We start from the raw sequence: 57,671 nt of genomic DNA, 5'->3' as shown, positions 1-57,671 counted from the left end.
TGCACTAATTCTTTTAAATGATCAACTTGTCTTACAATAAGTTGAGTACATTCTAAAAAAGTGTTATCTTTTATTTTTAGGCCAAACTTCTTTTCCAACCGCTGCGCAGAAAGTTTAATTGGAGTTAGAGGATTTTTAATCTCATGAGCGATCCTTCTTGCAACTTCTCTCCAAGCTGCAATTCTTTGCATCTTCTCCAATTCAGTAATATCTTCAAACACTAAAACTATATCCCCCAATACTCCTGCTTCTTTTAAACGCACTGCACTAATCAAAAGTTTTAACTGTCTTTCGCCTATCCCTAAATCAACCTGCCTCTGCCATTGAGACGTAGGAAATAAATTTAACTGTTCTCTAATTTCTTCCAAAAGTAGAGCATACTCTGTTTGTAAAAGTTCCACTGGCTTTCTACCTAGAATATCTTCTTTTTTTACACCTAAAATTATTTCAGCAGCTCTATTAACAGTAGTAATTTCCCCTTTGCCGTTTAAAGAAATCACTCCTGCAGTAATATTATTTAAAACAGCCTGAATATAACTATTCTGACTAGCTAATTCTAAATTCTTCCTTGCTAACCTCCGATTAACTTCATTTAAATTTTCCTGACTATTTTTTAAATCTTTTGCCATAGCATTAAAAGAATGAACTAACATACCTAACTCATCATCAGCACTATCTTCTAAATATACATCCAAATCTCCCCTTGCGATACGTTGAGTACCCACTGCTAAGGCTTGCACAGGAGCTGAAATCTCTCTGGATAATTTAAAACCAAACCACGTTGAGCCAAAAATAATAACAAGAGTCATAATTCCTAATGTCGTATATAAACCAACTTTAATAGGTTGCTTTAAACTTTGAAGATTTTTGTATTCTTCTAAGCCTCTGGCTATAGAGTCTAACTTTTGCCACAACCCTCCCTCTAAGTCTTCTCCTACCACTAAATAACCAGTTTTTCCTTTATCAACTGGCCATATCCCTATCATTAAGTCAATTTCATTTGCAGGATAAATAGCTGAAAAATATATAGGATTTTTTTTAGGTTCTGCTGAAAAAATTTCCTTTTTTATTCTTGGCCAATATCTTCTCCAATATTTAGTATCATGCCAATTCTGCTCTCGTCCCTTAGGAGTTAGCACTCCCACTAGACTCAGCCCATATTCTCTCTGTTTTCTCACTAAAAATCTATCCATTCCTTTTCCGCCCCATAAAAACCTATTCTCGCGGATTTGATTTACTAAAAGCCCTGCTATTTTCTCCAAACGCTTTTTAGAAGAATTATAAAAAGTCTGAGCAACTTCTAAAGATTCTTCTAAGGAAGTCTCTACTTGGGAGCGAAACCAAAAATCTACAGAAGTTTGCACAAGCCTTACAGCAATAAAGAACATTAATAGAGTTGGAATAAAAGAAAGAGATACAAAAACGACTACTAATTTTGTTCTTAGTTTTGATCCCAAAACCTTTCGTTTACGTTCAATAAGCAATTTAAAAACATTTCTAATGACCAAAAACAAAACTAATAATAGTAAGATGAGATTTAAATTAAACAGAGCTAAAAAAAGATAGGAATTAACACCAAAAAATTTTAGTTCTATCCAAGTAAACCCTAAGATAGCTAGAATACCTGCAAAAGCTGCTAAAATTTCCCGTTTACGTCTTTTTTTCTCTCGAAAATCTTTAGGAGAAATCTCTATTTTTTGATTCATAAATTAATAATTGATTTCCATTTCAAAATAATAAGGTCCACTCAAATTAAAATTCCAAAAAAACAATATATCTTTTAGCCAACTAGGAACACCTTTAGCAAAAACCTTACTTTCTATAAGCAAAACATATTGTCCTCTTTCTATTTTTTTCCAAGACCCTAAATTAATCTGAAATTTTCTTATATCATTGCATAAAGATAAAAAATTTCTATATATCTTTTTATAATTAGAGACTTTTAAAACATAATTTCCCCGAATCATATCTTTATATATTTCTAATTCTAAAGGATATGATATTACTTCTTTATTCCAAAGAAAAGTTCTTTTCTTTTTAATTTTTATAGAAAAACTCATAACAACTTTTTTACCATCATCAACAACTTGTTTAATTATATTTTTTTCACGCAAATTTATTTCGAACTCTAAATTTATTTTATTTCCTAAATTATCTATACTTAAATCATATATATCAAATCCATAACATGGTTTCAAAAACAATAAACTAATAAAAATTATTAAAGTTGATGAGTTAATAAATATACTTTTGCTTATATTTCTAAAGTTAAAATACATCTTATCCCTTTACTATTTTAAAAATTAAATAGATTTTGTAGTCTAAAGCGAAGATGAGTATAGCGTTTTTCCTGACCTGTCTTTTTTAAACCAATAAACATGGCCTTTTTTGAGCCAATTAAAATTGCCAGTTTTTTAGCTCTGGTAAGACCAGTGTAAATCAAATTCCGTTGAAGTAAAATAAAATGTGCTGTAGTGATAGGTAAAATTACTACTGGGAACTCACTCCCCTGAGATTTATGCACACTAATTGCGTAGGCCAAATTTAATTCATCTAAATCTTCCCTAAAATATTCAACCTCTCTGCCATCAAAATCCACAATCAAGCGATCTTCCTGAGCATCAATTTCTATTATAACCCCCAAATCACCATTAAAAACTTGTTTATCATAATTATTAGCTAGTTGAATGACCCGATCTCCTACAAAAAATTCTACTCCCCCTTTTTTTAATCCATTTCCTGTGGGAGGATTAATATACTTTTGTAAAATATAATTTAAATTAATAGTGCCAAGATCACCTTTATGCATAGGAGTAAGCACCTGCACTTCATCTCGAGGAGAAAAACCATATACTTTAGGAATCCGTTCTAAAACCATTTTTAAAATAAGGTCTAAAATTTTTTTATTATCATCCTGTTCTATCCAAAAAAAATCAGCTTTAGGAGGAGAAAGCTTTGTTTTAACAGGCAGTTTTCCCTGATTTATTCTATGAGCATTTAAGATTATAAGACTTTCTCTAGCCTGTCTAAAAATATCAGTTAAAAAATGATAAGCAACTACTTCACTTTTTAATAAGTCTGTCAAAATATTTCCTGGCCCTATAGCAGGCAATTGATTAATATCACCTACCAAAATTAAACGACAATTTAAAGGTAAAGCTCTAAGCACCGCTAAAAACAGCGGCCCATCTAACATTGAAGCCTCATCTATAATTAAAACATCTGTATTTAATTTTTGTTCTTCTCCTAATTCAAATCCACCCTCAGGTCTAGCTTTAAGAAGCCTATGAATTGTTGTTGCAGAAAATCCTGTAGATTCTTCCAACCTTTTAGCAGCTCTTCCTGTAGGAGCACATAGTTTCAATTTTAAGTTCTTTTGTTTAAAAAATTCTACAATAAATCGCACAATGGTAGTTTTTCCTGTGCCAGGACCGCCAGTTAAAATGAAAAACTTATTTTCTATAGCTTTAAAAATCGCCTCTTTCTGCTCTGTAGAAAGTACAATATTTTCTTGTTTTTCTAAGTCTTCTATTAGCAATTTGTCTTCTGGGGTAAGTTTATTTTTAATAGAAAATGTAGCTAAATGAAATATTCTTGAAGCAATTTCCTGCTCTTGTTTATAAAAATACGCAAGATACACCGCACGTTTTATGCCCTGTTCCTTTAAATCTAAAACAAAAATTTTACTTTGTGCCTCTAGTTCTAAAAGAGCATTTAAGATAACCTCAGAAGAAATATCCAAAAGTTTTTGTAATTCCTCTACTAAATCCTCCTCAGGATAAAAAAAATGTCCTTTTTCACTTAATTCTTTTAAAACATAAATTACTGCAGCTTCCAACCGAAAAAAAGATTCTTTAGATAGACCTAATTTTAAAGCCATTTGATCAGCTCTTTTAAAACCTATCCCCCTAATATCACGAGCCAAAGCATAAGGATTTTGTTTAATTTTAAAAATAGCCTCCTCACCATATTTTTTCACTATCTTGTGCAAATAAGCAGTAGAAATCCCATAAGTCTGTAAAAATAGAGCTAATTCTCTAATTTGTTTTTGTGTTTTCCAAGAATCTACAATGGTCTTTAATTTTTTAGGACCTATTCCTTGAACTTGTAAAAGCTTTTCTGGCGAATCTTCTAAAATATTCAAAATATCTGTTCCAAATTTTTCTATTAAAAGTTTTCCTAATTTCGGGCCAACTCCTTTAATAAGATTAGAACACAAAAATCTCTCAACAGCATTTATTGTAATTGGTTCAAGTTTTCTTATTTTCTCTATCCAAAATTGACGCCCATATTTAGGATGTTTCTTCCACCTACCACAAACTTCTACTTCTTCTCCCTCATAAATATCTCCCCCATATCCACAAACTGTGATTACATTATCCTTACTTACTTTCAATAAAAACACTACATATCCAGTATCTTGGGCCAAAAAAATTATCTTTTTTATTTCTCCTTGCAATATCTCCATAGACTATCTCTTAAAACTATATATTACAAAACTCAACACATTTAGAGATTAGATATAAGGTTATTTAAGATCTTTCAAAATCATACAAATTAAACAAATAATTAAACAAATCATGTTAAATTCGTTTCTCCACTCCAAGGACTTAAAACAATAAAACCATTTTTAGATAATTCGCCTATTAGTAGTTAAAAAAATTAAACCGTAAAATTTTTTGAACTTTAGTCAAAAAAAAGTCAAAATAAGCTTGACATTTTTAAAAATTTATTTAGGATGCCCCGCAGATAAAAGATATTTTCTTTTATCGGCGTCAGGGGATCTATGACAAAGGAAAAGGGGTTTTTGAGAGACTCTCAAAACCTAGAATTCAAAAGGAGGAAACAGGTTATGAAAAAACTTAGCATCTTGGCACTTGTTGCTGCTTTTATTTTAAGCACAGTTGCCATGGCTTCTGCTGTAGAGCTTAAAGCTCGCGGTTCTTGGCGTGCTCACGCTAACTGGACTGATAACTATGATTTTCAAAAAACTAAAAAAGATAATATTAGTGAAGATGATTTCAATGTTTACGAAAGAGCAAGAGTTTGGTTTGAATTTGTAGCTAATGAAAATGTAAAAGCTGTTTTAGGTTTAGAAATTGGAGATATCCGCTGGGGTGATGGCGGTGGAGAAATTGGTGCTGACGCTGTAGCAGTAGAAGTAAAACATGCTTATTTAGCTTTTAAATTACCTAACACTGATGTTAATGTAAGCGCTGGTATCCAAGGTGTTGCTTTACCAAATAACTTAGGATCCGCTATTTTAGATGATGATGTAGCTTCCGTAGTTGTAAGCACTCCTATTAATGATATGATTGGGCTTACTCTTGGATGGGCAAGACCATATGACACCAACTCCAGTGATGGAGTAAATGCTTCTGCTCAAGACGAAGAAGATTTATTCTTCGTAGTACTGCCTGTAAAGGCTGATGGTTTTGCTTTCAAACCTTTCTTTGCTTACGCTATTATAGGAAAAGATATAATAGAAGATACTGGTAAAGCTACTGCTTGGTGGGCTGGTGTAAGTGCACAAATCACTATGTTTGATCCTATTGTTATCTTAACAGACCTTAATTATGGTTCTTTAGATGCAAAAACAAATGAACTCGATGCTTCTGGTTGGTTCTTTGATTTAGCAGTAGATTACAAAATGGATATGATGACTCCTGAAGTATTCTTCATCTACTCTACTGGTGAAGACAAAAAAGCAAGTAATGGTAGCGAAATGATGCCAAGTGTTTCTCCTGACATCACAGCTACTCCATTCGGCTTTGATGGTTCTTCTTTTGCAAATGGTGGTGCATTGTTAGGTACTGCTGGTACAGGTGTAGTAGCTCTTGGTTTCAAATTGAAAGATTTATCTTTCATCGAAAATGTAAAACATGAGTTCGTATTCATGTATGCAAGAGGAACTAGTGACAAAGACTATGTAGAAAATGGTAACGGTGACGCTACCTTAACTACTAAAGATTCTTTCTGGGAAGTTGATTTCAACACCAAATATCAAATGTATGAAAACTTGGCAGCTATTGTAGAGCTTGGCTATGCTAAAGCTAACTACGATGACAAGCTCGGAACAAGAGGCGATGATTATAAGAATCAAGCTGCTTGGAAAGCAATTGTTGGTGTAAAATACGATTTCTAATTGTTTAGACCAAACTTCCCTGGCGCCATTAAAAGCCCGCTTTAAAGCGGGCTTTTTTATTTTAAAATTCTCCTCTTGACTTTCTCTTATTTTCCTGCTCTGCCTTGCCTGTCGGCAGAGGCTATTTTACTTTAATTCAACCTCAAACTTAAAAAAATAAAGCCATGGAAAATTTAAATTTAGATGTAAAAACTGTTAATGTAATCAAAGGATTAATTATTGATGCCATAGACCAAGCCAAATCAGGACACCCTGGCGGGGCTATGTCATCAGCAGATTTTGGATATGTCTTGTTTAAAGACTTTCTAAAGTTTGATCCCCAAAATCCCAAATGGTTTAACCGAGATAGATTTATCCTCTCAGCAGGACATGAATCTATGCTTCTCTACAGCTTACTCACTCTCATAGGATTTCTATCTATTGAAGATTTAAAATCATTTCGTCAATGGAAAAGCAAAACTCCTGGGCATCCTGAATGTGATTTAACTCCCGGAGTAGAAGCAACAACTGGCCCTTTAGGACAAGGTTTTAGCATGGGTGTTGGAATGGCAATAGCAGAAGCTTTTTTAAGATCCAAATTAGGTGAAAATATTTGCAATCATTTTACCTATGTTTTGGCTTCAGATGGAGACTTACAAGAACCTGTCGTCCTAGGGAGTGCTTCTTTAGCTGGCAAATGGAATTTAGGAAAACTTATAGTCTTTTATGACAGTAATAAAATACAACTAGCTGGTCCAACTAAACGTTGTGATTGCACAGACTATAATACATTATTTAAATCCTTTAATTGGCAAGTATTAGAAGTAAATGGTCATAGTCATAGCGAAATAAAAAATGCTATTTTACAAGCTCAAAAAGAAACTTCCAAGCCCACTCTTATTATTGGACATACAATTATGGCAAAAGGATGCGCTACTTTAGAAGGAAGTGAAAAAACCCATGGTTCTCCTCTTTCTCCAGAAGAAATAAAAGCAACTAAGAAAAAACTCGGTCTTCCTGAACATAAATTTTATTTACCTAAAGATGTTTTAGAACACTTTAGATCTAGATTTTCAGAGCTAACTACTGAGGTTAGGGAATGGGAAAAAAATGTCTCTAACCTCTCTAAAGAAAAAAAAGAGTTATTTAATCTTATAACAGATGGTGAAAAACACTCCTTTACTTTGCCTGACTTTCCAGAAGATAAGCCCTTAGCAACCCGCAAAGCATTTGGAATGTGTCTTAATGCCCTAACAGATCAATTACCCAATTTACTGGGCGGCTCAGCAGATCTTGATCCTTCAAATCAAACAGTACGATTTAGAGAACGTGTAGGTTTGTTTAATGCATTGACAAATCCAGAAGGAAGATATCTTGCTTTTGGAGTTAGAGAGTTTCCCATGGGAGCAATTTTAAATGGTCTTGCTCTCCACGGAGGAATAATTCCTTTTGGAGCTACTTTTTTGGTCTTTTCCGACTATGAAAGAAACGCTCTTAGGATGTCAGCCCTTCAAAAATTGCCTGTACTCCATATTTTTACTCATGACTCTTTTTATGTAGGAGAAGATGGACCAACTCATCAACCAATAGAACATATTAGTTCTTTACGTCTTATTCCTAATATGCTCGTTTTTAGACCTGCTGATGCCAATGAGACTAAATACTGTTTTAAAGAAGCCTTAGCCCAAAAGTCCCGTCCAAGTATTCTCTTATTTACTAGACAAACTTTACCTATTTTAAATGAAAAAATATATCCTCAAATCCAAGACGGTGTTAGAAAAGGAGCATATATTTTAAAAGAACCAAAACAAAAACCTGAAATCATTTTTATTGCAACAGGTTCAGAAGTGCATTTAGCCTTGGAAGTAGCAAACAAATTAGAGCTACCTGTGCGTGTAATAAGTATGCCCTGCATGGAACTCTTTAAAGAGCAGCCTCAAAGCTATATCCAATCTCTCTTACCCTCTGATATTGAAAAAAGAATTGCTTTTGAAGCTGGAAGGACAGATATTTGGCATCAATTCATAGGATTAAAAGGCACTGTATTAGGTATTAATCATTTTGGAGCTTCTGCTCCTGCTAACATCTTGGCAGAAGAATATGGATTCACAGTATCTAAGGCTTTAAATTTTGTTCAAAATTATTTACAAAATTTGTAAATTTAATAAAGGAGAAGATAAAATCTCTTCTCCTTGTTAATATTTCTCATCTAAAAGGGGAGGAAAACCATGGAACAACCCAATAGAAACCTTGCCTTAGACCTCGTAAGGGTAACAGAAGCTGCTGCCTTAGCTTCAGCTAGATGGTTAGGAAAAGGACAAAGAAAAGCAGGGGATCAGGCAGGTGTGGATGCCATGCGTTTTGTATTTAATAGTTTAGACATAAAAGGCACTGTTATTATAGGAGAAGGAGAAAAAGATAAAGCTCCTATGCTCTTTAATGGAGAACAAGTAGGAAAAGGTATTGGTCCAGAAGTAGATGTGGCAGTTGATCCTGTAGAAGGTACAAACTTACTAGCTTTAGGAAGACCAAATGCCATCTCTGTTGTAGGTATTGCTCCAAAGGGAAGTATGTATAATCCTGGACCAAGTTATTACATGAAAAAATTAGTAGTTCCCGAAGAAGCAAAAGATGTTATTGATTTAGACGCCCCTGTAGAAGATACTCTTAAAAAAGTTGCTCGTGCCTTAGGAAAAGATGTAGATGACTTAGTGGTTTTTGTTTTAGATAAACCGCGTCATGTTACACTTATTGAAAACATTAGAAAAGCAGGAGCAAGAATTCAACTTCATACAGATGGAGATGTGGCAGGCTCTCTTATGGCTGTAGATCCAATCTCTGAAGTGGATATTATGATGGGAACAGGAGGGACTCCTGAAGGTGTTTTATCTGCATGTGCCATCAAAGCCTTAGGAGGTCAAATGCTTTGCAAATTAGATCCCCAAAAAGAAAAAGAAAAACAAGCTCTAATCGAACAAGGATACAATTTAAATCGTATTTTTACAGTAGATGATTTAATTACAAGTGACGATGTTTTTTTTGCTGCCACAGGAATCTCAGGAGGGACCTTTTTGGCAGGAGTAAAATATACAGGAGATGGTGCTATCACCCATTCTCTTGTTATTAGAGGAAAAACAGGTACAGTAAGAAGAATTCAGGCGTATCATAAATGGGACAAATTAATGAAAATAAGTGGAATTAAATATGATTAAATTTCAGTTATTATTTAAAAGATAAAAAAAGGGGGGCGTAATGAAAAAGATTCTACTTTTAATCATATCTTTACTAATGGTAATTAGTATTTCTCAGCCAGCAAACGCAAAGAAAAAAATAAAAGTTGCTTTTGCTCTTTTATGGACCATTGATGATATGGGCTGGACTACTGCAGCATATAATGGGATAAAATATCTTAAGGAAAAAATGGGAGACCAAGTAGAGATTAGTTATACTGAGAAAGTTTTAGCTGCTGATGCAGAACGGGTTTTTAGAAAATATGCCCGTCAAGGTTATGATATAATATTTGGCACTACATTTGAACATATGGATCCAATGCTCATGGTAGCTCAAGATTTTCCAAAAGTTGTCTTCGAACACTGTGCAGGTTACAAAACTGCTCCTAACATGGGAAACTATTTTGCAAGAATGTATCAAGCAGACTATTTAGCAGGATATATGGCTGGACTTATGGGATATAAACATGTGGGAACAGTTGCTACAAACCCCATTCCTGAACCAATCAGAGGAGTTAATGCCTTTACCCTTGGTCTTATTAAAGGATTAAAAGAAGGTAAGCATTCTTTTAACCCCAATAAAGTAAATACTGTGGTATGGTTAAAAGCATGGAGAGATCCTATTAATGAAACAACCCTTGCAGAAACCCTTATTTCAAGAGGATGCACTCTTATAAGACAAATGGCAGACACTCCGGATAGTAGTTTGGCAGCTTGTAAAAAAGGAGTTCCTGCTATCGGTTATGGAGCTGATGCAGCTAAATACGGAGCATCTTGTGCCTTGGTGTCTACTCTTTGGAATTGGGGACCTTTTTTTGTAAAAGTAGTTAAAGAAGTTCAGGCTGGAACATGGAAACCTACACCCTATTGGGCTGGTTTTGAGCAAAACATGATTAAATTAAGTTCATTTAATGCCTCTGTGCCTAAATCCGTGCAAAAAAAGGTATTAAAAGAGTTAGAAAAATTTAAAAACGGTGAAGATAATGTCTTTGTAGGACCAATTTATGATCAAAGTGGCAAATTACGAGTAAAACCAGGTGAAAAATTAACAGACAAAGAACTTCTGACCATGCGCTGGCTGGTTAAAGGAGTAGTAGGGAATATCCCTGATTAATAAAAAAACTCTAAACATTAAAAATTAAAAAAAGGAGAGGCCTTAGCAACCTCTCCTCTTTAAATTTAACTTTAACCAGTGAGCAACTCTATTATTTTAACACTTAAAAACATCAACAAATCCTTTGGTGATTTTAAAGCCCTTAAAAACGTTTCTCTTAATATAAAACAAAAACAAATTCATGCTATCTTAGGAGAAAATGGTGCTGGCAAATCTACCTTAATGTCTATTATTTCTGGTAATATTCTACCTGATTCAGGAGAAATATTAATAAAAAATAAAAAAATTCTTTTCACAAATCCAGCCCATGCCCAAAAATATGGAATAGGCATGGTACATCAAAAATTTATGCTTATAGAAAATTTCACTGTATGGCAGAATATTGCATTAGGAACTCTGGAAAATAATTTTGTATGGAACAAAAAACAAATAATAACTCGGATTAACTCTATTCTATGTCAATTCAATTTAAATATTAATCCAGAAGAACGAATACATAACCTTTCAATGGGGCAAAAACAACAAGTAGAAATATTAAAACTTCTTTATAAAAATAGTAAAATTCTTATATTTGATGAACCAACATCTGTATTAACCCCACAAGAGATTAAACCTTTTTTTAAAATACTGCTATCATTACGCCAAAATGGACACACTATTCTCTTCATCTCTCATAAATTAGAAGAAGTATTAGAAATAGCAGATACTATTACTGTTATGCAAAAAGGTAAAATAGTATCCACAACACCTAAAACAAAAATAAAATCTAAATTAGAACTAGCCTCCCTAATGATAGGGAAAGAGTTTAATATTATTAATAATTTTGACACACATAAAACAAAAAATATAAGTAAAAAGAGTATATTACAATTAAATAATATTCAAGTAAATCAAAATGGACAAGTTTTACTTAAAAATATTAATTTAAAATTAAAACAAGGTGAAATCTTTGTTCTTTTGGGAATATCTGGAAATGGACAAGAAGTTCTAGCCAAAGTGCTTGGCGGATTACAAGAATTTAAAGGAGAAATTATTTTCGATAAAAAATACAATGCCTCACAATGGATAAATAACTATCCTACTAAAATAGTATATATTCCTGAAGATCGCAATAATTTAGCCTGTATAGAAGAGAAAAGTCTATACTTTAACTTTGTTTTAACTAGACTCAAAGAACTTTCAAATTCTCTTAAAATAAAATGGAAAATTGCTAAAACTTTTACACAAAAAATTATTCAAGAATTCAACATAAAGACCCCCAATGGGATAAACTCTACCCCTTCTAATCTTTCAGGAGGAAATCTTCAAAAATTTATACTAGGCAGAGAGTTAAGTAAAGAACCAACCGTAATTATTGCAGAACACCCAACTCAAGGATTAGACATTAATTCTACTCAAGAAATATGGAAACAATTAATACAAATAAAGAAACATTCTAGTATTTTACTTATCTCTGGAGATATTCAAGAATCTCTTATTTTAGCTGATAAAATTGGCATCATCTATAAAGGACAAATAGTAAAAACTTTTTCACCTACCTCCTCAAAAGATATTGCCAATCTAGGTCTTTACATGACAGGAAGTTTAAAATGTTAATCTTAAAAAAACGTAATCTCTCCTTGAAACAAAAAATTTTTCTTTTTTTAATTTTAATGTCTTTACCCTTTCTTATTCTAGCGATTATCTTCACTCTTTTGCATTTAAATCCCTGGAAAATATATTCAGGTATTTTGCAAAATAGTTTAGGCGACTTTTATTCCTTCTCAGAAGTATTAGTTAAATCAACTCCTTTAATACTTACGGGTCTAAGTGTTTTAATCGCTGCTAAGGCAGGACTATGGAATATTGGAGCAGAAGGTCAGCTTATTATGGGAGGAACCTGCTCAGCTATTTGTGCACTTACTGTGGTTAAGTATATTCCCATCTATATGCATTTGCCCATAGTAATATTAGCAGGTTTTATAGGTGGATTTATTTGGGCATATATTCCCATATTTTTAAAAATAAAATGGGAAATAAGTGAAATTATTTCTTCACTACTTCTAAATTATGTAGCTCTTATCTTTATGGAACACCTATATTTTGGACCATTGAGAGATCCTATGGGGTTTGGATTTCCTGGTACAGCTATTCTACCAGTAAGCACATGGCTACCTAGATTTTTCCAAACTAGAATTAGTTTAAATCTATTTATTGGATTAGGACTATGCTTTTTAGGTTATCTTTTCTTCCAAAAAACACCTCTTGGGTATAAAATTAAGGTATGTGGACTAAATCCTAATGCTGCCACATACGCACATTTTCCTCAAAAAAAATTACTACTAATTGCTTTTTTAATAAGTGGAGGCATTGCAGGATTAGCTGGGATGGGAGAAGTTTTAGGTCTCCATAGAAGACTTCAACAAGGCTTAAGTATTGGATATGGATATGATGGTATTCTTATTGCCTTTTTAGCACAAAAAAATCCTCTTCTAGTTCCTATTTTAAGTGTTCTACTCAGTATAATAAAAGTAGGTGCTGAAGGTATTCAAACTAACCTACACATACCAGCATCTTTCACCCTAATTTTAGAAGGATTTATGCTTTTATCTTTCTTAGGTGCACTAACTCTTAGCAATTATAAATTAAAATGGATCAAAAAAAATGAATGATATTTATTTTATCTTAGCACTAACTCTAAAATCAATACCAGCAGTATTTTTAGCTTCTTTAGGAGAAATAATCACTGAAAAAGGTGGCATCTTAAACCTTGGATTAGAAGGAATAATGCTTGTATCTGCTCTCGCAGGATTTGTATTAACTTATTATACTCACAGTTTAATTATAGGATTTACAGGAGCAATGATAGTAGGAAGCAGTATGTCCTTAATCCATGCTTTTTTTTCTATCCATCTAAGCGCTAACCAAGTTCTTTCTGGACTGGCAATTACTATTTTAGGAGAAGGACTTAGTAGTTTCCTAGGACGACCTTTTATTGGATTGCAAACAATTTCTCTACCTTGCTTTACAGAACTTGAGCATTATCCTTTTGGAATCATTTTAAAAGAACTAAACTGGATAGTTGTTGCAAGTTTTATTTTACTTTTTATTGTCAATTTTATTCTTTATCATACTCCTCTAGGTTTAAACCTTAAAGCTATTGGCGAAGATCCCAAAGTTAGTAATGTAGCAGGCCTTAATGTGTTTAAGTATAGATATATAGCAACCATTATAGGTGGAGCATTAACTGGACTTGGAGGTTCTTACCTATCTCTAGCCTATACTCCAGGTTGGAAAGAAGGCATAAGTGGTGGGCAAGGTTGGATTGCTATTGCTATGGTAGTATTTTCAGGACTAAAACCATTTAGAGCCTTTGTGGGAGCATTTTTATTTGGATCTTTTATGGCTTTACAATTTTACTTCCAAGCCATTGGCAAAGAAATTGTTCCTGTTTATATTCTTAAAATGCTTCCCTTTATTTTACCTCTTATTATTTTAATATTAATAAAAAACAAATATAAATCCGAACTAAATTTCCCCAAAAGTCTAGGGCTTCCTTATTTAAAAGAATAATCAATTAATTCACATAGATTTAATATATTTTTTAATTTTTTACCTTGTTAACTACCCTTTTAGAAAACAAAACTTTTCCCATATTAAATAATCAAACATCTTTTTTTTAACTGATTAAAATTAAAACACCATCTATAGAAGAAAAGCAACTACTTGACAATCTTGTCTTTTTTTCTCAATACTGAATTGATTCAGGGGGTTTTAGGCTACCCCCCTTTCTTTTTTTGGAAAGGGGAGAAAATAAATTCTTAACCAAGGGGTTTTTATGAGTACTGACGACCCGTTAATACGTGTTGTCTATTTACCAAGAGAAAGTTTTGCACCTACCTAAGTAGTAAACCTATAACTTAAGGAGGAAAAGCCATTGAAAAACAAGATCTGTGGACTTCATCTTGTCCTTGAGCTAAAAGGCTGTCCATTTTCTATTTTGGACAACGAAGAAATCATCAAACAAGCTATCAAACAAGCCTCTCAACAATCTATGTCAACCCTTTTAAGTCTCACTAGCCATAAATTTCATCCTATGGGAGTAACTGCTTTAGGTTTATTAGCAGAATCCCATATTTCTATCCACACTTGGCCAGAATTGGGATACGCTGCGGTTGATGTCTTCACCTGTGGGGAATTTTCAGATCCTCAAAAAGCATGTGAATTTTTAGTAGAATTTCTTCAAGCTGAAGACTATGACCTCATTACTTTGCCTAGGGGGAATAAAGTGAAGAAAGAAAAAATTTACAACAAGTTACATGAGGAATACGAACCATGTCAGGTTGCCAACTAAGAGACTATTTCCCAGAAATACTAACGGGTGGAGATATTTTTTTACACTCAGCAGAAGAAATTTTGGAATTAAAAAAAACAAAATATCAAAAACTTGCTCTTATTAAGTCCAAATTATATGGCAAAGTTCTTTTATTAGACAATATTTGTCAAATTAGTGAGGTAGATGAATTTATTTATCATGAACTCTTAGTTCATGTCCCTGCTATTTTTCATGGAAATCCTAGAAATATTCTTATTCTAGGGGGAGGAGATGGATGCGCATTAAGAGAAGCCTTGAAATGGAAAGAGGTGGAAAATATTACTCTTGTAGATATTGATGAAGAGGTTATCAAATGTGGCAAGACTCATTTTAAAACACTTAATCAAAATTCTTTGGAACATCCCAAAGCAACTATTTTAATAGAAAATGCATTTGATTTTGTTAAAAATACATCTAAAAAATGGGATCTTATAATCTGCGATTTATCTGATCCTGTAGATGATGGGCCAGCTATGGCTTTATTCACTAAAGAATTCTTTTCCAGTTTAAAAAATATTTTACATCCTCAAGGCATTATAAGCATCCAGTCTGGACCAGCTGCTCCTCCAGACCATTTTTATTTTACAAGAGTAGCAAATACATTAAAAACTATTTTTCCGTATTTTCAGGCCTGTATCTCCTTTTGCCAAGTATATTTAACCCCTCTAGCATTCTCAATTGTTTCTTTAAAAGAATTTAAAACACTAAATAAAAAACAAATTAAAGAAATTATTCACACTAAAATAAAAGGTACTCTAAAATTTTTAGATGAAGAAATGTTTTTTGCTGCTCTTACTTTGCCAAAATTTCTTAAAAATGCCATTGAAAATGAACAAATGGTTTATTCTCTAAAAGATATGCCCAGATGGTTTGGGAATAATTTAGAAAACACTTTATAAAAACAAAAGAGGGGGCTTTTAAAGCCCCCTTTTAACTTCTTTCACAAAAATATTACTACTTATTTACCATACATGCTTTCTTTGTTCTTCTAATGCTTTTTCTTGTTCTTCAAATGAGTTAAATCCCGCTTGATGTAATGCATCTAAAACAGTTTTATCCCAATCCCAATTCGCATAAATCACAGGCTTATGAAAAGTTTTTCTAAATTTATCTAGCTCTTGACGATAGAATTCTTCTTTTTCTGTTCCCAAATTAGAATGTACTTGCTCGTGTAACCTAGCTAACTCACCTTCATACCAATCCATTAAATCTTTAGCTGAGGAACATTTTTTAGCTATATGTTCATAATTCTCTTGTTTTAATAAATCTTGAAGTCGTGTTAAGTGTTGAGTCTTAAGCCATTTTCCAAGTTCACGTAGAGGAATATTTTCTCTCTCAACCTCTGCAATATCAAATTTAGTCTGAGCATAAGTATCTGGGACCACTGAGGCAGATACAATTCCAGCAATACACACCAAGCCTCTAATAATTTTACTATTAGATACTCCTTGACCACAAAAACCTACTTTTTTCCCATATTTTTGTCCGGTAAAAATAGTCACTAAAATAGCCCATACGACTGCAGGATCTTCTTCATCATAGATATGTCTTAATCTCGCATTATCTCTATCTGTACCTAAAACTAATTGAGTCATATCATTAGAACCAATTGAAAACCCATCAAACTCTTGAATAAAATTCTTTGCCAAAATAGCATTACTAGGAATTTCTGACATCAAAACCAATTTCAACCCATCTTCACCTGAACGCAATTGATGAACATCTGAAAGATATCTTTTCATACTTCTGGCTTCTTCTAAAGTTCTTACAAATGGAAGCATGAGGTGTAAATTTTTTCCTCCATACGCTCCTCTTGCCAATTTAAAGGCTTCTAACTCCCAATCATGAATACCTCTGGATACACCTCGATAGCCAAGCATTGGATTATCTTCGTGTTCCTCAAATAAACTTCCGCCCACAAGATTTCTATATTCATTACTTTTATAATCTGTAGTCCGATAAATAATAGGCTTGCCATAAAAAGCCATAGCAAAAAGACCTAAACCTTGAGCCAAAGTTTGTACATACAATTCCTTCCCACTTCTATATCCCTTTGCTCTTAAAATATTTCTAATTTTTTGGGGAAGCTCTCTTACTTCATCCATTTGTTGTTTATAACCTGTATTTAAAGCCACTTTATCACGCATTTCTTTAATCTTCGTCAAAACTTCTTGTACATAGGGCTCATCTTTTACTCTATGATAAACTACATTTATTTTATCTTCTATTTCTTGCCTTCTTTGAACAGTCTCAGGATCTTTTCCTATTAAAGAAGCTAACTCTTCTTTATAACCTAAAATCGCAGCAATATGTTCCTTTAAATCCACAGATGTTTTAAGAAGCTCTAGATACTTAGTAGCCTTGTCCAAATATTGATCCCACTTGTGATCAAACTCTCGAATTTGTCTATGAATTGCTAAAACTTCTTCTGTTCCTTTACTTCCCTCTATTTCCGTAAGTTCTTTAACCTTTTGTTTTAATCCAGTAATTATTCCTACATACTTTCTGAGTTTTAAATCTAAGGTCACTACTCCAGATGAAAGTTGTTCTTTAATAATTTTAACTAATCCATTTTCCAATTCTGCCAACTTTCTCTCTACAATTGGCAATAACGTGCCTTTATCATACGCCTCCAAAGCTAAAGGATGAACGCCTATATTACCCAACATAAATTCAGCCCTAAGCAAACCAACTTCAAAATCAGGAACATCTCTTAAACGAGATAAAAACATTGCTTGTCCTACATCTGCTAAAATAAGTCCTACCTTCGTCTTGGTTGTTGGAAGTTTGCTAGTATCTATTTCTCCCCCAACTTCAACTAAAGGAACAAGTCCTCTATATACTTTACCCCTAGAAGCATCTACAGTTACCTCTTGTCCATCTAATGAACGCAAAACTTCTAATTTTTGAATACCAATAATTGCAGGAATACCTAATTCTCTAGAAGTAATTGCAGCATGACTGGTGTCTCCACCTGCATCAGCTAAAATTGCAGAAGCAATCCTCATACCTGGCACCATATCAGGATCTGTTCGTTCAGCTGCCAATACGTCTCCTTTTGAAATTTTATTTAACTCCAAAGCTGAACGCAAAAACTTTACTGTACCCTGTCCTGCCCCTCTTGAAGCTCCATTTCCTTCTAAAATTACTTCTACTTCACTTAAAGCAGAAGGATCTACTTCTAACCTTCGCATAAAAATAGTATGAGGATGTTTCTCTAACTCTTCATTCCACCTAGTTTCTGGCCTAGCCTGAACAAACCACAATCTATCATATTCATCTATACAAAACTCTGTATCCATAATCATGCCACCGTATGCTTTGCTTATAGCCCGCACACCTTTGGCAACCATCTCTGCTTGAGCTAAAGACAAAGCCCATCGACATGCTATGTCTTCAGGGACCTTTACTACTTTTGTCCCACTTCCTTCCTCATCATAGACAATTTTTTTATCCTTAAATCCCATAAAACGAATTACAACTTCTTCTCCATCATCTCGCTGAAAAACATAAAATTTATCAGGAGTCACCATGCCACTAACAACTGCTTCTCCTAAACCATAACTAGCATCAATAGATACTAAATCCTTTCTGTCTGTTCCTCTACATCCTGTAGCAGTATCTGCACTAAAAGCTGTTCCAGATACTACAGGGTTTATCATTCTCATTATACAAACAGAAAGAGATGTATTTTCTATCGCCCATTCTTTCTTGGCCTCAATAGCAATACTTTCATTTCCTGTTTTTTCAGCTTTAGCCAAAGCATCTAGAATTGCCTCTCTTCTATAAGTCATACTTCTCAGATTATAAGCTGAAGCACAATCCCAATGATATGCCTGAACTACTTCATTTTCTCCTACAATATTTAAATATGTATCTTGTAATCCTGCAAAGGCTTTCTTTCTACTATCTTCTCCAGCAGCAGAAGAACGAACAGCTACAGGAACATTTTCTTCTCCTGCTTCTTTACAAATATCTCGATACGCTTGACGAACACCTTCTTCCACATCTTTGGGCAAATCCACAGATAAAATAGCAACTTGTACCATCACTGAGCGCTTACGTAATTGGTCTATGCCTTCTGGAGAAGTAGCAAAACCCTCTACTACATTATTAATAAATGTCCTTAACTTTACCTGAGACTTACCCCTTCTGCCATCCTCTTTAATCTTTCTAGCAAGCCTACGAACAAAATTTCTCAAAAATTCAGGATCTTTATTAACTTCACTATCATTCCAATCTATTGCATCGTATTCTTTATCCACAATATTACGAACCAAAGAAGCATTTACTTTTGTCTCATCAAGAACTTTATGGAAAGCTACAGAGGAAATAGCCCTAAACTGAGGGGCGCGAACATTTTCTATTGTACTAATAATAGCCGTATTATAATTCTTTCCACCCACTAAAAGCTCTGCTTCTACACCTATGGCTTTAATCTCTTGACCAGTTAAAACTAATTTTTGTTTAAGTTTTTCTAATTCAGAATGTGAAACTTTTATACTTAAGGAAGATTTTTCTGACACCTTTACCTTTCCCCCTTTTTTGGTCTGCTTCTTTTGCGCACCCTCTAAAGTTTTCTTTCCCATTTTCTCTCCCCTATACATTTAAGTTTTAAAGCGTGTTAACTATAAAACTTTAAACTTAAAAGCCAAGACTCGTCAACAACGAGTCCTATTTTACTTAAATTCCTAAATCTATATTTAAGTCTAGCTAAAAAATAATTTATAATTTCTAAAATTTATCAAAAAATATTAAATACTAAAATAATTTTTTATATTTTTTCTCCATTCATCAATAGAAGATAATTTGCACCCTTTATAATATAATCTATACCAGAAGCTACTGTAAGAACGGCAACCAACACACATAAATATATATAATAATCAAAAAATATACTAAAAGATAATACTTCACTTTTATGTGACAAAACAACAAGAACTAAAAATAATTGAAATAATGTATTTATTTTACTTAAAAAAGATGGTTTTATTTTCGATTTTATATTCTGACCCATAAAATTTAAAAAAGCAAGACCTCCTATTATAAGTATATCTCTACTTACAACTATGACAGTAAGCCAAGAAGGAACCCAATATACTATGCCTAAACAAACATATGCTGTCATTAATAAAATTTTATCAGCCAAGGGATCTAAAATTGCCCCTAAAGTAGACTTCTGATTAAAAAAACGGGCGATAAAACCATCTAATGCATCAGTAATACCTGCTACAAAAAAAATAATTAAAGAAAAAAAAATCTTTTTACTGACAAAAGTAATTACAAAAATAGGTGTTAAAACTATTCTAAAGATAGTTAAAATATTAGGAATAGTCAGATTCCCTGCCATTAAAATCCCATCTGCTTATCACGTTGTTGGTTCCATTTAACCCATGGGTTTTGACTATCTTGCTTTACATCAAATTTTTTAGGAACATCAAATCGCCCATCAGGATAAACCACAAATTCATACCCTCTTGCTACAATCATCGTCCATTCTTCTACACTCACTCTTTTGGGGCCAGCTATTCTCATTGGTCCTTGAACTCGATGAGCTTGAAAACCTTTGCCCATTTGATACTTTTCTGATACAGGCCGATAACCTACTTTTATTTTACCATCATAAACTAAAAATTTGCTATAATCAGTGTTTACTATTGCTCTATATTTAGTCCCTGCAACTCCAGCAACAGCTGTAGGAGAACTTATTTCAAATGTATTATCATCACCAATCATTTTTTGAACAGATGCCCAGCATTCTCCTAAAATTAAATCTGTTTTAATTTCTCTTTTATTTTCTTTTACAAGAGCTTTAACTAACTTAAATTTAGTATTTTCATTAAAACGCAATACACTTTTATCTGGAAGTAATAACTCTAATCTAGAATCTTTATCAACTTTAACTTCTACAGGTGGGGACAAAATATCTCCTAACGCTAATAATTTACCTTTACTAAAAATCTTTCCTTGCAAAAAATTTACTTTTACTTTTCCTTCTACTTCAACTTCTTCTGCATTAACAACTCTTGAAAAAAATACTAAAACACAAAAGATTAGAAAAAAAAATTTAATTACTTTCATTTACTTTTCTCCTAGTCAAGGAATAAACTATATTTTGAGAATGAAGAACATTATTTAGTTTCTTCTCCAAAGATTCTTTATCCAAAGTCCAAACATTCCAGGTAGCGCTAATAGAGGGAACTTGTAAATAAATATGTATGAGTTCTTGTTTTAAAAGAATCTGATCCCATTGCTTTAATTGGGCATCAAAGTTATGGATACTTTCAGCACAGGCCCATCCTGTTGTAGAAAGGACAAAACTCTGAGTTAATTTGTCCATAACTTCTGGTAAAGCAAAATATTTAGCCCAAACTTTAAGCCATAAATCTTTCAAACTAGAAGAAATACATTTAATTTCATGCTTGCCAAAAATTAACTCTCCTGCCCATTTATCTTTTCCCTTTAAAATAGTTAATTTTAACTCAGCTCCAGGACTCACCTCAACTCCAGCCAAAGTTTGCAATCTACTCAAAATTACAAATTCTTCTGGACTAACTCCTTGAAGGGTTAAATCATAAGCTATTTTATGACGTGCTGTAAAAAGAATACCATATTTTTTTAATTCATTTCTTAAAATTTTTCTATTTATCTCACAATCAAGTTTTAACTTGATATCTTGCTCTCCAATTTTAAAATAAATTTCTCTATATCCATAAACTAACTTATCTAAAACTGGCTCTAAAAAATCTTGAAGTATAGACAATCTTTCTTTGGAAATACTTACACCTAAAATACTTTCACTTTCTTTTAAACATGCTTGAAGAAACGCTTTGTGATATATATCTTGTTTTAAATCACTCAAAAGTTCATTTGAACCAGCCAAAGGGACTGTAACCTCAACTGTAACTCCAGCAAAAACAGTAGAAGGATAAATAAATAATAATATAAAAAGTATCCTAAAAAATACTCTCATTTTTTAATCCATTTTTAATTTTTACTAATTACTATTCAGCTAAAAAAATACTAAGGGTTGGCAGATGCCAACCCTTAGCAAAAATTTATTAAAACACTCTTAACATGTTTTTTAACTTCTTTATAGCTAAAACAGCATCCACACCAGACACTGGCTCCTCTGGATGAAATTCACCTGTCCTTAGATCTGTAGTAAGCAAACCTCTTGTAGTACATAACATCACCGCATTAAATGCATAGTGAGTAGAAGGAATATCAGGAATAGTACTCTCTTGCCCAATAAATTCACTAGCCAAACGGTCATTTCCTGTAGCCCTTATAATAATATCTTCAAAAAGAAGTGCCATTTCTACTTTAGTAACATGTTCATTGGGCCTAAAAGTATGGTCTGGATATGGTTGTAAACCTTTTACTCCTAGATCAATAACTAAGTAAATATCATTCTTCAAAGGATGGTTATCTACATCTAATACTCTAATCTTTTTATATAAGTCTTCAAAACTCATTTGTATCCCTTTTGGAGCTACAAATCCCCTTTTCTCTGCTTTTTGAGTTCTTTTATAAAAACGTTCTACATTTAACTCTTCTATCAACAAACCAGCCATATCAGCGCGAGTAAGTTTATCTAATAAAACTATCTCCTTGCCTAATTTACTTTCAGGAGCAGCTCTATTGGCTTTTTGCACTAATTGCCATCTCTCATCTGCTTTATCTTCATATCCTTTTCCTAAAGCCTTAACCTGGGCATACATCCTTTCTGCATTAGGAAAATCAAGCCCATAAAGATAAGCCTCTCCCATATAAAAATAAATAGCAGGATTTTTACTATCTACAAGCTTTGCCTTTTCAAAGACTTCTTTTGCTTTAGAAATAAGCTTGCTTGCAGAAAGTTTTTTAAGCTTTCTAAAAGCAATATATCCTCTTATTTCTAAACAAAGAGAATTTAATTTTTCTTCTTTTCCTTTAGCTTTTCTTTCCCCTTTTTTGATTAACTTAAAACCATCATCATCACCTTTTATAACTAACAAATATCCTTTCCCTGCTAAAGCAGGACCATATTCTGGATCTAAGCTCAGAGCCTGATCAAATTCTTCTCTTGCCAAATCAAATTTTTCTTGATCTAAATAATTCAATCCTTGTTCAAAATGATGTTCTGGATTATCCATAACTCCCTGAGGGGCTCTACCTTTTTGTGCACAAGCTCCCAATATTAAAAAAACCCCCACTAAACTAAAAAAAGCTATCCTTTTAAAGAACATACCCTTCATCTCCTACTCCTTATATTAATCTAAAATAATCATTACCTTACACTTTTCTAAAAAATTTTGATTTTTACTAAGAGATCTTAATTGATTAGCTACATCATTATTTATTACTAAGTCTGTTCTTGCCTTACCCTTTACCTGCACAGCTTTAGCAATAAAAGGATTGTTAGCTACTCTAGGATTTGTTTTTGCCTTATTAATATCTTTTGCATATCCAGCCATACCTTGTTGAATAGCATATTCTCTACTTACAAAAGCAGAACCATACACTTCCTGACCATTCTCGTCATATATCTTAGGACTCATCGCAGGCCTTGCACCTAAACCCCGTGCATCCACAATAAGACCTGTATAAACAATTTGAGGCTTAGGTTGAGTCTGAGCCTCTTCCATTCTAGGTTTTTGAACCTCAGGCGTAGTTGGAACTGTTGGAGTGGCTGGAGCCGTGGGCGCAGGCACAGAAACTTGAGGAGCAGATGGAGTTAATCTTGTTGGTCTTTGAATCTTAGTCCCAAAAGGAATCGTTTTAGGTAATAAAACATCAGCAAGTCCCCCTCTCAAGCTTACTCCTACTGTTACTTCTACAGAACCATCAGACATATAAGCTATATCTAATACTTGAGAATTCTGTAAAAAACCCTGAACCCTAGAAACAATAATATCATTTGTTACCATATAATTCTGAACTGTAGTAGTAGAATCAATCTGCACACCCTTAATTACTTCCAATAAATTTCTTCTAGCTACTACTGTTGCTGCTCTCACAGCCATAGCTCTAGCCTGGGCCATATTTACAGCAGTAGCTGGCGGAGCCCCTATACCTTTTGCAGTAACAAGTCCTGTAGTCCAATTAACCTGACCATTTTCAAAAGTCTGAACATATCCATAATTCATAGTTGGTTGAGCCATGGCAACACTCAACATAACTAATACCATCAGACTCCCTAGCAAAAAACACTTTATTTTCATCTTTCTCCTCCTAAAAAATTTAGCTTTATTTTCTTCTTTTACTTACTTTTTTTAAATAATACCGAGCAGATTTATTACGAGGTTCAAAAATTAAAGTCTTCTTCCAAAAAGAAGTAGCTTTTCGTATATCCCCTTTTTTATAAGCCTGTAAAGCCATTTCATTATAAACCTTTGCTAAGTTATGTCTAGCTTCACTATTTTTAGGTTCTAGTTTCAAAGCTTTATTCCAAACAGATAAAGCTTTACTCACATGACCTTGATTAAAATAAATCCAACCTAAGGCATTCATTGCCTTCACATACTTTGGATTTATTTGTAATGCTCTGTTTAATTCAAGTTCAGCATTATAAATCATATCTAGTCCTAAAAAAGCATTTGCTAACCTATAATGAGTTTCTGGATCATCTGAACCTACTTGTTGGGCTTTTCTTAAAAACTTAATACTTTGCTCTAAATTATGCTCAACAGCATAAATGACTCCTATAAAATAATAGGCATTGGCATTATAAGGATCTATTTGCAACACTCTTTCAAACTGTTGCATTGCTTTATCTGGTTTATTATCTTTTAATAACAAAACGCCTACCCAAATTCTGGCAAAGGTATTATCAGGAGATAAATTTACAACTCTAGTAAAATATTTATAAGCTAAATTAAACTTTTCTCTTTTAGCAGCCAAAAGTCCTAACTGATTTAGGGCAAATTCATTATTTGGATCAAGTTGCAACACTTTTAAGAAAATTTTTTCTGACTCATTTAACTTACCTTGATAATGTAAGTCTGATGCCTTAAAAATCAGATCATTTATATCATCTGCAAAAGAAAAACATACTGTAAAAAACAAATTAAATAACACAATCAAAAAAACTAATTTCCTAAATTTCATAATTATGTCCTTCACTTATTAAAAGATTCGAACTATATTTTCACTGTTTTTAAAGATAAAATTCCTTTTGCCACACTTAAGGCAAGTTTATGTCTAAAATCACTCTGTCTAAGTAAATACTCTTCATCTGGATTAGAAATAAACCCGAGCTCTAACAAAATAGAGGGCATTTTTGCTCTTCTTAATACATAAAAATTAGCTGAATGAATTCCTCTATTTTTAAGCGGTAATTCGTGTTTTAACACAGTTTGTAGATAAGAGGCTACTTTTCCTCCTGCCTGCCAATATCTTTTTCTTTCAAATCTAAATAATATCTCTTCTATATTAACATAGCCTTTTTTTATAAGTTCATTTTTCTCAAGTTTAATAACAGAATTTTCAAAAGCAGCTACTCTTGCAGCCTCTTTACTAGAAGCTTTTTCTGAACAAAAATAAGTTTCCATTCCTCTAGGTCTTCTATTCCTATTGGCATTTACATGAAAAGATACAAATAAATCTGCACTATACTGATTAGCTGTAGTTGTTCTAGCACTAAGAGGCACAAAATAATCTTCGGTTCTTGTTAAGAAAATTTTTAGTTGAGAATCTTTTTGGTTTAAGATAGCTGCGGTTCTCTTGGCAACATCTAAGTTTACATTTTTCTCTTGAAGTTTATGTAAACCCACTGCTCCAGAGTCAAATCCACCATGACCTGGATCAAGTACAATTCTTCGAATATGATAACCTAATCCTTTCTCTCCTTTTAAACGAGCAAAAATTTCTTGTTCTTCTTGTAAAGCCTTTTTCTCCAGTGGTGTTAATTCTTTTTTTTCTATCTTTTTAGGTGGAACTGGCTTTTGAGTTATAATATCCACCATCATTCTGGAATAAGTATCTTCTGGATTTAAAACCAAAACCTTTCTAAAACTATCCAAAGCCCCCCGCATATCTTTTTTCTGAAAATAAGCTCTTCCCAATAATCCCCAAAGCCATTCATTTTGAGGATCTATTTTTACTCCTTTTTTTAATATACTAATTGCTTGATCAAACTTACCTTTAGCTAAAAATTCTTGAGCTTGTAGTCCTAAATCAAACCCAGATTCTGCAAATAGCCTACTCACAGGTAAAAAAGAAATCCCCGCCCCTGCCATTATAAAAAGTAAATCTCTTCTTTTTAAACGCATAATTTCGCCCTAATTTAGTTAGTATATTGTTTTTACAGTTGTTCCTGGATAGTAAAACTGCAAAATTTCTCTATATTTTTTACCTTCTTTAGCCATATCATAGGCCCCCCATTGACTCATACCAACCCCATGTCCATATCCTCTCCCTTTAAATAATAAATTTGTCCCCACCTGTTTTACAGAACATAAAGTAGACTTAATGATAGAAGGACCTAACCATATTCTCATATTATTACTTGCCAAAAGAACTTCCCCATTTTCAGCAGTGATAGAAAAATTTATCACTCTTCCAGAAGGAGAAACATCTTTACTTTCAACCCTTTTAATTCTTGAGAGACCAAATCCTTTCTCTCTTAAAACATTTTCTATTTTAGATAAAGAAATCTCTGTCCTCCACTCTAACTTCTTTATTTTATTGGAATAAGGATCTCTTTTTATTCTAAAATAAGGGAATTGCACCTTCCACACATTTTTTGCAGTCTCTAAAACTCCTCCACTATGTGAATGAAAATAAGCAATTACAGGCTTACCTTTAAACATTAATATTTCTCCTCGTGTATCCCAGACTGCTTGAATACTTTTAGAGCTTTGAGGTAAAATACCACCATAAACCTGAGAAGCAACAGAAGAACTTAAATCAAAATCCTTTTCCTCTGACTTTAAATGCACAAAATAGGCATAAGATCTAGCTGCAACAGCCTGAGCCTTTAATGCTTCTAATGGCCAAGAAGCAGACATCTCTTTAGGGACTACACCTTTTAAATATTCTTCCATCGGCAAACAGTTAATTACTAAAATAAGATTATCCTTTAATTTTAACTTTAATCTTCCCTTATATTTTTTATTATTAAAAATAAAAACATCTATAAACTTTAGGTCAACAACCCTATTTAATCTCTTTTGTCCTAAATAAATAGTTCCATTTTTGATCTTAAAAACATAAACTCCTTTTGGATATGAACTGCCATTTATCCATAAATTTTGTTTAGAAGTTAAATTAACATTTTTAACTTTTGCTAAAAGAACACGTATCATTGGTTCATCTCCTAAACTAGGAGGTTCTATTTTAAAAGATGGTATTTCTCCTTTTCTGATCTCTCTTTTTATCCTTTCTATCATATAGTCAGCAGTACTATACCTTATGTCTTGAGGAAAATTATGAATGAAGTCCTGAAAATAATGAAGTGAATCCTGTAAGCTACCCTGCTCATATAATAACATGGCTAAATTAAAATAAGCATTTTTTAATTCTCTAGAATAAGGAAATAATTTAATAGCTTTTTGATAATAATTTTTAGCAACTTCTTTTTGATCTAAAAACAAAGCGCTAATATCTGCCATACGAACTAAAGCTTTGGCCTTGACTTCTACATCTCTGGCATATGTATAAACTAAATCATAACTTTCTATTGCTTGAGCAAAGTTACCTGACTCTAAATATGTTCTTGCCTGGTCTAATAACGGTTTAGGATTAAAAGAATAGGCAAAAGTAATACAAGGAATAAACAAGCAAATTAAAGTAAATTTAATTATTTTAGCCATTGCTCAATATGTTGTATTGCCTCTTTAAGATTTAAAGGAGAAAACCAAAAAACATCTTTTTCCTTTTTAAACCATGTTAATTGTCTTTTGGCATAAGCTCTGGTATTTTTCAACCACTTTCTTTGCATTTCTTTAAAGCTAATCTTATTTTCTAAATATTCTATTATCTCTGGAATTCCAATGCCACTAAATCCAGGAAGAGTTTTATCTTTATATTTTACAATTGCTCTTTTTACCTCATCAATTGCTCCCTGTTCTATCATCTTCTCTATTCTCTCAGACAAATAGTCTACTAAAATATTTACATCCATCTTTAATCCAACTTTTAAAAAATTATATTTTTTTTCGCTAGGAGTTTTTTGATGCCATGTAGAAAAAGGCTTGCCTGTTTGCAAATATACTTCTAAAGCCCTTGTAATTCTTTGTTTATCATTTGGATGGATTCTATTAGCATAAACAGAATCTACTTTCTGTAAAAAAGAATAAAGAAAGCCAAGCCCTTTTGTTTCTCTCAAATTTTCTACCTCGTCTCTCACTTCTGAGCTAATTTCAGGAATAGGTGCTAACCCGTATAATAATGCTTTTAGATATAAACCTGTTCCTCCCACTAAAACAGGGAATCTACCTTTTTGTATTTCCTTTTTTATTCTCTCTTTTGCTAAACGCACAAATTCACCAGCAGTAATCTTTTTATCCACTTCTAAAAACCCAAACAAATAGTGTGGGCACTCTTTTTGTTCTTCAAAAGAAGGCTGAGCTGTAACAATAGGAAAATCTTTATAGACCTGTCTGGAATCAAAATTAATAACAGAAATAGGCTTTTTTTTTGCTAGGGCAAGAGCCAAACTAGTTTTTCCTGTTCCAGTTTGGCCTACAATACACAATAATTTAGATTTTGGCATATTTAGCCTTTAATGCTTTTTCTATACTTTTAGGGACCAATCCTTCTACATTTCCACCAAGACTTGCCACCTCTTTAATAATAGTAGAACTAATATATAACCACTTATAATCAGTCATTAAAAACACAGTCTGCACTTCTGGGGAAAGTTTTCTATTCATAAGGGCCATTTGAAATTCATATTCAAAATCAGATACTGCCCTAAGCCCCCTTAAAATAGCGACAGCTTTTTTTTTATTTACATAATCCATTAAAAGACCTTCAAAGGATTCTACTTTTACTTTTGGCTCATTCTTAAAAACTTCTTTAGCTAAGCTTACTCTTTCTTTTAAAGAAAAAAGTGTCTTTTTTGGAGAATTATAGGCTATAGCCAAAATAATTGTATCAAAAATTCTAAGACCTCTTTTTACCAAACTCACATGGCCATTGGTAAGAGGATCAAAAGTTCCAGGATAAACTGCTATTTTTTCCATATAAACACCTTTGTTTGACCAAATAATTTTTCTTTAATAAGTTCAAGAGAAAATAAATCCTGTTCTACACAAAAACTCTTTTCAACCTCTGCTATTAAGACGCCATTAGTTTTTAACAGATTATTTACTAAAATTAAATTCATAATTTCTAAAAGACATTTTTTGGCATAAGGCGGATCAACAAAAATCAAATCAAACTTGACTCTTGAAGGAAAATTCATCAATGCCTTAAAGGCATCTTTACAAATAATCACTGTATTTTCTCTAAGATCTAAATCTAAAGTAGTTCGTTTTAAAGAAGCACAAGCCTTGGGCATTTTCTCCACAAAATAAACTGTTTTTGCCCCCCTACTAAGCGCTTCAAAACCTAAAGCACCACTTCCTGCAAATACATCTAGAACTACCTCATCTCCTCTAAAAAAACCAAGAGATCCTAAAGAAGAAAATAATGATTCTCTCACTCTAGATGTAGCAGGTCTATATCCGGGTCCACTTACAGTAAAAATTTTTCTTCCTTTTAATTTTCCTCCCGTAATCTTTATCACCGAACTAACCTGTTATTTCAAAGGAATTTGAGAATGAACCTTATTTAACATATTTACTATTTGTAAAACCTCTTCTCGCAAATCTGCTTGTTCTGTCCAATCCAAAGAAGCCAAAATTGATTGCTTTTGCTCAAGTTCTTTAACCTTTGATTTAAGCTCATCAAACAAATAGTCCCAATTAATTCTAGGTGTTGCAACTTCAGTATTAACTTCTCCTACAATCTTATCCAAAGAAATCGTACATTCTTCAAGATATTCTGGAATATGGATATCAAAACCATAACGTTCTTTTATAAGACCAGCTAGGATACGCTGTTTTTCTTCCTCACCATGCACTAAAAAAATCTTCATTTTTTTATTTCTAAAGTGACTCAGCCATTCTAAAATTTGACTTTGTCCTGCATGAGAAGAAAATCCATTTATTGTATAAACTTTGGCTCGGACAGCTACTTCCTCACCAAAAATTTTAACACTTTTAGCCCCATCTACTATTTTTCGACCAGTAGTGCCCTTTGCTTGAAAACCTACAAAAACCACAGATGCCCCTGGCTTCCACAAATTATGTTTAAGGTGATGTTTTATTCTCCCAGCATGAGCCATACCACTTGCAGAAATAATAATAGCAGGACCATTCATCTGATTTAAACGCATAGAATCTTGGGAAGTAAGAGAATATTTTAGATTTGGAAACGCTAACGGATTTTCACCATTTTCTATTAAAGATTTTCCAATATCATCAAAATATTTATAATGCTTTTTAAAAACCTCTGTAGCCCTTATAGCTAAAGGACTATCTAAAAATACAGGCATATCAGAAGGAAGTTTTCCATCTTTGTATAAAAAATATAAAGAGAATAAAATCTCTTGGGTTCTTTCTACTGCAAATGCAGGAATAATAACTTTCTCTTTATTTTTATAACTATATAGGATAGCATCAAGAAGTTCATCTCTGCTTTTATCTTCATTTTTATGATCTCTATCTCCATATGTAGACTCAAGAAATAAAAAATCTGCTCTTTCAAAGTAGGTCGGATCATTTACAATCAATTGATGAGGTCTTCCTAAATCTCCAGAGAAAATAAAATCATAATGTTTATCTCCATCTTGAATTGTGACTTTTATAGAAGCAGAACCCAATATATGTCCTGCATCATAAAAAATAAATTCCACTCCTTCAAAAGGAGATACTGGCTTTAAATAATCTACCTTTTCAAAAAGAGGTAAAGTCTTCTCTACATCATCTTGTACATACAAAGGTTCTATTTTATTTTCTTTTCCTTTCCGTGCTCTTTTCTTCTTCTTCCATTCTGTTTCTATTTCTTGAACATGAGCACTATCTTTTAACATTATATCTAATAAATCTGCTGTAGGAGGGGTAAGATATATTTTTCCTTTAAAACCTTCTTTTACCATTTTTGGTAAAAGCCCAGAATGATCTATATGGGCATGAGTAATAATAATAAAATCAAGTTCTGAAGGTTTATATTCAATAGAGTTTAAATTTCTCTTTTCTATTTCTTTATTTCCCTGATGCATACCACAATCTATGGCAAATCTTTTACCATTATAAGATAAAATAAAACATGATCCTGTAACTGTTTTAGCTGCACCTAAAAATTTTACTTTCATACTTTCCCCTTCTTTTAAAAGAAAAGGCCAGGAAGCACCTGGCCATTTTTTTAATAAGTATATAAAATTATTTATACTTCTCCATATCCTTAGCGCGTATCTCTGCCCTTTTTATCTTACCACTAATTGTTTTTGGTAATTCTTTTACATACTCGACAATTCTAGGATATTTATAAGGCGCGGTAACCTTTTTTACATGATTTTGAATATCTTTAGTTAATTCTTCTGACGGTTCATACCCACTAGCCAAAACAATAGTTGCTTTTACAGCTTGCCCTCGAACTGGATCAGGAACTCCTGTAACTGCTGCTTCAACAACTGCTGGATGAGTAATCAGAGCACTTTCCACTTCAAATGGGCCTATCCTATAGCCAGAACTTTTTATCAAATCATCAACTCTTCCTAAAAACCAAAAATATCCATCTTCATCCATCCATGCCTTATCTCCGGTATGATAAACCCCGTCTTTTATTACTTTTGCAGTTTTATCTGGCTCATCCATATATCCCAAAAACAATCCTACTGGACGACCATCTTTTAAGCGAACGCATATTTCTCCCTCTTCTCCTGGCAAGACCTCTTCTCCCTCATCATTTAAAAGAACTATATCCCAACCAGGAGTAGGTTTACCAATGGAGCCTGGTTTTGGTTTCATAAATGGAAAAGTTGCTATCTGCAAAGTAGTTTCTGTTTGCCCATAACCTTCATAAAGAGGAATACCCAAAGCACTTTTCCATGCTTCAAATACACTTTCGTTTAACAGTTCGCCAGCAGTAGTACAATGTCTAAGACTACTTAAATCATATTTGGTTAAATCTTCTCTAACCAAAAAACGATATACTGTAGGAGGAGCACAAAAAGTACTAATTTTATGCTCACTTATAACACCTAATAAATCAGAAGGGCTAAATTTTCCCCTAAAATCATAAACAAAAACTATTGCCCCTGACATCCACTGTCCATAAAATTTACCCCAAACAGCTTTTCCCCAACCTGTATCTGCTACAGTAAGATGAATATCTCCTGGCTCAAGATCATGCCAATACATTCCTGTCACCAAATGCCCTAAAGGATAGTTATGGTCATGTTCTACCATTTTAGGAAGCCCAGTTGTGCCAGAGGAAAAGAATATAAGTAAGGTGTCGTTTCCTCCCACTTTAGAGGATGGAGAAAAATTTTCACTTTCTTTGGCAACAATCTCATCTAATTCTTTCCATGTACTATTAGGCGCATTTCCTGCTACTATAAAAATATCTAAACTTGGACATTCAGATTTAATCTCATCTATTCTAGCAGTAATACTTTCATCTACAACTACTGCCTTAATCTTAGCAAAATTAACTCTAAAAGATATATCTTTAGCTGTAAGTAAAGCAGGAGAGGGAACTGCAACTGCTCCCAATTTATGCAAAGCTAACATTGTTGTCCAAAACTCTACTCTTCTATATAAAACGATCATTACTCGATCGCCTTTTTTTAAACCTTGCTTTGCCAAGGCATTGGCTAACTTAGACGATTCTCTTGCAAAATAAGCATAACTATATTCCCGTCTTACTTTAGCATCATCCACATGAATCATAGCAATTTCATCTTGCTTTTCTTTAGCCAACTTATCCATCACATCAAAAGCAAAATTAAAATTTTCAGGGATCTCTAAATTAAAACCACTTCTAAACTCTTCATAACTAGAAAATTTTTGTTTTAAAAACATCTTCTCTCTCCCCCTAATAAACATAAAAATTTCAGCTCATTTAGTTAAATTATAACATCTAAAAATTCAGCTTCACCGTCTAACCCTCGCAGAGCATGAGGCGTTCTAGAGGAAAAATACAAGCTATCTCCAGGCTCTAAAATCAAAACATCATCGCCTAATCTTATTTCTAATTTTCCTTTAAGCATATAAATAAATTCCTGTCCTGAATGCTCATTAAAAGTAATATCTTCTTCTTTTTTAGGTGGAACTTTTACAATAAAAGGTTCCATTTTTCGGCCACTAAACTTATATGCCAAACTCTTATAATCATAATCTTTACGTCTCTCTACACTTAAGCCTTTTCCTTTTCTTACTAAGGCATAAGTATGTAAGTGTGCTTCTTTGCCAGCAATTAAAACAGTTAAATCAACCCCACATGCTTTAGCCACTTCAAATAAATAGCTTACAGGAATTTCCTTTTTGCCAGATTCATAGGCTTCTACTTCTTCTACCTTAACTCCCACTTTGCTAGCCAATTCCTGAGCGCTCATTTCTAAAGCATCTCTTAGCCCTTTCAGGCGCTTGGCTATCTCTACATAAGGCGGTGTACTCATTAGACACTCCTTTTTAAATATTTAATCCCTAATTTAAACGCCTCTTCTAAACTTGTTAAAGAGGCAACCCCCTTGCCTACAAGATCATAGGCTGTGCCATGATCCACAGAACATCTTAAAATAGGAAGTCCTAAAGTTATATTCACACTTTGCCCAAAATGCAAAAGTTTTAAAGGACCTAATCCTTGATCATGATACATTGCCAAAACTACATTATAATCTCCATGTTTTGCTCTATAAAAAAGCGTATCAGCAGGAAAAGGTCCATCACAAGGTATTCCTTTATTTCTTGCTTCTTTAATAGCAGGTTTTATAATTTCTATTTCTTCTCTACCTATTTTCCCTTGCTCTCCTGCATGAGGATTTAAGCCACACACTCCGATTAATACATCCTTATTAAACATCTGCTGAAATTGAAAAGTAAGGCTTAAGCATCGAATAATCCTATCTATAGTTATTAAAGAGGGAACTAGACTTAAAGGTGGGTGGGTGGTAACCAAGCTTACTCCAAAGGAAGGACTCCAAAAATGCATACACACTCTTTCAAAAGGCACATTAAAGGCACTCGCCAAAAACTCTGTATGCCCTGCAAAATTAAACCCTGCTTCTTGCAAAGTGGCCTTATTTAAAGGACCTGTAATTAAAACAGATCGTTTATCTATTTTTAAATAATCACAAACTAATTCAAGACTTTTGCCAGCAACAAACCCTCCTTCAACACTAGGTTCTCCCAACCTAAGATTGATTCCAGATAAGCCCTTAGGTTCAACACAAAAAATCCCTTTTTCTCTCTTTTCAATTGAATCTACTCTTTGCCAAAATTTTTTAATTTTATTTTTTTTACAATACAAAGCTAAAACTTCTTCTACTCCAACAATAACTAATGGATACTCAACTCTATTTTTTCTACAAAATCGAACAATTAGTTCAGGTCCTATGCCGCACGGATCGCCCATTGTATAAATTAACACTTAATATCCTCACTAATTTTCATTTTATAACAAAAATCTTGCAAAATTTTAGCATGGTCAAATACCAAATTAGGCAACTGATTTAAAGAAAAAATTCTAGCTTTATCTGCATCATCTCCTGCCTTAAGCTGAGATAAATCTAAAGGAATGCCTACAAACACTGTACTTAAAGTGTGAAATCTAGGATCTCTTTTAGGATCAGAATACACACCCAATAAATAAAGTAAACTAACATCTAGCCCTGTTTCTTCTTTTACCTCTCTTAATGCAGCAGATTCTACACTTTCCCCATAATCTACAAAACCACCAGGCAAAGCCCAACCAAAAGGCTTATTTTTTCTTTTTATCAAAACAACAGAAAACGGAGGGACAAAAGTTACCACATCTACAGTAGGGAACGGATTTCTATAAGTTTCTATTACTTGCCCACAGTTAGAACATTTCTTAATATATTTCACAACATACCCCCTTAAAATAAAAAAACTAAATTATATGCTTAATTTAGAATGCGCTTTGTTCAATTTAATATTACATATTTTTTTTAATGCTCGACTTTTAATATATCAAGATTAAAACTTGTTTTTAGATAGGTCAAAACATCAATTATGGATTTAAAAACATCTAAAATTCTTATTATCCATCATGGAGCATTGGGTGATTTTGTTTTATCTCTTCCTGCTCTAATAAGTCTAAAATATTTTTTTCAAAAAAATCATATCTTATACTTAGATACCAAAGATAAACATATTTTTTGGCAACAAATTTTAGGCTTTCACAAAAGCACTTTGAAGCAAGATCAAGGTATTTTCAAACTATATTCTTTAAATAAATGGCCTTCTGAACTTGGAGATACACATGTCTTTTGGTTTAAAATCCAACAAAACCCTACTCTTGAAATAAAACACAAAAACATCACCTATATTTATTTGGTACACAAACAAAAATCCTTACCTGTACAATCATTTTTACGCCATCAGTTTTTAAATCTTAATATCCCCTGGCTAGAAAATTGGAAAACACTTCTTCCTTTACCTACTAAATCTCCTCAAAACATACTAATTTTCCCTGGCTCTGGACATAAAGCCAAAAATTGGCCTCTTTGTTTTTTTACTCAAGTTGCTTCTCATTTAAATAAGATATATCCTTTATCCTTTATACTTGGACCTGCTGAACATCTAATAAAATCTCTTCCTTTCCCTACTCTGCAATTAACAAATACCCAAGAACTAGTCCAAGAACTTTCTAAGGCCATTTTTGTACTTGGAAATGACTCAGGCCCCATGCACTTAGCATCTTTAATGAACATAAGAGGCATCTGTTTATTTGGTCCTACAGATCCTACTATCTGGAAACCGCCACACCTTGAAATAATCTCTTCCCCTTTGCCCTGCTCCCCTTGCTCTAAAACCGCTCAAATATTTTGTTCTAAGCTTACTTGTATGAAAAAAATCTCCCCTAGCCTCGTTTTGAAACAAAGCCTAAACCTTCTGAAAAAACAAAACCAGGCCCTGTGAAAACCACAAGGCCTGGCTCTGTCAAAAGGAGGAACGTATATATTAACTTTTAGCAAAGAATATACCAAAACAAAAAAAACACATTAAATAAGAGATTACAAGAAAAAAAGATACTTTTTAATCTAAAAAAAGTTTAAAATTTTGAACCCTAATATTCAAAACTATCAAATACAGGTAAAACAAAGTTCAAAATTTTAAACTTTTTGCCAATAGGCAAAAATTTCTTCTTTAGAAATAGCTCCTAAGCGTAAAAATAAAAGATGATTTTTTTCTGCCTTTATAATGGTAGAAGGAGCATTAAGAGGGTAAGAATAAGAGCTTCTAAAGACAAAATCCACGCCTTTTATAAGAAAAGGATCAATCTCTTCAAACTTTTTTGGCGATTTTTTGCCACTTAAATTTGCACTTGTGGCTACTAGAGGAATCTTAGCCTCTAAACATAAATTAGCCAACTCAGAATGAGAGGTAACTCTTATACAGACTTCATTATATTCATTTTTTATCCCAGGCTTCACAAAGTCAGCTAAAGAAGTAGTAACAACAGAAAGAGGACCAGGCCAAAAGTGGGCAACTAAATTTAACATTTTTTGAGAAAGGTTAACATGCTCTAATACTTGTTCTAAACTACCAGCTACCAGAGGAAGTGGTTTTATGTTCGGACGTTTTTTTAAAAAAAATATCTTTTGAACCGCACTTTGCGAAAACGGATTGCAAGTAAGCCCCCATAAAGTTTCGGTGGGGATAAGCCCTATTTTATCCTGATTTAACAGACAAGCAATGGATTTTAAGTCGAACAATTGTTTCATTTGGCAAGATAATTGCTTTTTAAGATAAAAAACAATACCATTAGGTAAAAATTACCTATAAGGAGTATTCCATGAAAATTCATGGGGAGTATACTAAACAATTAAATCCAGAGAATAAAGTAAACAAGCCCAACTCTTCTAAACACGATTTTAAGTTATTTCTAGAAAAAGAGCTTACCACTTCCTCTACTAACACAAAAATTACTTCCAATACCGCAACAAATGTTGCGTCACCCTTACCTTTAAACTTACAACCTTCTAACCTTGAGTTAAACTTTATGCAAGAAGTAGATAATCTCTTAACCTTATGGGAAAATTATTCTCAAAGCCTTACCTCTGATGGCACCACGTTAAAGGACGTTTACGCCTTGCTCAAAAAGATTCAAGATAAAATTCAAGGAGTAAAACAAAATCCTTTTTTCTCCAAACAACCTGAGCATATCCAAAACATCTTAAAAGAGGTAGAAATAATGGCCACTACTGAAGAGATAAAAATTAATCGCGGAGACTACTTGTAAAGTTTTTCTAAAAAACTGTTTTAAACAAAAAAATTGCCAAAGCATATACATCTCTAAAAGACAAAGTGGCTTATATTATTTTAATTCGAGGAGAGGCGTATAAAAAGGTCCTTGAGGTGTGAGTTTTGATTGCCAGAGGACTAATTTTTTAAGTTTTAATTGTGGCCATTCAAATTTATTTAAAGCTTGTTGAAAATTTTTCCACGGATCAGAAGGTTCAAAAAATTTTACTCTAGCAAGAGTTAGGTGCGGAATATATTCTCTTTTTTCTCGCTCAAAACCAAGGTCAAAACAAATTCCATCTATTTTAGAAAAATAATCCTTTAACTCTAATTCCTCTTGAAAACCAATCCACACAACCCTTACTTTTCTCTGACTGTAAAAAAAACCTATTTTTTTTACCTGTAGCTTAAAAGGCATAAATTCAATTTTTAAAAGTTCTTGTTTTAACTTTTCCACTACATTCTCTTCTACCTCTCCTAAAAACTTTAAGGTAAGATGATAGTTACCTTTTTTAATCCAACTTAAACGAGATTTAAATTTATTCTTCCAATTACCAAGTTGGTCAACAACAGCCTGCTCAAAATCTTTATCAATTGGTAATCCCAAAAACACCCTCATCATTTACTCCTACTTGTTTTATTTAATTATTCAATCTTATACATTTATTCTGGATTTCTCACAATTCAAAAGATTAAAATTATTTACTCAAATAAAACAATCATAAAAGATTAGTAATGAGTTCAGTTAAGGCTGCCTTAACACTTTGTTCTTTTATTTCTATTCTAGAACCAGTAAAAAAATATTTTTTAACCCATACTTTTTCTTTTATCCAAAACCCTTGAAACACTGTTCCTACAGGTTTTAAAAGACTTCCCCCTCCTGGCCCAGCAATTCCAGAGATAGAAATTCCTACCTCGGTATTAAAAAGCCTAACAAGTCCTTCAACCATTTGAAGAACACATTGTTTACTAACAGCTCCATATCTCTGTAAAATATTTTCTTCCACATTCAACAACTTTCTCTTAATCTCATTAGAATACGCAATAATGCCTCCCTTAAACCACTCAGAACTTCCAGGACAATTAGTAAGTAAATTGCTTAACAAGCCTCCTGTACAGGATTCAGCAACACTCAAAAAATAATTTTTCTTAACTAGTAACTCAGCTAAGTTCAAAGTATCGACTAAACAATCACTATTCATTTCTCCACCCATATACATTACTTATCTAACTTAATTCCCAGCCTTTTCATAATTTTTTGCAAGCTAACCCTTTCTATTCCACTAATTCTAGCAGCTTCTGATATATTTCCTCCTGTTATTTGTAAGACTTTTTTAAAATAGCTTCTAGTAAAATTATCTAAAATTTGCTTCTTATATGTTTTATAAGGAATTATATTTTCTTGAGAGTATATATTATCATCTAACTCTACTAAATTAACACTTTTTAACTCTATCTTATTACCAGGACTAAAAACTACAAGCCGTCTCACAAAATTTTGTAATTCCCTAACATTTCCTGGCCATTCTTTTGATGATAAATAAGCTAAAACTTCTGGGCTAATCTCTTTTTCTAACAACCCTAATTCTTTACAAGTAATTCCTACAAAATAAGAAACTAACAATGGTATATCTTCTCTTCTCTCTCTTAAAGAGGGAACCTTTATTTCTAAGACGTTTAAACGATAAAATAAATCTTCTCTAAATAAACCTTTTGCAATTTTTGTCTCTAAATCTTGATTAGTAGTAGCAAGGATTCTTACATCGCATTTAATACTAGTATTAGATCCAACAGGCCGAATTTCTTTTTCTTGAAGAACTCTTAATAACTTTGCCTGCACCTCTAAACTTATATCGCCTATTTCATCTAATAAAATAGTTCCTCCATCAGCTTTTTTAAAAAGACCATCTCTACTATTATTAGCCCCTGTAAAAGCCCCTTTTTTATGACCAAAAAGCTCACTTTCTAAAAGAGTCTCTGGAATAGCAGGACAATTTACACTAACAAGAGGCTTATGTTTTCTCCTACTTAGCTGATGAATTTTTTTCGCAACTAACTCTTTTCCTGTGCCAGACTCTCCTCTGATCAAGACAGTAAAGTCTGTATTTGCTACAGCGATAATCTTTTCTTTTAATCGCTGCATAATCAAAGTTTCGCCAACCAGTTCTTTGGCAAAACAAGATGCAATTAATTTTTGTTTTAATCTTTTATTTTCTTCTAAAATCTTAACTCGTTCTAAGACCTTACTTAAAACTAACCTTAACTGTTCTAAAGAAACAGGCTTTGTTAAAAAATCATAGGCGCCTATTTTTACCGCTTCTACAGCACTTTCTATGCTTCCATAGGCAGTTAATATAATAGAAGTTATATCTGGATTTATTTTTTGAACTTTTTTAATAAGTTCTATTCCATTCAATCCAGGCATTCTTAAATCTGTAAGTAGAATTTTAATTTCATCTCTATTTATAATATCTAAAGCTTGTTCTCCTGAATAAGATTTTATACACTGACACGGAAAATTTTTTTCTATAATTCTAGCCAAGCCATCTACAAAATCTTTTTCGTCATCAACTAACAACATCTCTAATTTATCCATTATATTTCTACTCCTTTTATTCTATTGCCAAGGAAGAAAAATTCTAAAAACAGCACCATTTTCATTAAATACTTCTATCTTCCCACCTAACTCTTCTACTAAGCCATATACTACCGCTAAGCCTAGACCTGTACCTTTACCAACTTCTTTGGTAGTAAAAAAGGGATCAAAGATAGAATCCCTTATATCCTCTGGAATACCTGGACCATTATCTCTTACTTCTAAAACAATTTCTCTATCTAGCTTGGATAAACTTACTTTAACAGCTCCATTTTCTTGATTATCTAAAGCATCAAATGCATTTAAAATTAAATTAGTGAAAATCTGCTCTAACAAACTACTATCGTAATTCAACAAAGGTAAATTAGAATCTAATTTTAACTCAAAATTTATACCTTTTTTCTTTGCTTGAACCTCAAATACTGCCTGTATATTTTTTGCCAGTTCTTCTAAGTTACATATGCCAAAAGAAGATTTTGGCCTTGCAAAATTAAGCAAATCGCCTAGTATTTTCTGCGCTTGAGTTGCATGTTTCTTTATTATCTCTAAATCTCTTTTTCCTTGCTCTGATTTTACGTTTTCCTGAAGTAAATCCACATAACACAAAATAACTCCCAAAGGGTTATTAATTTCATGAGCCAATCCTGCGGCTAACTTACCTACAGCAGATAATTTTTCTGTCCTTCTGATCTGCTCTAACATTTTCTTTTCTCCAGTTACATCTCTTACATAAATAATAAGTCGTTTCATTCCTTGAGGAGGAGCGTAAAGTGGATATATTCTTACTGCAAACCATCGTTCTTTTGTCTGCCATTCTATTCTACATGGAGTATCTTGTTCTAAGCATTTTGCGATAATTTCTTTATGTTTTGTTATAGAGATAAAGTCTTTTAAAAAATTAAATTGAAACTCTTTATTTAATATATTTGCCGCCTTATTTTGCATTATAAAGTCACCATTTTCTTCAATTAAAAACAAAGGATCAGAAATTCCATCAAAAAGAGATTGTAAAATATCGTATTGATAAATAAGCTCATTTATTGACTGAATGCTCTCTAAAGCAATGCCCATCTGCTTTCCTATAGCTATAAGAATATGCTCATTTTTTAGAGCATATTTATTCTCAGGCAAAGCTAGGCATCCCCATATTCTATCCTGGGAATAAACCAGGACATAAATGAATCCATCTCTAGCAAGAATTTTATTTTGTTTGACCTCATTAATATAACTCCTTGGAACATCCACAGCATTGAAGTCTTTTGGCCAAATAAATTTTCTATTAGAAAAAGTAGAACAAACATATATAGCATAATTTAGGTCTAAACGTTTAACTATCAACTCAAGAGTTTTAGTAATAAGACTCTCACTTGTTTTATATCTTGTAATTAAATCAACTAAATTTACTAATAAATTTATATCTTTTTTCCTAGAAATAACTTCTTCTTGTAACTCTTTTGTTCTTTCTTCAACCATTGCTTCTAAATTTGTTGCATATTCTTTTAACTTAATTCTTGCATTATATAAGTGCTTGGCCAATTCTTCCATTCCAAGCACTAGTTCTTCTATTTCATCTTTAGTATGTAATTTATCCAACAAATTTAACTCTGCTGGTTCTGAAAAATGTTTCCTAAAAATAGAAGTCAACTTTTTAAAATTTAATACCACAAGTTGTCGAAAATAAATTGAAATTAAACCAAAAAAAACAAAAAACATAGAAGAATAAACAGCAATATATCCGACAGTTGCTTCTTTTATTTGCTTTACTGCTGCTTCTATAGGAAAGCCAACTATTACTGCCCCTCCTACTTCATTAAGTTTATGAAAAAATCCTCTTTTAGATCCATATTTTAAAATAAGTTCTTTTGGAGCATTTTTAGGATTTCCATGACAATGAAGACACTCTTTTTTAAAAACAACTGGTCTTGCTGAAAGATAAAACTCTTTGCCCTTAATTTTCTTAAATCCTTCAAAATGAGTTGAGTTTCGCTTTTTAAAAAAAACAATAATCTCCTTTTCTAAATTATTAGGATTATAAAGAGGATTTCTTGCATTAAAGGCAACTCGACGATAGTAAATAGTGGTATGTTTAGAAAGCCTTTCCATAACCTTGCGAGAAATATAAGAAGAAGACATAGCCTCAAGGATAAACTTATCTGCAGGTAAATTTTTAAACATTGCTGGACGCAAGACATCTCTTACATATCCTTGAACAGCATTGGCTTCTCGTAAGATTAAATTAGCTTTATCACTTATTTCTGAAACCAAAAGACTCTTCATATGAAAGTACAAGGTACTTATAAAAAAAATGCCACTTAAAAGACAAACAAGACCTACACCTAAGAAAAATTTACTTTGCAAACTAAGTTTGGCCATAATTTCACCCAAAAAATTTTTCTAAAAATAACCTTAAAATTAAATTTCTTCCAATATTTTTTATATAAAATTTTATCTAGCTGATTTTTCTAAATTTAAGGTTTTCTAACTTTTAATAATTGCACAAAATTAGCAAAAAAAAAGCGAGGGAAATCCCTCGCTTTTTTCAAACCAAAGATAAAACCTTTACTTTACAAATTGAGCAATATTTGGAATCTCCATTCCATGATGGAAAAGATAAGCTACAATAATAGCTACAGGAATAATAAATAAGAACAAACCTACAAAATATACCCAAACCATCTTGCCAAATTGACACTCTTTAAGTTTCTTAAAATCTGTAATAATCCCAAGACTCATAAAAGTAAGCATAAAGAACAACTTTCTCATACCTTTTTCTACAGGCACAACTCCAGCTTTAATAGATTTAAGCAAACTTGCCCCTTCTGGAGCTCCAGCATGTCCTGGGCCAAAAAATATGGCTAACAATAACAACCAAGCAACAAAATAACCAATAACAAATTTTGGAAAACGATGCCAAATTTCAGAGGGTGGGACATATTCTCCTGGACGACGTTCAATTTTATATACCCAGACCATTGCTAAAACAAATGCCCAAATACCAATAAATACATCTATCCAAACTTTAGTCATAACTGCACTAGCAGTAATAATACCTTCAGGCCAAACTACTTGACCATTGGTCTCATTTTGAATCTTACTTCTTAAAAATACATCTAAAAGTTCACCAGAAGCTGCATCCGCACCATCTGTTTTTACAGAAAGACCTAAAGCTGCACCACCAACTAAAGGATCACTTGTTCCTGGCCATACATGAGTAAAAAATCCAGGCAATACAATAAGTTCAATTACTGCCCAAACAACAACTAAAGCGGAAACCATAATAGATACCACGGGTTTTGCTCTTACAGCACCACCTGTGGCAACAGCAGCAGAAACACCACAAATTGATATACCAGATCCTAAGACAGCAGCTGTTTTTCTGGGTAATTTAAAAATTCTTCTGGAAATAGTATAAATTCCTGGCCAGAAAATCATGTAAGCCACAATTGTAGCAGCAGCACCAGCAATAAATAAATCTAAGGTTAAGTCTGTAGCCACTTTTCCTAATTTATGAGAAAATCCTGCTAACTTTATAGGCAAATAGCCCAACTTTGCTCCAAGATAAACAATAGCGGTTTTAATATACCACTCTGGCTTAGCTGCCTCTGTAAGATAATTAGCAAGCCCTTTAAAAAAATTACCAATAATTAATCCTACAATTAAGGCTAAAATAAAAGATGCTCCACCACCCAAAGAAAGAGCAAAATTAAGACCATATTTATGCCAATCAACTTTAGTGGCAGCAAAAAAAGCATGATGTCCAACAAACCAAGTGGCAATGGTTAAAAAGAAAATAATTGTCCAGCCACCAATAAACTTCTTTATATTCCATTTCATGCATTTAGCACCAATAGTGGTGGCAACGCCAAAAATTACATAAGTCCAAATAATAGACCACCAACCAAGCCCTTTATAAAAATCTTTAGCAGTTAAACTATACTTTTTACCCAAGGCATAAAAGGCATGGCTAATAGCCCCCTTACCTTCTGGTGGTGGGCTAAATACCCATTTTGTCGGATAAGTAACCCAACCAACTAAATCTATACCCCAAATATTTAAAAGAGATAAAAAGAAAAATCCTAATCCTAGCCATACAGCCCACCAATCCTCTTGGGTGAGCATGCCTGTATACCACTTTCTATTAGATAAGTCTGTCATCTATCCCACCTCCTCTGAACTTAGTTTTCTATAATCAATACTCGATTAAAATAATGCTGCATATACTGCCTCATCCATTCAGGAATAACAGCTGTATTAAAATACATCCATACTTTAAGCCTCTGTCCCTTGCCTACCCTTCCACTTTTCAATACATAATCCCTAATTTGATCGTCCATCTCTTCTAAACTAGTACCTCTAAATTCCTTGTCTTGATCAAAAGCAATCCATTCTTTTCCATCATGTACCACAGTAAGTTCCACAACAACGTCCCCCTTAAAAAATTAATGTAAAATCGAAGAAGGAACAAACCATAAACCAATTAACAACACCACAACCGCTATAGCAAAAGACCATAATACCAACTTCGTTTCAATTGGCTCCCAAGGCTCAGCTCCTTCTAACACATCGTGGGCTTCTAACGAATCAATACTCAAAGAACTTTCTGTTTTGCATTGTTTTTTGTCTTCAGCCATAAAAACACCTCCTTTTTTATTTTTTAAATAAACCTTCAACCCTCCTACAAATTTAGTGCCATTTTTCACAATACTGTAACATACTAATATTGTTATACTTTTTTAAAAAACCACATCTATACTGCTAACTTAAGTTAGCAGTAATTAATTAAAAGGATACACTCTTTTTCTAGTTGACTTGAATACTTTTTTGTAATACTTCACACTTATCATTTACAAAATATAAAAGGAGGTTACTGTTTATGCGTTTAGTAAAATTTTTTCTAATCTTAATGTTACTAACTTTACCACTTACGGCTTATGCCCATTTTGGGTTCTTATTGCCTCAAAAATCTATGATTACTCCTGAAGCAAAGACAATTGAGCTTATGTTGGCCTTTATTCATCCTATGGAAATGAAGGGAATGGAGTTAGTTAAACCTGAAAAATTTGGAGTAAAGGTAGGAGACAAAATAATTGATTTAAGAAAAAACTTAAACAAGATTAGTTTCTTAGGACATACTGCATGGAAGACTAGTTTTAAATTCAAAAGACCTGGAGTATATCAATTTTTTATGAAACCAACACCTTACTTTGAACCTGCAGAAGATAAATATATCATCCACTATACTAAAACATTTGTAGCCGCATTTGGCGATGAAGAAGGTTGGGATAATCCTATTGGTTTAAAAACAGAGATCATCCCTTTAACCAGACCTTTTGGACTTTATGCTGGTAATACCTTTCAAGGTAAAGTTTTGGTAAACGGCAAACCTGCTGCTAATTGTGATGTAGAAGTAGAATTTTTTAATCAAAAAGGCTTAACTCCTCCAGGAGAGTATTATATTACTCAAGTAGTAAAAACTGACCAAAATGGAATATTCACTTATACTCCACCTGCAGCTGGGTGGTGGGGATTTGCTGGCTTAAATACTGCTGACTTTACATTACCCTATAAAGGCAAGCAAAAAGAAGTAGAATTGGGTGCCGTGTTATGGTTATATTTCGCCCCCTGGCCTAGCAAATAAATACACATTAGGAAGAATGGGCTATAATTATAGCCCATTCTTACACTTTTAATTTTTTAAATTTAATTTTAGATAAAAAACACTTCTTTAACATCTCAAACTAAATAAGGAAGTAGATATGCACATCTCAGAAGGAGTTTTAAGTCTACCAGTTTTAATTACAGGATGGGGAATTACAGGTATTGGCTTAGCAATTGCTTTAAAAAAATTATCCCCCAATGAAGTTCCCAAAATGGGTATTCTAGCGGCTGTATTTTTTGTAGCTTCCTTAATCCATATACCCATAGGCCCTTCAAGTGCCCATCTACTTTTAAATGGATTAGTAGGCATTTTATTAGGAATACTGGCCTTACCTACTCTTTTTATAGGTCTTCTTCTTCAAGCCCTTTTGTTTCAATTTGGCGGAATAACCACTCTAGGGGCAAATACAGCTATTATGGGACTTCCTGCTGTTATGGCAGGAATTTTATTTAAACTAAAACCTAAGCCTCTATGGGGAGGAATACTCGCAGGACTGACAGTACTTACAAGTGCTGTCTTAGCAGGTATTAGCTTAGGAGGTTCAGGAGAGGAATTCATTTCTGTAGCAAAACTTTTAGTATTAGCCCACATTCCTATTGCAGGAATAGAAGCAGTTATTTCCTATTTTATTGTAGTTTTTATTTTAAAAACCAAGCCAGAATTATTAGAACAATAATAAGTCTCGACTTTTTTATTTTTTAACTAATTTCTTAAGCTTATTGTTAAAATCTCTTTGAAGAAATTTTAGGGGTAATCAAAATGAAAAAGATAAATATTTTTTTAACATTCATTCTTATCTTTGGGATATGGGGAACATTATCCAAATCATCTGCCCATAGGGTAAATATTTTCTGTTGGGTAGAAGGACAAAAAATCTATTGTGAGTCCAAATATCCTTCTGGAGAAAAGGTAAAAAAAGGTACAGTAAATATAAAAGACCTAACCACAGGAAAAATAATAGCTTCAAAAACCACTGACAACAAGGGAAAAGTAGATTTTGATTTACCTAAACAAGTATTTACTAATAAACATGACTTAGAGGCTGAAATTCTTGCAGGAATGGGACACAGAAATACATGGAAAATACCTTTTAAAGAACTTCAAGAACAAAATGATATAAAAACTCCTTCTGCTACCTCTAAAACTTCTACTTCTTCAAGTAGTGTTCTTCCTTGGGATACTACTATTCCAGCTAACTCAAAAAATCTTTCAGCTAATTCTCCATCTTGTGAAGAAATAGAACAAATCATAGACAAAGTTTTAACTAAAAGACTAAACCCAATAATGGAAAAATTAACCCTTCTCCAAGAGAAAAAAATAACTTTGCAAGATATTTTTTCTGGCATTGGTTATATTTTTGGATTAATGGGAATAGCTCTATACTTTATGAGCAAAAACAAAAATGAGTAGCGAAGAAACCCATTTAAACTTATGGAACAAAATAGACCCTCGAATAAAAATAATTTGGGCAGTAATATTTTCCTTTTATATTGCTGCCCAAAAAGATATTTTTACTCTCTGCTTAAGTTTGTTTTTTGCGCTTATTAGTATAGGATTAGCTGGCCTTAGTATAAAAGATACTTTAAAAAAATTAAAACCAGTTAATGCCTTTGTTTTATTTTTTTGGTTAATTTTACCTTTTACTATTTATGGACCAACCTTTATACAAATAGGCTGGTTTAAAATTTCAAAGCCAGCGTTTTCTCTTTGTCTTATGTTAAGCATTAAAGCTAATACTTTAATGCTCTTATTTTTTTCTTTTATCTTAAGTTTACCTATTTCTACCTTAGGATATGCCTTACAAGAATTAAAAGTTTCAGGTAAATTAGTTTATCTTTTTCTTTTTGCTTACCGTTACCTTTTCCTGTTAAAAGAAGAAAAGGATAAACTTTTTCGTTCCTTAAAAGTAAAAGGGTTTAAACCTAAAACAAATCTATTTACTTATAAAACCTACGCCTATCTAGTAGGTCTTATTATCTTGCGAGCTTACGATAAAGGAGATAGAGTACACAAAGCTCTTGTGTTAAGAGGATTTAAAGGCAAGTTTTACAGCCTTTATCCCTATAAGCTAGGTTTAAAAGATATATACTTTTCCTTTATAAACCTTGTAATATTTACCTTACTTCTATGGCAAGGACGGTACTTATAAAGTGTGTAACTCTTTAATCCAACTAAAAAATGTCTCCTTTGGCTACAAAAAAACAGAACTTATCTTAGAAAAAATTAATTTTTGCCTTCAAAAAAATGAAAAAATAGGCTTAATTGGGCCAAATGGAAGTGGAAAAACCACTCTTGTATTTTTAATGGTGGGATTACTTCTTCCTTTAGAAGGAGAAATTATTCTTTTTGGTAAAAAATGTATAAAAGAAAAAGATTTCCAACAAATAAGACCCAAAATAGGGTTTGTTTTTCAAAATGCAGATGATCAATTAATATTTCCTACAGTACTTGAAGATGTTGCTTTTGGACCTTTAAATCTGGGATTTAAGCCCCAAAAAGCTCTAAAAATAGCTCAAAAAACTTTAGAAAAATTAGGTATAGCTGATCTCGGACCAAGAAATATTTTTAATCTCTCAGGTGGAGAAAAAAAACTGGTTTCCATTGCCACAGTCCTTTCTATGTCCCCCCAAGTACTTATCTTAGACGAACCAACTACTGGTTTAGATGAACATTCTAGATCTAAGCTTATCGAAATTTTGAAAAAATTAGACATTGCTTATATTATTATTTCTCACGATTATGATTTCTTAGCCAGAATTACAAAAAAACAATATATTCTACGAGACAAACAAGTTATATACGATCCTACCATTGTCCTCCACAAGCACGAACACGCCCATCCTTTGGGATACATTCCTCATAGACATGAAAACAAATAGGGGGCAAAGTCTCTGCCCCCTATTTTATAGTTCGATTACATAAAAATCTCTTTATCCTAAAATCTATTCCACATCTAAAACCAAGTCACCATCTTTCACTTTTACTACTACCTTATCTCCTTCCATTACCTTACCACCAATAATTGCCTTAGCCAGTTTTGTTTCCACATTATGAATAAGATAGCGTTTCAATGGTCTTGCTCCATACACAGGATCATAAGCCTCTCTGGCAATTAATTCTTTGGCTTCTGGAGTAAGTTCTAAACTAATCTTTTTCTCTTTCAACCTTTCCCTTAAATCATCTAATAATAGCTCTATAATCTGCTTAATCTCTTCTAACAACAATGGTTTAAACAAGACAATCTCATCAATACGATTTAAAAACTCTGGCCTAAAATGACTTTTTACCACATTCATTACTTGTTCTTCTACTCCAGGTTTTAGTTGACCATCTGGAGTAATACCGTCCAATAAATATTGTGCTCCAAGGTTAGAGGTCATAATTATAATAGTATTTTTAAAATCAACTATCCTTCCATGACTGTCTGTAAGCCTTCCATCATCTAAAATCTGAAGTAAAATATTAAAGACATCAGGATGTGCTTTTTCCACTTCATCAAAAAGTATTACTGAATATGGTTTTCTACGCACAGCTTCAGTAAGTTGTCCTCCCTCTTCATATCCTACATATCCAGGAGGAGCTCCAATAAGTCGCGCTACTGTATGCTTTTCCATATATTCAGACATATCTAAACGAATCATATTCTCTTCTGTATCAAATAATGTTCTAGCCAAAGTTTTACAAAGCTCAGTTTTACCAACACCTGTGGGTCCAAGAAATAAAAATGAACCTATGGGCCTACGAGGATCTTTTAACCCTGATCGCGCTCTAATAACTGCATCTGCTACAGCCCTTACTGCTTCATCTTGACCAATAACCCGTTTATGTAAAACGTCCTCTAATTTTAAAAGTTTTTCCCGCTCTGATTCCATAAGTTTTGTAACAGGAATACCTGTCCATTTAGAAACAATCTCTGCAATATCATCAGGACCTACTTCTTCTTTAAGTAAAGTTTTGCCTTCGCTTTGCTTTTTAAGTTCTTCTTCTTTTTGGGCAAGTTCTTGTTCTAATTGGGTTAATTTTCCATAGCGAAGTTCAGCAGCTTTGTTTAAATCATAAGCTCGCTCTGCAGCTTCTATCTCTAATCTTGTTTTTTCTATTTCCTCTTTAAGCTTTCTTAAAGCATTAATTGCTTCTTTTTCTTTTTCCCATTGAGCCATTAAAGTTGCTTGTTTTTCTTTCAATTCAGCTAATTCTTTGGCTAATTTTTGCAACCTCTCCTTAGAAGCCTCGTCTTTTTCTTTCTTTAATGCCTCTTGCTCTATTTCTAACTGCATTATCTTTCTATTTATTTCATCCAATTCTGTAGGCAATGAATCAATTTCTGTTCTAATCTTAGCTGCTGCCTCATCAATTAAATCAATAGCCTTATCTGGCAAGTGCCTATCTGTAATATACCTATGAGATAAAGTAGCGGCTGCTACCAAGGCACTATCACTTATCCTAACACCATGATGAACTTCAAAACGTTCTTTTAATCCTCTTAAAATAGAAACTGTATCCTCTACAGACGGCTCATCTACAAATACAGGTTGAAAACGTCTTTCTAAAGCTGGATCCTTTTCAATATATTTACGATATTCATCTACAGTTGTAGCACCAATACAATGTAATTCTCCTCTAGCTAGCATAGGCTTTAAAAGATTTCCTGCATCCATTGCACCTTCTGCCTTACCAGCTCCTACAATAGTATGAATTTCATCAATAAATAAAATAATTTTTCCATTTGATTCTTGTATTTCTTTTAAAACAGCTTTTAATCTTTCTTCAAATTCTCCTCTAAACTTTGCACCAGCAATTAGTGCACCCATATCTAAAGCAAAAATCGTCTTGTCTTTTAATGATTCAGGCACATCTTGACGAAGAATTCTTTGGGCAATACCTTCTACAATTGCGGTTTTACCAACACCAGCTTCTCCAATAAGCACAGGATTATTTTTAGTTCTTCTAGAAAGAATTCTAATACATCTCCTTATTTCACTATCTCTCCCAATTACTGGATCTAACTTTCCTTTTCTTGCTTCTTCTACCAAATCCCGACCATATTTTTTCAAAGCATCATAGGTGCCTTCTGGATTATCTGAGGTCACCCTTTGATGCCCTCTAATTTCTGTAAGTACACTTAAAACTTTATCTTTATCTAAACGAAATGTTTGGCAAACTCTACCTACCCCTGTGTTAGGCGGCTCGTCTAATAAAGACAAAAATATGTGCTCTACACTTACATATTCATCCTTCATCTTTTTAGCTAGCTCTTGAGCTGCTAATAAAACACTATTTACTCTTTGAGTAACATAAATTTGCCCTGGTTGAACTCCAGGACCACTCACTTTAGGAAGCTTTTCTAACTCACCTTTAATCGCATCTTTAACAGCAACAACATCATAACCAGCCCTTTCTAACAGTCTTGGAATAAGACCTTCTTCTTGGCTAACTAAAGCCAAAAATAGATGTTCTGCATCTATTTGTTGATGACCAAACTTTATGGCCTGATTCTGAGCTTCAGAAATAGCCTCTTGAGATTTTTGGGTAAATTTACTTATATCCATAATATTCCTCCTTCTATCTTTTTAAAATTTAAATTAAAATTTAAACTGAGATAATTCTCTTTCCAGTTGTTCTACTCGTTCTATTAAATCTACAATAATCATACCTGCCAAAGTAGAAAGTTCAAAATCACGACAAACTCGAAGCAAACGTTGAACTTTATAAATCTCTTTTTCTGGAAAAAGATAATGATCTTCGCCAACTCTATCAAAATTAATCCAATCCATTTCTATCAACTCAGTCAAACGTAAGGGATTAATACCTGTTCTAAAAACAAACTCTTCCCAACTTAATTTTTGAGACACACAAGGCTGGGAAATTTCTTTTATTCTAATATTTACCATTTACTCCCTCCTATCTCCTCGGATTAAAAGAAGAGATTCGGGCTAATTCCTGCCATAAGTCTTCTTCTTTTGCAGAAAGATTTTTTGGAGACTTAATTCTAATTTCAACCAATTGATCTCCTCTTCTTAACCCTTGTCCTAATCCCTTACCTTTAATCCGAAGCTTTTGACCACTACTAATTCCCCTTGGAACCTTTAACTTCACTTTGCCCTCCAAAGTAGGCACATCTATTTCTGTTCCAAGTACAGCCTCCCACGGTGCCAGATCTAAACGATAAATTATATTATTACCATCCAACTTAAATAAGGCGTGAGGTAATATTTTTACTTTTAAATATAAATCTCCAGCAGGACCATTTCCTATTCCTGGTCCGCCCTGGCCTTTTAATCTAATCCTAGCTCCATCCTTTATTCTTGGCGGAATTTTTACATTCAAAGTTTTTTTACCAGTTCCAATACTTCCTACAGTAATTGTTTTCTCTCCTCCTCGAAAAGCCTCTTCCAAAGATAACTCTAAAATAGCTTCTTGATCCTCACCTCTTGCTGAATAAAAATCTTGTCCAAAACCACTATAATAAGCTCTTTTCTTTTTTCCTGACCTGCCTAGTCCACCAAAAATAGTCTCAAAAAAATCACTAAACCCTCCCAAATCTTCAAATCCTGTACTATCTCCTCTAAACTCAAAGTGAATATTCTCAAATCCTGGCGGTGGTTCAAAATTTTGCCCATGCTGCCAATTAGGACCTAAAGAATCATAGAGTTTTCTTTTTTCTGGATCTTTTAAAACCTCATACGCTTCATTTATTTCCTTAAACTTCTCTTCTGCTTCTTTATTATTAGGATTCAAATCTGGATGATATTTTTTGGCTAACTTTTTATATGCCTTAGAAATCTCTTCCTGAGATGCACCCTTTGAAACACCTAAAATTTTATAATAATCTTTATACTCCATATCCAAATTCCCCTCTAAAAAATTCAATTTTTAAAACAAGTTAGCACCTTAATATGTTTAAAGATAAGTCTAAAAAAAACAGAGTCAAGAAGTTTTGGCACAATTTTTGTTGGCATTTTTAAGAGCTGAACCTTGTAAAGATAAAAGAATTTCTCCTGATTTAGGGCCTAATCCTTGAAATTTAGTAGGCAGCTTAACCTGTTTTATAATCTCTAGGTCTTTTTTAGCCTGAGCTAAATAGTCTTTTTTACTATCAGCAAAAATTAATTTAAAAAAAGGGTCTAAAAAATATTCTATGTTCTTTAAAAGTCTAACTTTTGTACCTGGCCTTAAATCATTATAATTTCCTGCCTGCATATGATAAAGTGAAGCTAACTTCCCAGCCAATGCCATTTTATGAGATAATTTTAATCTTTTAGTTAAAGCTAAAACAACTTTTATACCTTTTTGTTCATGTCCATAATGATGGGGATATAGGTCTGGTGAAGTAAAGATTTTTCCCAAGTCATGACAAAAGGCCATCCAAACAGCCCAAAAATCTCCTGCTAATTCATTCATCAGACGTATAGTATGTCCTAAAACAGAAGATTTATGATAAGGCCTTGGTCCAGCTGGAATTTGAGAAGCTTGTTTTAGTTCCTCAAACCAAAACTCAAATCCCCTAACATTTTCTAAAAAAGCTAAAAAATTTCCAGGACGCTTAGACTTTAAGGCTTTGCATAACTCCTGTCCTATACGTTCAGGACTTATCTTTTCCCATATATCTTTTTGTTGGACAACATATCTACACGTTTCCACAAGCTCCTCACTAAGAATAAACTCAGGAAGTTCTGCCCAAAATCGTGCTGCCCTAAAAACCCTTAGAGGATCATCTAAAAAATTTTGTCTCTTTACTGGACGAAGAATCTTTTTTTCTAAATCATTTAAAGCAAGAGGATGTGCAATTAATTTTCCATCTTCTTGTTTAGCTAAGGAGTTTATAGTTAAGTCCCTATGTTCTAGGTCTTGCTCGATATTTTCATAACTACTAAGAGTATATTCATCTCTTCCTATGTAAAAAACACTTTTTACTTTCCCTACCTTTTTCGCCTGAGGGAATTTTTTTAAAAATTCCTCTTCCTTACAATCCAAAACTACAAAATCTAAATCCTTAGGAATTTTTCCCAAAAAATAATCCCTAACACTTCCCCCTACTAGATATATTTTCATAACATTAACCTCTGAAATCCTTATTTAATAGAAATATATCATTTTTTAATTTTTTGCCAATTATTATTAGCATAACAAATTAAAAAACTGAATTTTAGTTAAACTAAATATTTCTTCAATCAATTAATTCAACAAAAAGTTAAAACATGAAAAAAATATTTTTAAGTAACAGTTCATTGCGCTTCATTTTTTAACGCAAATTATTTTTGTGTTAAAAAAATAAACCTTATTTTATTTTTTATTTTTTCTTGCCTTTAATAAAAAAAATACTTTAATATACCCAAAAAAACCTTAGCAGTAAACAAAGGAGGAATTAATGAAAAGCTATCTAATAAAAGATATTATGATACCAAAAGAAGAATATATACTAGCTCAACAGGACATATCTCTGTTTGATATAATTATATCTTTAAAAGAACAAAAAAAATCATCTACTTATCATTCAACTATTTTAATCATTGATAATGAAAACAGATTAAAAGGTAAAATAACTATTATAGATATATTAAGAGGAATAGAACCAAAATATAAAGAATTATCTCATATGGATCTAACTAGATTTGGATATAACGATGACTATATATTTTCCATATTAAAAAAACAAGAGTTTTGGGTAGAACCATTAAAAGATTTATGTAATAAATTACCAACAATAAAAATAAAAGATATTATGCAAAATATAGAACAAACAGAAACTATTAAAGCAGAAATGTCTTTAGATATTGCAGTACATAAAATGGTAATAAATAACCACAATATCTTATTTGTTTATAACGCAAACAACGAATTCCTTGGAGTACTTAGATCTATAGATATTTTTGATCTTTTATGCAATACTATTGCACAATGCAACATAAAATAATAGGGAGGAAAGTGAACATGGTAAAAAATCCACCTAATACTTTTGATTGGAAAAGGGTATTTTTTATTTTTTTAGGTATTTTTTTGTTTACTATTGTATATTTTTCACCTCCTTGGCCAGATGCAGTTGATCCTTTTGGAAAACATTTTGTTTTAACTAGAGAAGGCAAAGGGGCTTTGGCTATTTTTCTCTTAGCTGGTACCTGGTGGGTATTTGAAGTAATTCCTATTGGAGTAACTAGTCTTGCAATTGGAGCTATGCAAGCAATGTTTTTGATAAGACCTGCCAAAGTTGCTTTTAAAGATTTTATGGATCCTTCTGTTCTATTTATTTTTGCCTCTTTAGTTATTGGCACTGTATTTACAAAAACAGGTCTAACCAAACGTCTTGCTTATAAAATGCTTATCATAGTAGGCGAAAGAACTAGCATGATTTTGCTAGGAGTATTTATAGTAACCTCTGCCCTTACCCATATAATGGCTCATACCGCAGTAGCTGCTACTATTTATCCTCTTTTATTATCTATTTATGCCTTATATGGAGAAGGAGATAAACCAACCAAATTTGGCAAAGCATTATTTATTGGTATGGCTTATGTAGCAGGAGCTGGAAGTATTGTAACCCTTTTAGGAGCAGCTAGAGGAGCAGTGGCTCTTGGTTTTTTCAAAGAAATTCTAAATAAAGATGTAACCTTTTTTGAACTAACTTATTATATGTTTCCCATTGGTTGGATCATGACCTTTCTATTATGGGGATTTTTCTTAATTTTTTTAAAACCAGAAAAAAAGAGAATAATTGGACTTAGAGAAAAAGCTAAAGAACTAAACAGCCAACTAGGTAAAATAACTAAAAATGAGATAATCGCTGGGCTTATTGTTTTAGGTGTAATTATAACTATGTCTTTACGCTCTTTTATTCCAGAATTAAAGGCTATTGATAAAACTGCAATAATCTTAGTTTCTACTATTCTATTTTATATATTAAAAATTCTAAATATCAAAGACTTAGAAGAAATTCCTTGGAACATAATTTTACTATTTGCTGGCGCTATGAGCATAGGATTTTGTCTATGGGAAACAGGCGCAGCCAAATGGTTAGCCATCAATTGGCTCAACATGTTTAAAGATTCAAATTGGTTTATATTTGTAATGGCCATTGCCTTCTTTGTGATGATGATGACTAATTTTATTATGAATGTAGCTGCTATTGCTATATCTTTACCTGTCGCTCTTGTAATCGCTCCTTATTTAAATGTTGCAGGAGAGGTTATCCTCTTTTCTTCACTAGTTGCAGCTGGCATGCCATTTTTATTCTTAGTAGGAGCAGCACCTAATGCTATTGCTTATGACTCTAAACAGTTTACCACTGGAGAGTTCTTTTTATATGGAATACCTGCGAGTATTCTTTTAATGATAGTAATAGGCATTGCTGTAGCTTTTATATGGCCTATTATGGGTATGCCTATAACTCTTAAATAAAGAGAGGAAAAAAATGAAAACATTAAAAGATATTATCCTAAACTCTCAACTATTTACAAATCAAAAAAATATAGATTTAATTCCAACCATCCTAGTACCACAAAAAACATCAAATGTTTTTATATTATCTGCAAATCATATCTGTAAATATAAAATAAGATCATCTTATTTATTATACTCTTACATATTAGGAAATATAAAAATTAAAAATAGTATTCTTTATTCCTCAGATATAAGAGGTGATGAATTGAAATCACATACTGATAATTCAGAGAAAATCTCTATTAAAAATAGTCTATTATTAAACACATTAGTGCATAATAAAAGTCAAAACCAAAAATTTGATATCAAAAATACAATCTCTTTGCCTTACTCAAATATACATGGAGCTCCTGTTGATTCATCTATTTTGCATTACTTTGCTACAATAGATCTAACAGAGGTAAAGCAAAGTACTATTGGAAAATTTAGTTATATTCAAACAGGAACTTTAGATCATCAAGAGATATCTCCAGGAACTATATGGATTAAAACAAATAATTTTGAATTTTTATTTCAACACTCTAAACATACTTTAGACACATATTTAGGAAAAAATCAATGTGGTAAAATATATCAATTATTATATAATATTGAAAACAAATTGATACATAAGTTTATATCTGGGAAATTAGAAGAACAACAGAAAGTTAATATCCCTCCATCAAGCTCAATTTCTTCCCTTAGTATCTATGAAAATATAAATATAAAAGAAAATGTATTTATTTCTCAACGAGCCTATGTCCATAATTCTAGTATAGGAATTGGTTCTAACATTCAAGAAAACTGCATAGTATCAGAATCAAGATTAAAAAATTGTGTTGTTATTGCTCATGGCGCAAAATTAATTCATACCACAGCTTCAGACAGAGTTTTTGTAGGCTTTAATTCGTTTTTACAAGGCACAAAAGATTATCCTATTTATCTTGGACAAGGTTCTATAGTTTGTCCTCATACTATCATTGATGCAGAAGAAACAATACATATTCCAGATGGTCATTTAGTTTGGGGAATAATTAAAACTCAAAGTGATTTAAAAAATTATAGCATATCTTTACAGGAATTGATGAAAATCAAAACAATTAAAAAAGAAAATTTTATATTTAACGGCTCAGGACAAGCATTTGTCCAAGCTTTTACTAAAAGAATTGAACATATTTTAGAAGAAAATGGAGCTTTTTTTAGTTATAATAATAGTAAAGGACATGCTCAAAAAAATAAAAATTTTTCATATATTTGGCTAACTCCATCTATGGATAAGCCTGTTAATTTAAATATTTCAACAAATAACAAGGAGGAACAATGCTAGTAGCAAAACTTATGCAGACGAAATTAGTATTAGCGAGTGGGGAGTGTAGGTTTAAGAGTTTATTATGTAAGATAGGAAAGCTTGCTCCTCGTCAGATTTATATTGTAAATGACAAGATGGAGTTAGAGGGGATTATTACAGGATATGATTTGTTAAAGGAAGTTATGCCTTATTATTTAGATGCAAAGCTAGCCAGGACTATTCAAGAGCCTGAGATTAATGATTTTTTAAGAAAATGCATTGAAAAGGTAGAGGCTAAAAAAGCAAAAGATATTATGATTACTGAGTTTGTTTATTTAAAACCTACTGATCATGTTATGGAAGCTGAGGCCTTGATTGTAGAAAGAGGAATTAATTCTTTGCCAGTTTTAGATGAAAACAAAAGACTGGT

52 protein-coding genes (1 of these 52 running past the window's edge) are annotated in these 57,671 nt (G+C 32.6%); 20 read left to right on the top strand and 32 right to left on the bottom strand.

Features of this window, described 5'->3' with window-relative positions; all coding sequences use genetic code 11:
- The 3 genes in view from BLP60_RS07210 to recD2 are tightly spaced (at most 17 nt apart) and all read right to left on the bottom strand, a layout consistent with a single transcriptional unit that may run on beyond the window.
- A protein-coding gene (locus BLP60_RS07210; RefSeq protein ID WP_092065523.1) for a sensor histidine kinase NtrY-like crosses the window boundary here: on the bottom strand, nucleotides 1–1,706 show its 5' portion. The gene continues 481 nt to the left of window position 1, outside the view; only the first 1,706 of its 2,187 coding nucleotides appear in the window; its start codon is at nucleotides 1,704–1,706; its stop codon lies beyond the left edge, outside the window.
- A gap of 3 nt (nucleotides 1,707–1,709) precedes the next feature.
- Nucleotides 1,710–2,279, bottom strand: coding sequence for a DUF4390 domain-containing protein (locus BLP60_RS07205; protein ID WP_092065521.1), 570 nt, complete (start codon nucleotides 2,277–2,279; stop codon nucleotides 1,710–1,712).
- A gap of 17 nt (nucleotides 2,280–2,296) precedes the next feature.
- The gene (gene recD2, locus BLP60_RS07200; RefSeq protein ID WP_092065519.1) at nucleotides 2,297–4,468 is read right to left on the bottom strand and encodes an SF1B family DNA helicase RecD2; all 2,172 of its coding nucleotides are present in this window, start codon (nucleotides 4,466–4,468) and stop codon (nucleotides 2,297–2,299) included.
- A 384-nt stretch (nucleotides 4,469–4,852) separates the two neighbouring features.
- On the opposite strand from recD2, the gene BLP60_RS07195 reads away from it, so the two are divergent.
- The 9 genes from BLP60_RS07195 (at nucleotide 4,853) to BLP60_RS07155 (ending at nucleotide 15,721) form a co-directional block, all read left to right on the top strand.
- Nucleotides 4,853–6,145, top strand: coding sequence for an outer membrane homotrimeric porin (locus tag BLP60_RS07195; protein ID WP_143338922.1), 1,293 nt, complete (start codon nucleotides 4,853–4,855; stop codon nucleotides 6,143–6,145).
- A 164-nt stretch (nucleotides 6,146–6,309) separates the two neighbouring features.
- On the top strand, nucleotides 6,310–8,283 hold the full coding sequence (gene tkt, locus BLP60_RS07190; RefSeq protein ID WP_092065515.1) for a transketolase: 1,974 nt from the start codon (nucleotides 6,310–6,312) through the stop codon (nucleotides 8,281–8,283).
- 69 nt (nucleotides 8,284–8,352) lie between these two features.
- Nucleotides 8,353–9,336 (top strand): class II fructose-bisphosphatase, encoded by a 984-nt coding sequence (gene glpX / locus BLP60_RS07185; RefSeq protein ID WP_092065513.1) that lies wholly within the window; start codon nucleotides 8,353–8,355, stop codon nucleotides 9,334–9,336.
- A gap of 40 nt (nucleotides 9,337–9,376) precedes the next feature.
- Entirely contained in the window at nucleotides 9,377–10,468 is a 1,092-nt protein-coding gene (locus BLP60_RS07180; RefSeq protein ID WP_092065511.1) for a BMP family ABC transporter substrate-binding protein, read from the top strand.
- Nucleotides 10,469–10,546: 78 nt separating this feature from the next.
- Nucleotides 10,547–12,064, top strand: coding sequence for an ABC transporter ATP-binding protein (locus BLP60_RS07175; protein WP_092065509.1), 1,518 nt, complete (start codon nucleotides 10,547–10,549; stop codon nucleotides 12,062–12,064).
- The gene (locus BLP60_RS07170) at nucleotides 12,058–13,119 is read left to right on the top strand and encodes an ABC transporter permease (RefSeq protein ID WP_092065507.1); all 1,062 of its coding nucleotides are present in this window, start codon (nucleotides 12,058–12,060) and stop codon (nucleotides 13,117–13,119) included. Before BLP60_RS07175 ends, BLP60_RS07170 begins: the two co-directional genes overlap by 7 nt.
- Nucleotides 13,112–14,020 (top strand): ABC transporter permease, encoded by a 909-nt coding sequence (locus BLP60_RS07165; protein ID WP_092065505.1) that lies wholly within the window; start codon nucleotides 13,112–13,114, stop codon nucleotides 14,018–14,020. The genes BLP60_RS07170 and BLP60_RS07165 overlap by 8 nt, the downstream gene beginning before the upstream one ends.
- Nucleotides 14,021–14,384: 364 nt before the next feature.
- On the top strand, nucleotides 14,385–14,801 hold the full coding sequence (speD, locus tag BLP60_RS07160) for an adenosylmethionine decarboxylase (protein ID WP_092065503.1): 417 nt from the start codon (nucleotides 14,385–14,387) through the stop codon (nucleotides 14,799–14,801).
- Nucleotides 14,783–15,721 carry a spermine/spermidine synthase domain-containing protein gene (locus BLP60_RS07155; RefSeq protein WP_092065500.1) on the top strand — a complete coding sequence of 313 codons (939 nt, stop codon included), beginning with the start codon at nucleotides 14,783–14,785 and terminating at the stop codon, nucleotides 15,719–15,721. The genes speD and BLP60_RS07155 overlap by 19 nt, the downstream gene beginning before the upstream one ends.
- A gap of 63 nt (nucleotides 15,722–15,784) precedes the next feature.
- Here the strand turns inward: BLP60_RS07155 and BLP60_RS07150 are convergent, their stop codons facing one another.
- The 17 genes from BLP60_RS07150 to BLP60_RS07070 all read right to left on the bottom strand — a co-directional run bounded on the left by BLP60_RS07150 (nucleotide 15,785) and on the right by BLP60_RS07070 (nucleotide 34,903).
- The gene (locus BLP60_RS07150; RefSeq protein ID WP_092065498.1) at nucleotides 15,785–19,411 is read right to left on the bottom strand and encodes a PEP/pyruvate-binding domain-containing protein; all 3,627 of its coding nucleotides are present in this window, start codon (nucleotides 19,409–19,411) and stop codon (nucleotides 15,785–15,787) included.
- Nucleotides 19,412–19,596: 185 nt separating this feature from the next.
- A complete protein-coding gene (gene pgsA, locus BLP60_RS07145) occupies nucleotides 19,597–20,172 on the bottom strand; it encodes a CDP-diacylglycerol--glycerol-3-phosphate 3-phosphatidyltransferase (protein ID WP_092065496.1) in 576 nt (191 codons plus the stop codon).
- On the bottom strand, nucleotides 20,172–20,903 hold the full coding sequence (locus BLP60_RS07140; protein ID WP_092065494.1) for a FecR family protein: 732 nt from the start codon (nucleotides 20,901–20,903) through the stop codon (nucleotides 20,172–20,174). The genes pgsA and BLP60_RS07140 overlap by 1 nt, the downstream gene beginning before the upstream one ends.
- Complete coding sequence (locus tag BLP60_RS07135; protein ID WP_092065492.1) at nucleotides 20,890–21,795, bottom strand: hypothetical protein; 906 nt, start codon at nucleotides 21,793–21,795, stop codon at nucleotides 20,890–20,892. Before BLP60_RS07135 ends, BLP60_RS07140 begins: the two co-directional genes overlap by 14 nt.
- Nucleotides 21,796–21,883: 88 nt before the next feature.
- Nucleotides 21,884–23,053 (bottom strand): tetratricopeptide repeat protein, encoded by a 1,170-nt coding sequence (locus tag BLP60_RS07130; protein ID WP_159427706.1) that lies wholly within the window; start codon nucleotides 23,051–23,053, stop codon nucleotides 21,884–21,886.
- Between the two features lie 24 nt (nucleotides 23,054–23,077).
- Nucleotides 23,078–24,028 (bottom strand): LPP20 family lipoprotein, encoded by a 951-nt coding sequence (locus BLP60_RS07125; RefSeq protein WP_092065489.1) that lies wholly within the window; start codon nucleotides 24,026–24,028, stop codon nucleotides 23,078–23,080.
- 25 nt (nucleotides 24,029–24,053) lie between these two features.
- Complete coding sequence (locus BLP60_RS07120) at nucleotides 24,054–24,914, bottom strand: tetratricopeptide repeat protein (protein ID WP_092065487.1); 861 nt, start codon at nucleotides 24,912–24,914, stop codon at nucleotides 24,054–24,056.
- 32 nt (nucleotides 24,915–24,946) lie between these two features.
- On the bottom strand, nucleotides 24,947–26,077 hold the full coding sequence (locus tag BLP60_RS07115; RefSeq protein WP_092065485.1) for an N-acetylmuramoyl-L-alanine amidase: 1,131 nt from the start codon (nucleotides 26,075–26,077) through the stop codon (nucleotides 24,947–24,949).
- Between the two features lie 18 nt (nucleotides 26,078–26,095).
- A complete protein-coding gene (locus BLP60_RS07110; protein WP_092065483.1) occupies nucleotides 26,096–27,619 on the bottom strand; it encodes a SpoIID/LytB domain-containing protein in 1,524 nt (507 codons plus the stop codon).
- Nucleotides 27,607–28,521, bottom strand: coding sequence for a tRNA (adenosine(37)-N6)-dimethylallyltransferase MiaA (gene miaA / locus BLP60_RS07105; protein ID WP_092065481.1), 915 nt, complete (start codon nucleotides 28,519–28,521; stop codon nucleotides 27,607–27,609). The genes BLP60_RS07110 and miaA overlap by 13 nt, the downstream gene beginning before the upstream one ends.
- Nucleotides 28,508–28,993: a pantetheine-phosphate adenylyltransferase gene (gene coaD, locus BLP60_RS07100; protein ID WP_092065480.1), complete on the bottom strand. Its 486-nt coding sequence runs from the start codon at nucleotides 28,991–28,993 to the stop codon at nucleotides 28,508–28,510. Before coaD ends, miaA begins: the two co-directional genes overlap by 14 nt.
- On the bottom strand, nucleotides 28,981–29,538 hold the full coding sequence (gene rsmD / locus BLP60_RS07095) for a 16S rRNA (guanine(966)-N(2))-methyltransferase RsmD (RefSeq protein ID WP_092065478.1): 558 nt from the start codon (nucleotides 29,536–29,538) through the stop codon (nucleotides 28,981–28,983). Before rsmD ends, coaD begins: the two co-directional genes overlap by 13 nt.
- A 12-nt stretch (nucleotides 29,539–29,550) precedes the next feature.
- Nucleotides 29,551–31,167, bottom strand: a complete 1,617-nt coding sequence (locus tag BLP60_RS07090) for an MBL fold metallo-hydrolase RNA specificity domain-containing protein (RefSeq protein ID WP_092065476.1) — start codon at nucleotides 31,165–31,167, stop codon at nucleotides 29,551–29,553.
- 67 nt (nucleotides 31,168–31,234) lie between these two features.
- Entirely contained in the window at nucleotides 31,235–32,878 is a 1,644-nt protein-coding gene (locus tag BLP60_RS07085) for an AMP-binding protein (RefSeq protein WP_092065474.1), read from the bottom strand.
- Between the two features lie 44 nt (nucleotides 32,879–32,922).
- Complete coding sequence (locus BLP60_RS07080) at nucleotides 32,923–33,474, bottom strand: helix-turn-helix domain-containing protein (RefSeq protein ID WP_092065472.1); 552 nt, start codon at nucleotides 33,472–33,474, stop codon at nucleotides 32,923–32,925.
- Complete coding sequence (gene pdxA, locus BLP60_RS07075; protein WP_234970971.1) at nucleotides 33,474–34,445, bottom strand: 4-hydroxythreonine-4-phosphate dehydrogenase PdxA; 972 nt, start codon at nucleotides 34,443–34,445, stop codon at nucleotides 33,474–33,476. Before pdxA ends, BLP60_RS07080 begins: the two co-directional genes overlap by 1 nt.
- Nucleotides 34,439–34,903 (bottom strand): NUDIX domain-containing protein, encoded by a 465-nt coding sequence (locus tag BLP60_RS07070; RefSeq protein ID WP_092065470.1) that lies wholly within the window; start codon nucleotides 34,901–34,903, stop codon nucleotides 34,439–34,441. The genes pdxA and BLP60_RS07070 overlap by 7 nt, the downstream gene beginning before the upstream one ends.
- A 147-nt stretch (nucleotides 34,904–35,050) precedes the next feature.
- Between BLP60_RS07070 and BLP60_RS07065 the strand changes: the two genes are divergently transcribed.
- Nucleotides 35,051–35,959, top strand: a complete 909-nt coding sequence (locus BLP60_RS07065) for a glycosyltransferase family 9 protein (RefSeq protein ID WP_092065468.1) — start codon at nucleotides 35,051–35,053, stop codon at nucleotides 35,957–35,959.
- A 194-nt stretch (nucleotides 35,960–36,153) separates the two neighbouring features.
- On the opposite strand, the gene BLP60_RS07060 is transcribed toward BLP60_RS07065, so the two are convergent.
- Nucleotides 36,154–36,765 carry an L-threonylcarbamoyladenylate synthase gene (locus BLP60_RS07060; protein ID WP_092065466.1) on the bottom strand — a complete coding sequence of 204 codons (612 nt, stop codon included), beginning with the start codon at nucleotides 36,763–36,765 and terminating at the stop codon, nucleotides 36,154–36,156.
- Nucleotides 36,766–36,836: 71 nt separating this feature from the next.
- On the opposite strand from BLP60_RS07060, the gene BLP60_RS07055 reads away from it, so the two are divergent.
- Nucleotides 36,837–37,283, top strand: a complete 447-nt coding sequence (locus tag BLP60_RS07055) for a hypothetical protein (RefSeq protein WP_092065463.1) — start codon at nucleotides 36,837–36,839, stop codon at nucleotides 37,281–37,283.
- Nucleotides 37,284–37,358: 75 nt separating this feature from the next.
- Here BLP60_RS07055 and thpR read toward each other — a convergent pair whose 3' ends face one another.
- The 7 genes from thpR to BLP60_RS07020 form a co-directional block, all read right to left on the bottom strand.
- Nucleotides 37,359–37,907, bottom strand: a complete 549-nt coding sequence (gene thpR, locus BLP60_RS07050; RefSeq protein WP_092065461.1) for an RNA 2',3'-cyclic phosphodiesterase — start codon at nucleotides 37,905–37,907, stop codon at nucleotides 37,359–37,361.
- Between the two features lie 97 nt (nucleotides 37,908–38,004).
- Entirely contained in the window at nucleotides 38,005–38,487 is a 483-nt protein-coding gene (locus BLP60_RS07045) for a CinA family protein (protein WP_092065587.1), read from the bottom strand.
- A gap of 17 nt (nucleotides 38,488–38,504) precedes the next feature.
- A complete protein-coding gene (locus tag BLP60_RS07040) occupies nucleotides 38,505–39,881 on the bottom strand; it encodes a sigma-54-dependent transcriptional regulator (protein ID WP_092065460.1) in 1,377 nt (458 codons plus the stop codon).
- Between the two features lie 21 nt (nucleotides 39,882–39,902).
- Nucleotides 39,903–42,254, bottom strand: coding sequence for a c-type heme family protein (locus BLP60_RS07035; protein ID WP_092065458.1), 2,352 nt, complete (start codon nucleotides 42,252–42,254; stop codon nucleotides 39,903–39,905).
- A 186-nt stretch (nucleotides 42,255–42,440) separates the two neighbouring features.
- A complete protein-coding gene (locus BLP60_RS07030; RefSeq protein WP_092065456.1) occupies nucleotides 42,441–44,036 on the bottom strand; it encodes a putative sulfate exporter family transporter in 1,596 nt (531 codons plus the stop codon).
- A 20-nt stretch (nucleotides 44,037–44,056) separates the two neighbouring features.
- Nucleotides 44,057–44,299, bottom strand: coding sequence for a DUF5395 family protein (locus BLP60_RS07025; RefSeq protein WP_092065454.1), 243 nt, complete (start codon nucleotides 44,297–44,299; stop codon nucleotides 44,057–44,059).
- 21 nt (nucleotides 44,300–44,320) lie between these two features.
- Nucleotides 44,321–44,512, bottom strand: coding sequence for a hypothetical protein (locus BLP60_RS07020; RefSeq protein WP_143338921.1), 192 nt, complete (start codon nucleotides 44,510–44,512; stop codon nucleotides 44,321–44,323).
- 242 nt (nucleotides 44,513–44,754) lie between these two features.
- On the opposite strand from BLP60_RS07020, the gene BLP60_RS07015 reads away from it, so the two are divergent.
- The 5 genes from BLP60_RS07015 to BLP60_RS06995 all read left to right on the top strand — a co-directional run bounded on the left by BLP60_RS07015 (nucleotide 44,755) and on the right by BLP60_RS06995 (nucleotide 48,419).
- Entirely contained in the window at nucleotides 44,755–45,519 is a 765-nt protein-coding gene (locus tag BLP60_RS07015; RefSeq protein WP_092065450.1) for a DUF4198 domain-containing protein, read from the top strand.
- 118 nt (nucleotides 45,520–45,637) lie between these two features.
- The gene (gene cbiM, locus BLP60_RS07010) at nucleotides 45,638–46,216 is read left to right on the top strand and encodes a cobalt transporter CbiM (RefSeq protein ID WP_092065448.1); all 579 of its coding nucleotides are present in this window, start codon (nucleotides 45,638–45,640) and stop codon (nucleotides 46,214–46,216) included.
- Between the two features lie 83 nt (nucleotides 46,217–46,299).
- Nucleotides 46,300–46,950, top strand: coding sequence for a NikL family nickel/cobalt ECF transporter subunit (locus tag BLP60_RS07005; protein WP_092065447.1), 651 nt, complete (start codon nucleotides 46,300–46,302; stop codon nucleotides 46,948–46,950).
- Complete coding sequence (locus BLP60_RS07000; protein ID WP_092065445.1) at nucleotides 46,943–47,689, top strand: energy-coupling factor transporter transmembrane component T family protein; 747 nt, start codon at nucleotides 46,943–46,945, stop codon at nucleotides 47,687–47,689. The genes BLP60_RS07005 and BLP60_RS07000 overlap by 8 nt, the downstream gene beginning before the upstream one ends.
- Nucleotide 47,690: 1 nt before the next feature.
- Complete coding sequence (locus tag BLP60_RS06995) at nucleotides 47,691–48,419, top strand: energy-coupling factor ABC transporter ATP-binding protein (RefSeq protein WP_092065443.1); 729 nt, start codon at nucleotides 47,691–47,693, stop codon at nucleotides 48,417–48,419.
- A 63-nt stretch (nucleotides 48,420–48,482) separates the two neighbouring features.
- Here the strand turns inward: BLP60_RS06995 and clpB are convergent, their stop codons facing one another.
- The 4 genes from clpB to BLP60_RS06975 form a co-directional block, all read right to left on the bottom strand.
- Nucleotides 48,483–51,089, bottom strand: a complete 2,607-nt coding sequence (gene clpB / locus BLP60_RS06990; RefSeq protein ID WP_092065441.1) for an ATP-dependent chaperone ClpB — start codon at nucleotides 51,087–51,089, stop codon at nucleotides 48,483–48,485.
- 33 nt (nucleotides 51,090–51,122) lie between these two features.
- Nucleotides 51,123–51,431: a chaperone modulator CbpM gene (locus BLP60_RS06985; protein ID WP_092065438.1), complete on the bottom strand. Its 309-nt coding sequence runs from the start codon at nucleotides 51,429–51,431 to the stop codon at nucleotides 51,123–51,125.
- Nucleotides 51,432–51,441: 10 nt separating this feature from the next.
- Nucleotides 51,442–52,383 carry a DnaJ C-terminal domain-containing protein gene (locus BLP60_RS06980; RefSeq protein WP_092065436.1) on the bottom strand — a complete coding sequence of 314 codons (942 nt, stop codon included), beginning with the start codon at nucleotides 52,381–52,383 and terminating at the stop codon, nucleotides 51,442–51,444.
- 84 nt (nucleotides 52,384–52,467) lie between these two features.
- The gene (locus BLP60_RS06975) at nucleotides 52,468–53,592 is read right to left on the bottom strand and encodes a tRNA nucleotidyltransferase/poly(A) polymerase family protein (protein ID WP_092065434.1); all 1,125 of its coding nucleotides are present in this window, start codon (nucleotides 53,590–53,592) and stop codon (nucleotides 52,468–52,470) included.
- A gap of 316 nt (nucleotides 53,593–53,908) precedes the next feature.
- On the opposite strand from BLP60_RS06975, the gene BLP60_RS06970 reads away from it, so the two are divergent.
- From BLP60_RS06970 to BLP60_RS06955, 4 genes are all read left to right on the top strand, one after another.
- Nucleotides 53,909–54,454 (top strand): CBS domain-containing protein, encoded by a 546-nt coding sequence (locus tag BLP60_RS06970; protein ID WP_092065432.1) that lies wholly within the window; start codon nucleotides 53,909–53,911, stop codon nucleotides 54,452–54,454.
- Between the two features lie 17 nt (nucleotides 54,455–54,471).
- A complete protein-coding gene (locus tag BLP60_RS06965; protein ID WP_092065430.1) occupies nucleotides 54,472–55,932 on the top strand; it encodes an SLC13 family permease in 1,461 nt (486 codons plus the stop codon).
- Nucleotides 55,933–55,945: 13 nt separating this feature from the next.
- Nucleotides 55,946–57,280, top strand: coding sequence for an LbetaH domain-containing protein (locus tag BLP60_RS06960; RefSeq protein ID WP_092065428.1), 1,335 nt, complete (start codon nucleotides 55,946–55,948; stop codon nucleotides 57,278–57,280).
- On the top strand, nucleotides 57,274–57,671 hold a 398-nt coding region (locus BLP60_RS06955), incomplete at its 3' end, for a CBS domain-containing protein (RefSeq protein ID WP_092065426.1). The genes BLP60_RS06960 and BLP60_RS06955, both read left to right, overlap by 7 nt.

The sequence above is a fragment of the Desulfonauticus submarinus genome, assembly GCF_900104045.1.
Classification (GTDB): domain Bacteria; phylum Desulfobacterota; class Desulfovibrionia; order Desulfovibrionales; family Desulfonatronovibrionaceae; genus Desulfonauticus; species Desulfonauticus submarinus.
The sequence above is the reverse complement of the archived record's forward strand: the minus strand, read 5'-3'. Positions and strand labels throughout refer to the sequence as shown.

What these genes read in the sequence shown, in the direction of transcription:
- BLP60_RS07205 (WP_092065521.1), bottom strand. Translation starts at nt 2,279, where the DNA reads ATGTATTTTAACTTTAGAAATATAAGCAAAAGTATATTTATTAACTCA.
- recD2 (WP_092065519.1), bottom strand. Translation starts at nt 4,468, where the DNA reads ATGGAGATATTGCAAGGAGAAATAAAAAAGATAATTTTTTTGGCCCAA.
- BLP60_RS07195 (WP_143338922.1), top strand. Translation starts at nt 4,853, where the DNA reads ATGAAAAAACTTAGCATCTTGGCACTTGTTGCTGCTTTTATTTTAAGC.
- tkt (WP_092065515.1), top strand. Translation starts at nt 6,310, where the DNA reads ATGGAAAATTTAAATTTAGATGTAAAAACTGTTAATGTAATCAAAGGA.
- glpX (WP_092065513.1), top strand. Translation starts at nt 8,353, where the DNA reads ATGGAACAACCCAATAGAAACCTTGCCTTAGACCTCGTAAGGGTAACA.
- BLP60_RS07180 (WP_092065511.1), top strand. Translation starts at nt 9,377, where the DNA reads ATGAAAAAGATTCTACTTTTAATCATATCTTTACTAATGGTAATTAGT.
- BLP60_RS07170 (WP_092065507.1), top strand. Translation starts at nt 12,058, where the DNA reads ATGTTAATCTTAAAAAAACGTAATCTCTCCTTGAAACAAAAAATTTTT.
- BLP60_RS07165 (WP_092065505.1), top strand. Translation starts at nt 13,112, where the DNA reads ATGAATGATATTTATTTTATCTTAGCACTAACTCTAAAATCAATACCA.
- BLP60_RS07155 (WP_092065500.1), top strand. Translation starts at nt 14,783, where the DNA reads ATGTCAGGTTGCCAACTAAGAGACTATTTCCCAGAAATACTAACGGGT.
- BLP60_RS07150 (WP_092065498.1), bottom strand. Translation starts at nt 19,411, where the DNA reads ATGGGAAAGAAAACTTTAGAGGGTGCGCAAAAGAAGCAGACCAAAAAA.
- pgsA (WP_092065496.1), bottom strand. Translation starts at nt 20,172, where the DNA reads ATGGCAGGGAATCTGACTATTCCTAATATTTTAACTATCTTTAGAATA.
- BLP60_RS07140 (WP_092065494.1), bottom strand. Translation starts at nt 20,903, where the DNA reads ATGAAAGTAATTAAATTTTTTTTTCTAATCTTTTGTGTTTTAGTATTT.
- BLP60_RS07135 (WP_092065492.1), bottom strand. Translation starts at nt 21,795, where the DNA reads ATGAGAGTATTTTTTAGGATACTTTTTATATTATTATTTATTTATCCT.
- BLP60_RS07130 (WP_159427706.1), bottom strand. Translation starts at nt 23,053, where the DNA reads ATGTTCTTTAAAAGGATAGCTTTTTTTAGTTTAGTGGGGGTTTTTTTA.
- BLP60_RS07125 (WP_092065489.1), bottom strand. Translation starts at nt 24,028, where the DNA reads ATGAAAATAAAGTGTTTTTTGCTAGGGAGTCTGATGGTATTAGTTATG.
- BLP60_RS07120 (WP_092065487.1), bottom strand. Translation starts at nt 24,914, where the DNA reads ATGAAATTTAGGAAATTAGTTTTTTTGATTGTGTTATTTAATTTGTTT.
- BLP60_RS07115 (WP_092065485.1), bottom strand. Translation starts at nt 26,077, where the DNA reads ATGCGTTTAAAAAGAAGAGATTTACTTTTTATAATGGCAGGGGCGGGG.
- BLP60_RS07110 (WP_092065483.1), bottom strand. Translation starts at nt 27,619, where the DNA reads ATGGCTAAAATAATTAAATTTACTTTAATTTGCTTGTTTATTCCTTGT.
- miaA (WP_092065481.1), bottom strand. Translation starts at nt 28,521, where the DNA reads ATGCCAAAATCTAAATTATTGTGTATTGTAGGCCAAACTGGAACAGGA.
- coaD (WP_092065480.1), bottom strand. Translation starts at nt 28,993, where the DNA reads ATGGAAAAAATAGCAGTTTATCCTGGAACTTTTGATCCTCTTACCAAT.
- BLP60_RS07090 (WP_092065476.1), bottom strand. Translation starts at nt 31,167, where the DNA reads ATGAAAGTAAAATTTTTAGGTGCAGCTAAAACAGTTACAGGATCATGT.
- BLP60_RS07085 (WP_092065474.1), bottom strand. Translation starts at nt 32,878, where the DNA reads ATGTTTTTAAAACAAAAATTTTCTAGTTATGAAGAGTTTAGAAGTGGT.
- BLP60_RS07080 (WP_092065472.1), bottom strand. Translation starts at nt 33,474, where the DNA reads ATGAGTACACCGCCTTATGTAGAGATAGCCAAGCGCCTGAAAGGGCTA.
- BLP60_RS07065 (WP_092065468.1), top strand. Translation starts at nt 35,051, where the DNA reads ATGGATTTAAAAACATCTAAAATTCTTATTATCCATCATGGAGCATTG.
- BLP60_RS07060 (WP_092065466.1), bottom strand. Translation starts at nt 36,765, where the DNA reads ATGAAACAATTGTTCGACTTAAAATCCATTGCTTGTCTGTTAAATCAG.
- BLP60_RS07055 (WP_092065463.1), top strand. Translation starts at nt 36,837, where the DNA reads ATGAAAATTCATGGGGAGTATACTAAACAATTAAATCCAGAGAATAAA.
- thpR (WP_092065461.1), bottom strand. Translation starts at nt 37,907, where the DNA reads ATGATGAGGGTGTTTTTGGGATTACCAATTGATAAAGATTTTGAGCAG.
- BLP60_RS07045 (WP_092065587.1), bottom strand. Translation starts at nt 38,487, where the DNA reads ATGAATAGTGATTGTTTAGTCGATACTTTGAACTTAGCTGAGTTACTA.
- BLP60_RS07040 (WP_092065460.1), bottom strand. Translation starts at nt 39,881, where the DNA reads ATGGATAAATTAGAGATGTTGTTAGTTGATGACGAAAAAGATTTTGTA.
- BLP60_RS07035 (WP_092065458.1), bottom strand. Translation starts at nt 42,254, where the DNA reads ATGGCCAAACTTAGTTTGCAAAGTAAATTTTTCTTAGGTGTAGGTCTT.
- BLP60_RS07030 (WP_092065456.1), bottom strand. Translation starts at nt 44,036, where the DNA reads ATGACAGACTTATCTAATAGAAAGTGGTATACAGGCATGCTCACCCAA.
- BLP60_RS07020 (WP_143338921.1), bottom strand. Translation starts at nt 44,512, where the DNA reads ATGGCTGAAGACAAAAAACAATGCAAAACAGAAAGTTCTTTGAGTATT.
- BLP60_RS07015 (WP_092065450.1), top strand. Translation starts at nt 44,755, where the DNA reads ATGCGTTTAGTAAAATTTTTTCTAATCTTAATGTTACTAACTTTACCA.
- cbiM (WP_092065448.1), top strand. Translation starts at nt 45,638, where the DNA reads ATGCACATCTCAGAAGGAGTTTTAAGTCTACCAGTTTTAATTACAGGA.
- BLP60_RS07005 (WP_092065447.1), top strand. Translation starts at nt 46,300, where the DNA reads ATGAAAAAGATAAATATTTTTTTAACATTCATTCTTATCTTTGGGATA.
- BLP60_RS07000 (WP_092065445.1), top strand. Translation starts at nt 46,943, where the DNA reads ATGAGTAGCGAAGAAACCCATTTAAACTTATGGAACAAAATAGACCCT.
- clpB (WP_092065441.1), bottom strand. Translation starts at nt 51,089, where the DNA reads ATGGATATAAGTAAATTTACCCAAAAATCTCAAGAGGCTATTTCTGAA.
- BLP60_RS06985 (WP_092065438.1), bottom strand. Translation starts at nt 51,431, where the DNA reads ATGGTAAATATTAGAATAAAAGAAATTTCCCAGCCTTGTGTGTCTCAA.
- BLP60_RS06980 (WP_092065436.1), bottom strand. Translation starts at nt 52,383, where the DNA reads ATGGAGTATAAAGATTATTATAAAATTTTAGGTGTTTCAAAGGGTGCA.
- BLP60_RS06975 (WP_092065434.1), bottom strand. Translation starts at nt 53,592, where the DNA reads ATGAAAATATATCTAGTAGGGGGAAGTGTTAGGGATTATTTTTTGGGA.
- BLP60_RS06970 (WP_092065432.1), top strand. Translation starts at nt 53,909, where the DNA reads ATGAAAAGCTATCTAATAAAAGATATTATGATACCAAAAGAAGAATAT.
- BLP60_RS06965 (WP_092065430.1), top strand. Translation starts at nt 54,472, where the DNA reads ATGGTAAAAAATCCACCTAATACTTTTGATTGGAAAAGGGTATTTTTT.
- BLP60_RS06960 (WP_092065428.1), top strand. Translation starts at nt 55,946, where the DNA reads ATGAAAACATTAAAAGATATTATCCTAAACTCTCAACTATTTACAAAT.